Source organism: Acinetobacter sp. YH12156, from assembly GCF_013418235.1.
Lineage (GTDB): Bacteria > Pseudomonadota > Gammaproteobacteria > Pseudomonadales > Moraxellaceae > Acinetobacter > Acinetobacter pseudolwoffii.
In genome coordinates this window covers 57,672-115,342 of sequence record NZ_VPCL01000005.1, presented here as the reverse complement: position 1 = coordinate 115,342, position 57,671 = coordinate 57,672, and the positions used below count along the sequence as shown (strand labels likewise).

Sequence of the window (57,671 nt, the reverse complement as noted above, 5' to 3'; positions counted from 1 at the left end):
TTTTGCAGTTGCACATTAAAATAACTTTGAATCAGTTCGAAACGCTGCGTGTCTTGTTGCTGTTGATTACTGAGCTGACTGCGACCGACCTGAAGATTGGCAATCTCCTTGGCGCTATGAGTCAAACCACCGGTATAAAGCGGCATCATCATGGACACGGTAGGACGAATCACTTGATCTTCGAGTACGACCTTGGAGGTATCGGGAATTAAGCCTACACCGTCATGAATCGGTTGTTGTAAACCTTCTTTTAAAGGATTGGCAATATTCTCAGCTAAATTAAACTCATCAATTTTATTATTTAAGCCATTGGTGAGAGATTGCTCCAAGTTGTTTTTAAGAGCACCCAAAGGAATATCTAATTCATTACGAAAGGCATAAGCACGCACATTCAGATCGACACGTGGTAATCCCAAACCTTTTACCGCTTCAGCTTCAAGTTTCGAGGCTTGTTCCAAGCTTTGATAGGCCTGACTGCTGTAAGAAGACTGCAATAACTGTTTTTCGGCGTCTTGAAAACTCAAAGTCTGGGCGTATAGACTCTGGCTATTCAACCATAGGCCTGACAATAATCCACACCCCAAAAATAATTTACTTTTATAGTTCGTCATATTCATGCAAGCAGATGGCCAAAGTGAAGAATAAGTTGATTTGTGTACATTATAAATCAGTGGTTTGCAGCTCAGTAAGGGGCATGGTTGTAGTATTGTTTATTTTACATCTGTATTTCAACTACTGATGAAAGGACTATGAATCTTTTGAAATATACTTAGAGTTAAAATGGTTTGTGTGTAAAATATAAACACAAAAAATTATTGCTTAAATATAAAAATGGATAAAACAACTTTAGAAAATATAGCTGAATTTATTTGTGGAACTAATCCAGAAATTTATCCAATTTATAGATCTAGTAGTGAGCTGACATCATTCTTTCATCGTGTAGGAATTATGATCTACCATGATGGAACAACAAGATCTAAATGGGTATATGAGCAGCTAAATAATTTTAATAAAAATCAAATTGCTGATGTGCTTAAGAGGCTTGCTTCTCCTAAAGAATATGGAGGGAATCGTTCAAAAATTAGTGCTGCATTGAAATTGTTAAATGAAATTTTATATCCTGAAGGTTTTGAAATTATTTTGCAGGGGGTGGAGCCAAAATTCAGAAGAATTCAGATAGATTTTCAAGACAAGTCAGAGCCTGAATTAAAGCCCATTGCACGACCTAATTTTGTAGCATTAGGTTTAGAATCAGGGGTAGGAGAGATACTCGATTATCGTTGGGATGAAATTCAACGTTGTATTGGAGCTAATGCAAATCTTTCGGCAGTAATTCTTATGGGGAGCTTATTGGAAGGACTTTTATTAGGTGTTATCCATAAAAATATTAAACAAGCCAATCAGGCTACTTCTGCTCCAAAAAATCGCGAAGGAAAAGTAAAACCTTTTTCAGAGTGGAAATTAAGTGAAATGATTGACGTGGCTCATTCATTACAATGGATTGAGGTAGATGTTAAAAAATTTTCACATGCTTTAAGAGAGTTTAGAAATTTGATACATCCTTACGAACATATGCTATCAAACTTTAATCCGAATAAAGATACCACGGAAATTTCATGGTTAGTGGTGCAAGCAGCTATAAATGATCTAATGGAAACAATTAGAAATACATAAGTGTTAAACGTATCCTCATCATCTACATTGATTTTTTGACTGTAATTACAGTTCGAGATTGAAATAATTTTGTGCAAGACCTTGCCAGATATGGTTAAATGCCATCATTTTATTGTGTCTCACATAGATAAGGAAAACTCATGCGCGCGTACAACTTCTGTGCTGGTCCTGCTGCATTACCGACTGCCGTACTTGAAAAAGCTCAAGCTGAAATGCTTGACTGGCATGGCAAAGGTCTTTCGATCATGGAAATGAGCCACCGTAGTTCCGACTATGTGGCCGTGGCTGAAAAAGCGGAAGCAGACCTACGCAAACTCATGAATATTCCCGAGAACTACAAAGTATTGTTCTTGCAGGGTGGCGCATCCTTACAATTTTCGGCAATTCCATTGAACTTGCTGGGTAAAAATAACAAAGCGGACTATATCCATACCGGAATCTGGTCTGAAAAGGCCTTGAAAGAAGCGCAACGCTATGGCGATATCAATGTGGTAGAAGCAGGTATCAAAATTGATGCTAAACATGCCATCAGTGCGCAAAGCGAATGGAAGCTGTCTGCCGATGCCGCCTATGTGCACTATGCAGACAACGAAACCATTGGTGGTCTGCAGTTTGCTTCTATTCCTGAAACAGATAAGCCCCTTGTTTGTGACTATTCATCAAGCATTTTATCTGCGCCACTTGATGTATCAAAATTTGGTGTGATCTATGCAGGCGCGCAAAAGAATATCGGCCCAGCGGGTTTAACCCTGGTGATTATTCGTGAAGATTTACTGGATCAAGCCAAAGCTGAAATTCCAAGTATCTTAAAATACTCAGATCAAGCCAAAAATGGTTCTATGGTAAATACGCCGTCGACTTATGCATGGTACTTGTCTGGTCTGGTATTTGAATGGTTGCTGGAAAATGGCGGTGTAGAAGCCATGCATAAAGTGAACCTGGAAAAAGCCAATCTGCTTTATGGTTATATCGATCAAAGCGATTTTTATGCCAATCCAATCTTCAAAGAAAATCGTTCAATCATGAATGTGCCATTTACTTTGGCCAATGCAGATCTTGAAAAACAATTCCTGAAAGAAGCAGAAGCCCAGCATTTATTGAATCTTGCGGGTCACCGCTCTGTCGGTGGTATGCGTGCCAGTATTTATAATGCAGTGCCATTAGAGGGCGTACAAGCCTTGGTGAATTTTATGGATGACTTTGCAAAACGCAATGGTTAATCCCTGAAATGTAAAAACCCAGCATAGGCTGGGTTTTTTTATGCATTCGGTTATGTCAGGGAATTTAAAAAATAAAAGTATGCAGGGTAAAGCCGCAGATCAGCATTCCCAACATGAAAAAAAGGCATGACATCATATCAATATTATAGCGAGAGCTAAGATGATGCTCGACCTGGTCTAATGTTTCTTCTTGCACGATTTTCATAGATATTTATTGTCCGATCTATTTATCGTTAATACTATTTGTTGTGAGTATTTTTATCATAAAAAATTGATTAAATAAAGTACATTCTTGATTAAAGTTCATAAATTTTCATTTTATTTAAATATCAGCTTTGGATTTGTCTGAACTTATTCGTATGCGAAATCAAAGTCTTATTTTTACAAGATTTTTAGGATTCGATTGCATGTATAAAATGAATTCATGTGAATTTAACAATGTGGATAACTCGATTTTTTAAATGATTTAAATAGGTTATTAAGCTAGAAAAAATGGGTAAAAAATAATCAAAAAAATAAAATTAAAAACAGAAAATACGGATTAAACAAAGAAGATCCCTATCAAAAAGAAGACCTTCTTTGTTTATTTTAACTTAAGCCGATTTTCTATAAATATTGGCCTGAATCCACAGATTTCCACGAATATATTGACCAATCTGGAAATTTTTATGCTGCTCATTCCGCGTTGCAATCCGGATCAAGGTGGCTGGTTGACCTTCATCATGAATCAGCGTGACATCATACAGGGTATAGTCCTGATCCATAAACTGCATGGCAGTTTTACCGACAATATTGCCCTGAAACCAGGCTTCATCTTCCTGGCCCATGGTTTCACCATAAAGATAAGCCACCATTTTAGAGAAATCTACAGTAACAGGTGCTTTATCTTCTTCTGAGTGTGGCTGCCAGGCATCAATCTGTTCCTGCAAATTATCGGGTGCCACGCCCTGGTTGGCTGCCAGAATATCATTCAAGGCACGGTGATGCTTGATCGAAGCCGGATCATCCACCACCAGATGTTCATGGTCAGCCACTGCTTCAAGCTCATAGGCCCAAGCATTCAGATTCACCACATAGGACTGGTCTTTTTCATAATGCGGATGATTGACGCTATACAGACTATCGAAAGCATAAATAATATTGTTGGCACCCAGATTCAGACGTAATACCGCCTGAGTATTGGATTTGCAGGAAATAATTCGGTCGATGGTCGCTTTGACCTGATAAGGACTGTCAAAGCAGGGGAATGCAGTTTTTACTGCTTGCGGCTTATTATTTTCTATGGCGATCACTTGGCTCAATTGCACCGCAGTTTTGCTCGGCCCCTGAATCAGCCAGGTATTTTCATCCATATCACATTCTTGTGTGCAAATGCCCATCGGCATAATAGGCGCATCAAGAGCTTTGCCTAACCACTGTGGCACATCTGTACCTGGATTCTCGGTGAGTAATGTCCAGTGTTCGACGTGACTACCGAAATTCTGATCATCAATGGTGATGATCTCTGGGCTATTCTGATTTTTCATATGCACAATTGATCTTGGATGACTTATTTATAGTTAATCGAGGGTCATTGCGATTTTTCAAGTCAATCGAATGAATTTTCAAATTAAATGCAGCCAATTTTTTTCTAGACTAAATCACAGTCGTTGCTCAAATCAAATAGATTCAAAAAACATGAGCGACAGCAGCGATGAAAATGCAACGATTTAATCATCAACCTGATCCTCTCAATTTGCTAGAATACCCAGGATTTATACCTTAATGGGAAACCCTGTGTTGCCATTCAAACTTTGGGTCGATGCTGATGCATTACCCCGTATTTTAAGAGATGTGATTATCCGTGCGTCGGATCGCTATCAGTTGGAAGTGACTTTTGTGGCTAATCAGTCGGTGGGCATTACGCCTTCAGTCCGGATTAATTCAATTCAGGTGATGAGTGGCGCTGATGCTGCAGATAAAGAGATTATTCTGCGCATGAAAGAGCATGATATTGTCATGACCCAAGATATTCCCCTGGCGGCAGAAGTGATTGAAAAGGGCGGGATTGCCATTCATCCACGCGGTGAAGTGTATACCACGGCCAATGTCAAAGCACGTTTACATCTAAGAGACTTTATGGATAGTTTGCGTGGTGCCGGTGTACAAACGGGTGGGCCACCTCCGATTTCAGAGCGGGATAAGCGTGAATTTTCAAGCGCACTGGATCAAACCATTCAAAAACAAAAACGTAAAACATCTGCACTTTAAGAGCAATCGCGCATGCCAACACACACCAATATGGTTGTGACCTATCTTTTATTGGTTTTTATCTGGGCCACTACACCGCTAGCCATTGTCTGGAGTGTAAGCGATCTGCATCCGCTCTGGGCACTGGCACTGCGATTTTTTCTGGCATTGCCTTTTGCATTTATCTTGTTGTGGCTGTTTAAAACCCGTTTTCCTGTCGATTCTCTCTCGATGCACAGTTATCTGGCTGGAGCTTGCAGTTTTATTGGCTCGCAGATTTTTACCTATCTGGCCACGGATTATCTCAGCTCAGGCATTATTGCGCTGATGTTTGGTCTGGCACCTATTATTACCGGATTGATTGGCCGTTTCGTGTTTCAGCTCAAGCTCTATCCTTCACAGTGGTGCGGGATGGCGATTGCCCTGACTGGTTTGGCGGTGATTTGCCTCGGTGGCAAAGACCAGCACATTCAGCCAATCGGTATTGGTCTGATGCTACTGAGTGTGTTTATCTATTGTGTTTCGATGTTTTGGGTCAAAAAAGTCAATGCACCCTTACAACCGATGGCGCAAGCGGCCGGTTCCATTGCAGTTTCAGCAGTCATGGCCTGTGCCATGTTGCCATTTATCTGGCAATTTGCGCCAACCCAAATGCCTCAGGCAAAATCACTGATCGGGCTAGGATATGCCGTGGTGATGGCTTCGCTGATTGCCATGTTCTGTTATTTTAAACTGGTACAGAAAATCAGGGCGACCACCTTGTCTTTGACGACGGTATTGACTCCAATGCTTGCTTTATTCGTAGGTGTGCTTTTGAATGATGAGAGCTTGTCGGGTGAGGCCTTAATCGGTGTCGGTATTTTGTTGACGGGTTTATTGTTGTATTTTTCCAGAGAAATTAAAGCGAGCTATGCAGCTCGCCTTCCATCCAGTATTCACAATGACTAAATCAGTGATTTAAGCAAAGTTGGCTTTGACACATTCACCCAGTTTGACACGGTCTTGTGGGTGCATGGTAATGAAATAAGCACCGGTCCGGAATTTGCTATTTTCTTCTTCACGACTGTAGGCCACCTGGGCGGTTGCCGCAATATGGAAGAAATTTTCCGGGTGGCTTAAAGTCACGTGCAGATAGGTGCCTTCAGTGATGGGGCGGTCACTAAAGAAACTAAAACCGGTTTCCGAAAAGTTCACCTGCTCTGGTACAGGTAACATGCTTTGTACAATTGCGTCATACAAAGAACCGGTAATAAGGTTTAATTTTTGGTTGAATAAGGATAAGATTCGAGCAATTTGTTGATCTTTTTCAGATAATTGTTCTAATTCGTAGTTAACCGCATGATCAAATTGATCTAGCTCTGCAAGTAGTAGAAAATAGCGGGGCAAGACAAAGTTAGAGTCATAAGGATCATTTAAGGCAACATCATCGGAAATAATCTGATAATTAATTCGTAAGGCAGCATCGATGCGAGACATAACGCGTCTTTCCGTGTATCCGTTTGGATGCTGTACATTTTCCATAATTTATTACCTCGGACTAGATGGTTATGTTTAAACCAATCTCGCTGTATATAGGGTTGAAATATACTCGCGCACGGCGTAGTAACCACTTCATTTCTTTTATTGCATTGGTCTCAATGATCGGTCTCACGCTCGGTGTAGCAGTCCTCATTACAGTTTTGTCTGTGATGAATGGGTTTGACCGAGAGTTGAAAAATCGTGTCTTGGGAATGATACCTCAAGCTACTGTTTCTTCAACGCAAATTCTAACAAATTGGCCCGAACTTGCAAAGCAGATTGAGCAGCATGAGCATGTCCAGGGGGTTGCACCATTTACCCAATTACAGGGCATGCTGACGGCACAGGGACAGGTTGCCGGGATTATGGTCAGCGGGATTGAACCCGAGTATGAGAAAAAAGTATCCATTATACAAAACCATATGGTCGAGGGCAGTATTGATAGCCTGAAAAAAGGTGAATTTGGTATTGTTCTGGGCAAGCAGATGACCGATGCCATGGGGGTCGGTTTAAACGATAATATTACTCTGGTATTGCCAGAGGCGACCCCTTCACCAGCAGGTGTGGTGCCTCGTTTCAAGCGCTTTAAAGTGGTGGGAATTTTCAGTATTGGTGCTGAAGTCGACTCGATGATGGGATATATCGCTTTAAATGATGCTTCAACTTTATTGCGCCTACCAGATGGTGCACAAGGCGTGCGTTTAAAACTGGATGATATTTTTGTCGCACCGCAAGTGTCTCAGGAAATCGTGCGAGATTTACCAGCCAACTTCTACGCATCTGACTGGACTTATACTCATGGTAATCTGTTCAGCGCGATCCAGATGGAAAAAGCCATGGTCAGCTTGTTATTATTCCTGATTGTGCTGGTCGCGGCATTTAATATCGTTTCATCACTGGTGATGGTGGTGACGGATAAAAAATCGGACATTGCGATTTTACGGACTTTGGGTGCTTCGCCTGCCACCATTACCAAAATCTTTATGGTGCAAGGCACGGTGATTGGGGTGATTGGGACATGTGCCGGCGCAATCCTCGGGATTATTGCAGCGACCAGTATCAGTAGCTTTATCGGCTGGTTAAACAATACTTTGGGTCTGAATATGTTTGATGCCTATTTTATCAATTATCTACCTTCTTATTTACGCTGGCAGGATGTCTTGGTGATTGTCGGCTTGTCATTGGCCTTAAGTTTTGTCGCGACGATTTACCCCGCTTTACGTGCAGCAAAAATTCAACCGGCAGAGGCTTTGCGTTATGAGTAATCTGATTTTAGATGCCCAGAATATTCACAAATCCTTTACCGATGGCAAAGCCACCGTCGATGTGATTCGAGGCTTGTCGCTGCAGGTCAAAGCAGGTGAGTTTGTCTCGATTGTCGGTTCGAGTGGTTCTGGTAAAAGTACCTTATTGCATGTTTTGGGTGGACTGGATCGACCAACATCAGGGCAAGTGATGGTCAATGGTCGCCGTTTCGATACCTTGTCCGAAGCAGAGCGTGGCTATGTGCGCAATGAGCATTTGGGTTTTGTGTATCAGTTTCATCATCTGTTGCCAGAATTTACGGCACTGGAAAATGTAGCCATGCCCCTGATGCTCCGCGATAATGTGAAGTTTAAAGAAGCCAAACAGCAGGCTGAATACTTGCTGGAGCGGGTTGGTCTTTCGCATCGTCTGACACATAAGCCAGGTGAATTATCTGGAGGTGAGCGCCAGCGTGTGGCCTTAGCGCGTGCAGTGGTGGGCAAACCTAAACTGATGATGGCGGATGAACCGACCGGAAATCTGGATCGTAAGACTGCAGCAAAGATTTTTGAACTGCTCACCGAATTGCAACGTGAATTCAATATGGCGATGCTGATTGTGACGCATGATGAACAACTGGCACATGCTGCAGACCGAATTTTACATATGCAGGATGGTCTGTGGGTCACACCCTAAATCAAGAGAATATTCGCATTTGATTGAAGCTCACTCCGGTGGGCTTTATTATTGGGTGAAATAATAACCATAAAGAATAAGATCCAATGTTGCAGTGGCTGTGTATCGGCTGGATTTTAGGTCTGGCCTGTATGGGGAAAAGTTTTCTGTCTGTTCAACTGAGCAGCACGGTCGTTCTAATCGCGGTATTACTGTGGTATCTGGGTTGCCGTAAATTAAAGCACATTTTCAACACACCATTCAGTAATTTGGCCATGACTGGTTCAAGCCTGTTGTTAGGATTATTTCTAGGCCATGGCTATGCCAATCTGCAACTGTCTGAACGCTTGTCGACGCGTGAACATGAAGTCTCCGAAAAACAGATTGTGGTGCATATCAAAGACCTGAATAAACTTGGTGAGCAGAATATCCAGCAAGCTCTGCATGTGCTCAGCCCTGATGGCAGTACAGTTAAATGGATGGGCTTTTTGCCTGTCCAAGAACCCGTGACTCAATCCAGTTTGATAAATGCGCAGATAAAGCAGCACCTCCTTGAACTTGGACGATATTACTTAATTCAAGGCCAAATCCGACCTCATCATAGTTATGCCACCCCCGGATCTTTTGACGCTGAAAAGTGGGCATTACAGCAAAATATCATGGCCGGTTTCCGAATCAAGAGCATTCAGGAGTTACAACCGCAACAACTTTATGCGCTTGGTCATGGCAAATATTTACGCCAGCAGCAAAATTTAAGCCCGCGAATTTTACTTTGGGTAGAGCGGCAGCGACTGGCATTAAGAGAATTCGTAGCCAGGCAACCCGTACAGCATAAAGGTTTGTTATTGGCCTTATTAAGCGGTGATGAAAGCCTGTTAGATCCGGCGACAGAGCGACAATTCCAGCGTTTTGGTATGAGCCATTTATTAGCCATTTCCGGGCCGCACGTTCTGATCTTTGCCTTGATGGTCTGTGGTACTTTGCAATATCTGATTTCAAGATTTATGCCGCATATTTATCTGAAATGGCCAAGGCAGTATTTTTTGAGCCTGCCTTTTTTACTATGTGTCTTGCTGTACTGCGCCTTTGTGGGCTTTGAAATTCCAGCGCTACGCACTTTATTGATCTGCGTGATTGTGACCTTTACCTTGTTGCTCAGGCAAAATGTGCAAGCTTTAAAATTACTGATTCTGAGTGCTGCCTTATTATTGCTCTTTGATCCTTTCAGTATTTTGTCGGCTGCATTCTGGCTGTCTTATGGGGCCTGTTTTGTTTTGCTGCGAATCTATCAGACCATTCAGCAGCAACCGCGTCAGATAGAACAAACCTTATTACAACGGTTGTATTTTGCGTTGAAAGTGCTGCTGGAATCACAATGGAAAATCTTTCTGGCGCTATTTCCCTTGATGATGCTGTTTTTTAAGCAAATCGCCTGGATTACCCCATTCAGTAACTTGGTCGCGATTCCATGGATTGGGCTGCTAATAGTTCCAGTCGATATTCTGGCGGCTTTGTTGTTTTTTATTTCAGAGCCACTTTCCAGTGTGGTATTTCAATTGAATAATGTTTTCATTCACATGCTGCTGGCATTTCTGGATCTGCTTGATCGGCTGTTTGCTCCACAACTGATTCCGGTGGCGATGAATGTCTGGATGATTGCGCTGTGTATTCTGGCCTTAATGATTGTATTTTTACCGCGTGGCCTATTGCCCAAAAGCTGGACGGCGCTTGCCTGTGTGCCACTGTGTATTCCTCAGCTCAATCAGCATGCATTTCAGCTCTCTATTCTGGATGTGGGGCAGGGACAAGCAATTTTTCTTCGGGATGGAGCACGCAGTATGATGATCGATATGGGTGGCTATTATGATGAAGAAAAATTCAGTATCGGTCGACAGGTGATTCTGCCATTTCTGTCTGTGCAAGGTGTGGGTAAGCTGGATCAACTGATTTTAACCCATCTGGATCAAGATCATAGTGGCGCTTATCACAGTATTAAACATCAATTGAAAATTAAAGAGGTATCGTCCAATCAGATTCCTGAAATAGCGCACTCCTCCCGTTTTCAGTTCTGTCATCAAGGTCAGCAGTGGCAATGGTCTGAAGATATTCAGTTTAAAATTCTGGCACCTCGGCAGCAGCAGTTAAATACAGCCCATTTCAATAAAAATGAACGGTCTTGTGTGGTATATCTGCAAGTTAAAAATGCCGGGCCTTATCAAAATTTTTTACTCATGGGCGATGCGGGTTGGGAGACTGAGTATCAGCTGCTCCAAGATTATCCTGAGCTTAAAGTTGATGTGCTGGTGCTTGGACATCATGGCAGTCAGCACAGCTCAGCCTATCAGTTTTTAGAAGTTTTACAGCCTAAACTGGCAATTGTTTCGGCAGGGAAATTTAACCGTTATGGTCATCCGAGCCAATTGACTCAGCAGCGGCTCAAAGCCCTCAATATTCCGTTACTGAATACGGCAGAGCAGGGTAGTCTGCACTTTCAGCAACAAGACTCAAAACTGGTACTTTCAGCCGAACGACATCAATGGCAATGGTTATATCGTCAGCCTTTAAGTCACTGATTCTAAAGCGGGCGAAGCTTCATGTAATTCCTGAGTTCTTAACGCATTTACTTTGCCTAAAGCCTGTTCATGCTCCAGTGTATAAAGATTGCCCAAGCCCTGATGTGCATTAAAGCGTTTATAGCTCCAGTGATAATGTTCAGGATGGCGGCGGATTAAATCTTCAATACTGTTGATAATAACTTGCGTACCCTGATTGGCATTGCCACTATAAATTTTCTCATCAACTGCCTCGATGAAGATATCAAAACCATCTTCGGTATTCCGCAGGGCATATAGAAACAGGGCGCGGGCTTTGGTCTTTTGAATCAGCTTGGCACTTAAATTACTGGTGGCCAAAGGCACCCCAAAATACGGTATATATTCACCACCGACATTTGGGGTATGGTCTGGCAAGATCACGGTGGTGCCACCTTGTTTTAAGGCCTTAAAAATCTGACGGACGCCAGATTCATCGGTCGGCACCAGATGTGCCTGTTCGCGGCTACGCGCAGCCCGTACAAACTGATCCGCTGCCTGATTTTTTACAGGTTTATACATAATGGTCATGGAAGTAAACTGGGCGACATAGGCATTCATGATTTCCCAGGTACCAAAATGTGGCACGATTAACACCAGGCCTTTATTTTGTGCCAGTGCATCATGCAGTAGATCTTCGCCAATGACGCGATGCACCCGTTTGATATTTTTCTGATTAGTTGAGCCCCAAATGGTAAAAAACTCGAAATATGACATTAATTCATTGCGAACCGCAGCACGGTTAATACGCTCACGTTCGTCATTGGACAGTTCAGAAAGGCTGATCTCGAGATTGAGGCGAATGATTTCCGAAGTTTTGGTGACTTTGAAACTGTTCACAATAAAGGCCAGAAGACGGGCCATCCATCGAGAAACCGGAAGCGGTTGGCGGCTAATGTATTTGAGTAAACCGTAAGCTGAATTCCGTGAGTCCTGTTTGGTCATTGATTTCGTCTAAGTACAATAAAAAGAGAACAAAATTTATTATAGGCGAAAACGTTTTGTTTAGACAGAATTACCCGATTCAGTGTATATAATGGGTTCAATATAAATCAATTTATTGGATTATTTATGTCCGATTGGCCACCAAAACCTGAAAATCAAATACAAAATACGCAACAGCCAGTTCAACCGACTGGTCCGGAATGGAAATTGCTGGAAAAAGCGGTTTTAGCTTCGGTTGAAGAGCAGCGTCGTGCGCGCCGTTGGGGAATTTTCTTTAAATTCCTGACTTTTGCTTATCTGCTTGTGGTGATTTTGGCACTCGGCAAGAGCTGTAGTTCAGTTTCCTCAGATGCCAGCGCTGGCGCAGGTGCTCATATTGCCGTCGTCGATATTATTGGTACGATTGCTGCCGACAAGCAGAGTGTCAACAGTAGCAATACGATTAAATCGCTGAAAAAAGCTTTTGAAAATAAACAGAGTAAAGCCGTAGTGCTGAATGTCAACTCGCCGGGTGGTTCACCGGTACAGTCCGATGAAATCTGGCAAGAAATTCAGTATTTGAAAAAGCAGTATCCCGAGAAAAAACTCTATGCAGTGATCGGTGATACCGGTGCTTCAGGTGCTTATTATATCGCTTCTGCTGCGGATGAGATCATTGTCAATCCATCGAGTTTAGTCGGTTCGATTGGTGTGATCATGCCAAATTATGGCGTGAGTAATTTGCTGCAAAAGCTTGGTGTTGAAGATCGCACCATGACTTCAGGTGACAATAAAGCCTTGCTGTCGATGACTCAACCAGTCGATCCTGCACAAAAAGCCCATGTACAAGGTGTCTTGGATAATGTGCATAGTCACTTTATTAATGCGGTAAAACAGGGGCGTGGTAATAAACTGAAATCAACCGATCCTGCGATTTTCTCTGGTTTGTTCTGGACCGGTGATCAGGCGGTGAAACTAGGAATCGCAGATCGGATTGGAAGTTTAAACACCTTGAAGCGCGAACTTAAAACTGAAAGAGCCTTGAATTATACGATTGAATATAGTCCATTTGAGTCCGTATTGGGTCGCATGGGCTCATCGATTGGTGACGGAATTGCCACTTCAGTTGCGCAGAAACTTCAGTCAGAAAACAGTACGACATTGCAATGAAACCATTGATTCATTTCGCGCACGCCAATGGCGTGCCATCGAAAGTCTATCAAAAGCTGTTTGATGGACTGCAAGATGATTACGATATTATCTATGTGCCGCTCTTAGGGCCTGATAAACGTTATCCAGTGGATAATCATTGGAAAAGCCTGACTCAGCAAGTGATTGACAGTATTGTGCGTCAGTCAAAAGGTCGACCGGTGATTGGTTTGGGACATTCTCTAGGATCAGTATTAACTTTCCAGGCTACCTTACAGCGTCCCGAACTGTTTTCGCAGATGATCATGCTGGACCCGCCGATGATTATGGGTAAAGAAGCCTTTGCCTTGCATCTTGCGAAAACTTTGCGCTTAAAAGCTTTGGACAGAATGTCTCCGGCAGGTCTGTCCAAGCGCCGTCGTGATCATTGGGATTCACGTGAACAGGCAGCAGCGTTGTTGCGTCCTAAAGGTTTTTATCAAGACTTTGATGCCGATTGCTTCCAGGCCTATATTGAGCATGCCTTGCAAGATGATCCGATTCGGGGCGGAGTAGAACTCACCATCCCTAAAAAGGATGAAGTGGCCGTGTTTAGAACCAATCCCTCACTGTGGTGGTTGCCTCAGGCGAAACCGAAAGTTCCGGTACATTTGGTCGTGGCTGAGCAAGGTCCATTTCTGGCCCGCAAGTTCCCGCAGCAGGTCGAAAAGAAATTTGGTATTCCTTTTACCGTGGTAGAGGGAGGACATATGTTTCCCTTGGAACAACCCGATCAGGTAGCGGACTTGGTAAAGCAATTGATTCAGCAACAATCTGTTTGAATCATTAAAAAGAGAATATAAAAAACGCATCCGAGGATGCGTTTTTTATATTTAAATGATGTTAAAACTTGCAGAATTGAACAGGTTCTTGCATTTTCTCGTTTCGATATAGCACACCGTCTTCAGTGTATTGAATCGCACCGCTGCAAATCCATTCTACGACTTGAGGATAGATTACATGTTCAAGGCTATGCACACGCATTGCCAAACTGTCTACCGTATCGTGGTGAGAAACCTTGAGCACACCTTGAGCAAGCGCTTGGCCTGCGTCAAGTTCAGCCGTGACATAATGCACCGTACAGCCGTGCAGAACATCACCGGTATTGAGTACACGCTGATGGGTATGCATGCCTTTGTAATAAGGCAATAGAGAAGGGTGAATGTTCAACATTTTCCCCTCCCAGGCTTTTACAAATTTTTCACTTAAAATTCGCATAAAGCCGGCAAGTACCACCAGATCCGCATCCCAGTCCAGCAGTTGCTGATGCATCACATCATCAAACGCTTCTCGGTTTGGATATTGCCTGTGTTCAATAACTGCAGTTTGAATTCCTGCTTGTTGCGCACGCGTTAAAGCAAAGGCTTCAGGTTTATTGGAAATCACGCCGACAATTTGCCCTGAAAGATTGGCATCAATCAAGGCTTGTAGATTTGATCCGCTACCTGAAACAAGTACAGCAATTTTAATCATGCGAAATTATGCGAAGATCACACGAATTTTTTCGTCTGCACCTGCAACCGATTCAGCATTGTCTTGAATCTGACCCATTGTCCATGCTTTCTCACCAAGACCGTTGAGTAATTCAACAGTTTTGTCAGCTTCATTTGCATCAACCACAAGCACCATGCCGACGCCACAGTTAAAGGTACGATACATTTCAAACTGCTCTACACCGCCTTCACGTTGTAGAAGTTTGAATAGCTCAGGCCATTCCCAAGAAGATTCATTCACAAGCGCTTGAGCACCATTTGGAAGGACGCGAGGTAAGTTACCTGGCAAACCGCCACCGGTGATGTGCGCCATTGCGTGTACATCGACATGTTTAAGCAATTCGAGAATCGATTTGACATAAATACGGGTTGGTTCCATTGCAACATCTGCAAGTGGGCGACCATCAACGATTTGAGTTAAATCAACATTTTTCACGTCTAGAATTTTACGAAGCAGTGAGTAACCGTTTGAGTGCGCACCTGAAGAAGCAACACCAACTAAAACGTCACCGGCTTTGACTTTAGAGCCATCAATAATTTTGCTTTGCTCAACGACACCGACACAGAAACCTGCAAGATCGTAATCTTCGCCTTCATACATGCCTGGCATTTCAGCAGTTTCACCGCCGACCAGTGCACAGCCAGCAAGCTCACAACCAGTACCGATACCAGTGACAACATTTGCAGCAACATCCACATTCAAATGACCAGTTGCATAATAGTCGAGGAAGAACAGTGGTTCAGCACCACACACGAGAAGGTCGTTAACACACATTGCCACCAGGTCTTGACCAATTGTGTCATGACGGTTCAAATTCAATGCTAAACGTAATTTTGTACCCACACCATCTGTGCCAGATACGAGAACAGGTTCTTCATAACCTTTAGGAATTTTACAAAGTGCACCAAAGCCACCTAGACCGCCCATAACTTCGGGACGTGAGGTACGCTTAGCGACAGATTTGATACGATCGACTAACGCGTCGCCCGCTTCAATGTCGACACCTGCATCTTTGTAGCTTAAACCAGTATTTGGGGTAGAAGTTGAGTTGCTCATAATGAAGTCTCCGCATTCGCGATGGCGATTATAACCTGAATATATAAAACTCTTATGGTATTTCTGATCTAAAATGCTATCTTTATTGAAATATTTTAATTTTTAGAATGATTAATAGAGAAAAGGCGAAACTTTATGGTAGATCGCACATTGCGTCGCGTGTTTATCCTAGCTGGGATAGCTTTATTGTTATGGACTTTATACTTATTAAAACCCGTTGTAATTCCATTTGTTGCAGCACTTTTAGTGGCTTATCTATTTAGCCCGCTGGTGGATAAATTGCATGATGTGGGTCTGCCGCGTTGGCTTTCTATTAGTATTGTTTTTATCGGAATCGGAATTGTACTGACCTTGGCCATCTGGTATTTAGTGCCACTGATCTGGCAACAGTTGATGTATGCACGTGACAATATACCCGCGATCATTGGATGGATTAATTCGACCTTTTTACCATGGTTGTCCAATACCTTTAATGTCGTTGAAATGGAAATTGATACCAATCAGATTTCTGATGTGGTCATGAATTATGTACAAACCAATTATAGCGCAGACAGTATTCAGGCATTCTTGTTACGCCTTGCTCAATCCGGAATTAATTTTCTCCAGATTGGCGGTACGATTGTCTTAATTCCCATCATTGCCTTCTATTTCCTGCTGGATTGGGATCGTATGCTGGGGAGCTTGCGCCGCCTGATTCCGCGTCCTTATGAAAAAAGTACACTAAAAATTGTAGGCGAATGTCATAGCGTGCTGGGTGCTTTTGTTAAAGGGCAGTTTCTGGTCATGATCTTGCTGGGAATTGTCTATGCGGTGGGCTTGCAACTGATTGGTCTTGAGGTTGGATTGATTATTGGTATGGTGGCAGGTCTGGCCAGTATTATTCCTTATCTGGGCTTTGCAGTCGGTATTATTGCAGCGGTGATTGCGACCTTATTGCAATTTGGGATTGACTGGTGGCAACTGGTATTGGTCGGCATTGTGTTTATGGTCGGACAGGCAGTTGAAGGTTATATTCTGCAACCATTCTTGCTGGGCGATAAAATTGGTCTTTCTCCTGTTGCCGTAGTATTTGCCGTATTGGCAGGTGCACAGCTGGCAGGCTTCCTGGGAATGCTGATTGCATTACCGGTGGCAGCCGTGATTGTGGTACTACTGCGGCATGTACGCGAGTACTATGAACACACAACATTTTATGGAGATCGGGCCATTGTGATGCAAGATGCCTCTACCGGTTCAATCAATATCGAAACAGCAGACTTAGATGTTGATATTGAAATGAAAAAGCCAGAGAAAAAACCGCTGCAAGCAGAGGAGAACTCAAGTAAAATTCATGACCCCCATGGTAAAGACTCATAAGGCCAAAAAATCATATGCGTCAATTGCAGTTAGATATAGAACCTCAGCTTGATGCCCGAATCAGTGATTTTTCAGGGCCAGGTTGGGGGCATGTGATTGATGCAGTGCGTCAATTGCATGCAGGCTTAATCAGCCGTTTTTATGTCTATGGTGGGGCGGGAACAGGCAAAAGTCATTTATTGTCAGCCATCTGTGACTCTTATCTTGAAGTAGGGAAATCTGCGATTCAGGTATCTTTACTTGAGCTTCTAGATGCCCCGACCGAGGCAATTACCTCGCTGGATCGTTTTGATCTGGTGGCACTTGATGATATCGAAGCGATTAGTGGCGTACCCCATTGGCAACGCGCCGTCTTTCACTTGATTAATTATAATAATGAAGGTGGTGGACAGTTGGTGTTTTCGTCACGTTTTGCACCTATCGAACTCAAACTTGAATTGCCAGATTTACAATCCCGTCTTACGCAGGCGGTCAGTACCCGTGTTCCGAGTGGCAGTTTGTATGCTGATCGCTATGCGCTGGTTTCCTCGGTACTCGATCGTCGTGGGATCCATTTAGACCCTCAAATCTTTGACTATTTACTAAGCCATGGACCACATCAAACTTCAGTGCTGCTTCAAAGATTAGAGCAGATTATTCAATTACTTAAAGGAGAAAAGCTGAAAGTCAGCAATGCCAATCTGCGGCAGATATATGCCTTGATTGACGAATATCGGTAAATCATAAAAATTCTTGAGTAATTACTCAGTCTATGCCACAGTAAGGCAAAATAATTCGCTGTTGCAAGGATTCTGCAACTTTAGAAGAAAAAGAAAGAAATAAAAACTAAGGAGAAGGTTATGCTCAAGAAGAGCATAGGCATAGCTTTGCTATGTATAGCGGGGCAGTCGTATAGTGCAGATATTATTGTAACCACTACAGAAGATATTGAAAAAGATGACAAGGAATGTTCACTTCGAGAAGCTGTTGAGTATGTTAACCGTGGCTTAGCCAAAGAAGGTTTTATGGGATGTGGTGGAGAAAATTCATCCAGTACCATTATTTTAAAAGAAAAAAATACCTATGTGTTGAACCAGCATATCGCGATTAAAAAATCTCTTACCATCCGTTCGGTCGCAGAAAATGATGGCGAATTCAGTACGGATGAAAAAGCATTAGGCTTGCATAATGCCCATATTCAAATGAAAGGTACCGATAATCTTTTCCGGATCAACAGTACAGATACACTGGTTCAGTTAAATTTGAAAGAACTGGATCTCGAAGGCTGTGGTAAAACCAGTTGTGCTGAACAAGGTGGTCTAATTTATAATAAAGGTCAGCTAATTCTAGAATATAACCGTCTATTTAATGCTGCTGCCAACTTGGGTGGGGCAATTTATAATGCTGGCAAGTTTGGTCAGAACTTAACAAGCCGTGCAGAAATTAAAAATAGTCTGGTCGAAAATAACAAAGCCCAACGAGGCGCGATCCTGTATAGCGAGCTACCTGATTTCCTTATTTTGCAAAGTGTACTTAAAAATAATCAGACACTGGATAATTCAGCGACCAATATTTTTAGTGCAGGACAGTTTGCTGACTCCAGTAAAGATCAAGGTATTAGTGGGGAGGTATTAAGTAGTACGATATTAAAAAATAAGGGTGTACTTATTAATGTCATGGACGGGATGGGATTGAATAATCTCACCATAGTTGACAATGAAAATACTGCTTTGCGTATCCATGCCCCGTATGGCAGAGCTTATGTGGCAAATAGCATTATTTTAAGAAATGGTGCACGGGATTGCCAAATTATCACTGGTGACAAGACTTTGTCGCAAAATAATCTGCTGACAGCCTCCTGTGGTGTGGGGGATACAGTCGCACCAAATCAGTTCTGGAGTGGTACACGACTTTTTGCTGAATCCTCAGATAAAAGTGAAGGTGCTTGTCAGACCCTAGAAGAAAATAATAATGCCATACTTTGTCCATACAGCGTTCCTAAAGGACAACTTCTCGGTTATATGCGCCCACGAATTTTGTTGAACTATATCCTTGTAAATGAATCGCCAATTGTGAATAGAGGCACAGGATTGAATCTGGCAAATCCAACGGTAGCATGTGAAGCGGCAGATCAGCGCGGGATCAACCGTTTGATGGATAACCTGTTTTGTGATCGAGGTGCTATTGAAATCACGATCCCAACTTCGGGTAGTCTGGTGGGACAAGACCTGTTAAAGGGTGAAAATGCTAAGTTTTCAATTGAATCTTATCTGGGAGATAGTGATTTAATCCCAAAAGAACAGTGTAATGCCATTGTTGGTCAGAATCCGACGGGTGAGCCTTGGCAAGATGGTTGTTTGAAAGTAGTACAAACCAAAACAGCTTCCAAAGGTAAAACAGTCATCGATATTCATGGCAATGTGGTGTATACCCCAGATTCGACTTGGCATGGGGCAGATATCTTCGAGCTGCAAGTGGTAACCACATCCACGCGATTTAATAAAAGTAAACCTTATCTGACCATTACCACTCAAATCGTGCAGGAGCCAAAAAATGAAATGGAAGACAAATCAGTCAAAACTTCAGGTGGTGCATGGGGCTTTGGTGGGCTACTGATTTTAATTGGGTTAATGGGTTTGCGCCGTGAATTAAAAGATTAAGGAAAAATCATGAAAAATTATAAAAAAGGACTGCTTGCGGCCATGATTTTATCTGCCATGAGTTTGATGGCAGCCGAAGATAAAACCATCTATGTCACCACTTTGGTGGATGAAGACGGAGAGAACAGTAATGCCTGCTCTTTGCGAGAAGCGATTAAAACTGCAAAATTAGATAAATCCTATGGCGGATGTAACGTCGGCCGTACGCTTCGGCTGGATGGTTCAGCCCCAGACGTGATTCAGCTTGAAGCGGGTGAATACAAATTAGACAGCGAACTTGTCATTGAGTCCGCGCTCAAAATTTATGGAAAAACGCCCTTTAGTTATACCAGTCGTAGTCCGATTACGAATTTATACCCAACCCGTGATGCTTTAAAAACCACGATTTCAGGTCAGGGAAAAACCCGTCTCTTTAACAGTATGGCCAGTCAATCCAGTCTGGAAGTCTATCATCTCATCTTAAAAGATGGTTATGCGGCAAAAAATACACAGGATAAGGGCAATGGCGGTACCTTTTATGTCGCGGGCCCCTTAAGCATTAATAGCAGTGAAATCGTAAATTCCCGGGCAGATGCAGAAGGGGGTGCTATTTATACGGTGGCGATGAATACCGAAAGGAGTGTGATCATCCAGGATTCGCTGCTTCACCAAAATAAGGCAAGTTCATATGGTAGTGTGCTGGCTATGGATTGCCAGGGGAATTTAGGGACGACTCAAACCAATGTAAAAGTTAGTTCTAGTAGTATTGTTAAAAATGGGTCAGAAAATACGGCCAGCATTCTTGATTTTTGTGGTTATGCAACCGTAGAGTTGAATAATTCTACCATTGCCAAAAATACTGCGAGTCAGACAGGGCATATTTTGCGTATGACCAATCAAGCCAATCGCCCTCTCAGTGCCTTTTCCAGTTTAACTGCCTTAAGTAATACTATTGTTGAGAATGCAGCTCAATCTACTTTATTTTATGACAAAACAGGTTCTAAATATTTCTATTTTAATGTTTTAGCATTTAATCAGGGCTTATCTTGTGAATATGTCTTAAATCAGGGGAATCCGACTAAGGAGCAAAGCGTCGTATTTACTACTGTTAAAAATGCCATACAAACCACTGGACTATCACGTTGTGTATTGCCAGAGTTAGATGCGGATGAAACTTCAAACAATCTTGACGTTTCTAACAGCACGATAAACAACTTATTAACAGCTTATATTGAGCCTGCAATTGATAACCGTTTTCTAGGCATGTATTACCCACGTGATAATGGAACAGCTACAGATTTGGTAGATGTGGGGGTAAGTGGCTGTGCTGAACAGGATCAACGTGGCATTGATCGGGTGGTGGGATCTACTCTTACCTTAAATCCAGATGCAAAAAATAGCTGTGAAATCGGTTCAATCGAAATCCGACGTCTGACCGCAGCAGATATCACAGATCTGAAAAATAGCAGCTTGGTCGATTTGAATAATTTTTATCAGGACAATATAACTGACATCAAAAGTATTATTGCAAATAAGAATACGCCAGCAGAGGAAATACCTGGTTTAAAGGAAGAGTTAAAAGAATACGAAGATTTACTTAAATATACCAAGCAATATCAGCAATACCGTGCAATTTATGTCAATCCCTTTGTGCTGGTCATGCCTCAGGAAACCTTGATGGGCAATACGGTTCAAATCAAAGTCTTGAATGCACAAAATTATGATATTAGTGTTAAGTCTTTAGGAGTAGGTGAGTTAATTGGTACCGGTAGTTCGACCAGTGTGAAGGGTGATCCGAATGATCCCAATCTTAAGTGTGAATGGAAGCCTGATCTCAACCGGATTATGATGTATCGTATCGATGGGAAAATGACCAAGGCAACAGATATGGAATTCTGTAGCTATACTCTCAAAGATAAGGCCACGGGGATCAGCAGTGCTGGAATTTTAAAAGCAGCTTTTAACAATATTGCACCGATTGCCAAGAGTGATGAATATTGGATTAGCCCAGAGAATAATCTGACAGTGACTGTGAATCCACTTGAAAATGATAGTGATGATGGTGATGGGCCTCTACCTTCAGGAAAGTCGGCTTTTTATCAGGATAAAGAGGGAAAAGAGATTCCAATTCGTATTGTGAAGATTCCTGCCGGAGTTTCTCTTAATGCAGAGCGACAAGGCCCTTGTCCTGATACTTATCAGCGCGAGACCTGCTATGGTGGAAAACTGACATTTAGTGTGAGAAATAACTTAAGCCAGGCAGATTACAGCATGCAGTATACGATTTTTGATGCAGATGAAAAAATGTCTGAAACAGCAACGATCCTGCTACGAAATACGGTAAAAAATACCAATACGTCATCAAGTGGCGGTGGCTCATTCGGAATTTGGGGACTATTCGGATTATTGGGGCTGGTCGCTTATCGCCGTCTAAGAAAATAAAACCTAATTGGAAAATTCAAAAGCCTCCATTTGGAAGAATGCTGATCAGTTAAGGAGTTTAGAAATAGACGCTTTAACTTTTTAGTGGTTCACGATGGAGTCTTAAGGTTTTAAATCAAATATTTGTCATATCATTTGTGACTTTGGTTTTGCTCAAATGAGAAGCGGAGTTTCACAAGGAAGGCATCTTGCGGAGCAATACACCTCATGCATCCAACAGTTGCGGATGACTTTTCCACCTGGCAAATATGATCATGAATTTAAAAAAGAAAATGCCAGTCAATTGCTTAACTGACTGGCATTATCCATTTGGAGGCTTTTTATATGAGTCGCTTAATGCGAGCTAGAGGGTGGTTGAGTCGTTTGCTGGTATTTGAGAATGTACTCTTCCCGAATGGCGAGTCGTTCTTCAGGTTTGGCGTTTTGCATGCGTAAGCCAAGTTCTCGACGTTCCTGACTGCTCATCATTTGCCAAGTCTCACGCATTCTTTGTTTTTCAACCTCAGGAAGCTGGGTAAACCAGTCCATACGCTGCTGTAAGCTGACGCTCTGCTGTTCTGGAATTTCCTTGAGGGACTGATAGCGTTTAATAAGTGCCAACTGTTCGGAATCAGAAAGACTATCCCAGGTATCGGAAACCTGAGTATTCGCATCTTTAGAAAAGATCCAAAAACGTTCAAATCCTGCAAAACTGGTTTGCAGAAAACTGAATGCACAAAAAGCAATTGCCAATCTTTTAGCTGCCATGTGGAACTTTGTCCTCACCTAGAACCATTAGCATTTCTAAATCTTCAAGCATTTGTGGGGACAGTTTCGGTACTGACACCATTTGGGTTTGCGGCTCATTGTGGCTAGAAATATTGGGTAATACCACAACACCTGCAATTGCTGCTGCCAAGGCAAAACCTGACATTTTTAAAAATGCAAAACGTGAATGTTTAGAATCCTGAATTTCTTCAAGAACATGGTGCATGACAACAGGTTTGTGTTTATGTTGTTGTGCCAGTCCATCGAGTTTGGAAGTTACTTGTTTTAAGAAATCATCTTGATTCATTCGGATGACCCTCCCAGATATGGATTTAAATGTGCCAAAGAGGCACGTAAGCCTTGGATAGCACGGTGATAATGAGTTTTTACACTGCCTTCTGAGCAGTCCATAATTTGTGCGGTGGTATGCGTATCAAATCCTTCCCAAGCTCTCAGCATAAATGCCTGCTGCTGACGTACAGGTAGTTTGGCAATGGCTTCCTGGATTTCTTCAGCTGTCACTGCCTGATCCAGAAAGTCCAAAGGCGTCGGTGTAGCTTCGTCCACGATATCCTCAAGTTCAATTTCGTCATCATCCAGACTGACTTTCTTAAAAAATGAAAACATCTGACCACGCCGTGCTTCTTTACGACGCCAATCCTGTAATTTGTTGTTCAGAATTGTATAAAATAGGGGATACCATTCTTCAGTACTTTTTTCCGCATAGGATTTATGTAAGGAAATGAAAGCTTCCTGAACCAGATCCATGGCAATACCATGATAACCTTGAGTTGCACTTTCCATCATCACCAAGGCGCGTCCAGTCACATCTTGCATAAAATTCTTCAGACGTGCTTCAGCCGTACTCTTCAGAATACTTACATCATGTGATTGCAACTGTTTTGGTGCTAAATCCATAGAGATGGAAAATCCTGTCATTGGACACCCACCATGATTCTCAAGTTCATAATCATATAACGTTGGGAATCATGGTTTGGTTGACAATTAAGTTTATTATTTTTGTAGTGTAATCTATTTTATAAACGGGCAGGGCCGAATTAAAACACTGTAACCTAAATCCCTAATTAGATACGTTGACGTACCATTTCAAAGAAACAGATCGATCCTGCAATCGCAACATTTAAGGATTCCTGACCACCCGGCTGCGGAATACTGACAGCTTCTGCGTGTTGCATTGCATAATCAGAAACGCCTTGACCTTCATTGCCCAAGATCCATACGCAAGGTTTACCTAAATCTTTTGAGTACAGACTTTCGGCACGATGTGAGCTGGTGACGTATACAGGAATTTGAAATTGCTCAAGAATTTGTTCAAGTGCAATATTTTCAAAAGTTTGCAGCGTGAAGTGTGCGCCCATACCGGCACGTAATACTCGTGGTGACCAGAGTGAGGCAGAACCTTTGGTGCAGACAATCTGTTCAATACCGGCTGCTGCTGCAGAGCGAAGCAGGGTACCGACATTACCCGGATCCTGTACATTTTCCAGAATTAAAGTGTCGGCTTTAAAATCCAGTGCATAATTTGCTGTCGGTAAAGTGACCACAGCTAAACAGGCTAAAGATGTTCCTAAGGTACTTAAATCTTTGTATAAAGATTCGCTTAAAACAAAGACCATCCCTGTGTATTTTGCGAGAATTTTCTCGAAATCAGGATGCGAAAGTGCATGTTCAGTGGTAAAAATCGAATCAATTTTACGGTTTTCATGCAGCCAGGCGAGAGACAGATGCGTGCCTTCCAGCACAGTTTGCCCCTGTTTTTTACGATAGGTGTTTTGTTCAATCAAACCACGTAAGTGTTTAATTTTTGGATTGTCTTTTGAATCAAGAAAAAAAGTTGGCATGGGAGATATAATCCACGGTAGCCGATTCAATATCGGCTACCGCTATAAAAAATTAGTTATGATAGTTGGTCACAAGATCAACTTCGTTTTTAGAACCGATAATCACTGGCACACGTTGATGTAGATCAGTTGGTTCGATCTCCAGAATACGGACATGGCCTGTGGTGGATGCGCCGCCAGCCTGCTCCATGAGCATACTCATTGGGTTGGCTTCATACATTAAACGCAGACGACCAGCTTTAGCCGGATCTTTAAAGTCGTATGGATACATGAATATACCGCTACGACAAAGAATACGGTGAATATCGCCCACCATACAGGCAACCCAGCGCATATTGAAATCTTTTTCACGAGGACCGGTTTTGCCTGCCAATAATTCATCGATATAACGTTGTACTGGTGCTTCCCAGTGGCGTTGATTCGAGGCATTGATCGCATATTCTTTGGTATCTGCAGCGACTTGAATCGCTTCAGAAGTTAGCAGGAATTCTTGAGTTTCCGGGTCAAAGGTAAAGAACACTACGCCTGCACCGACAGTCAATGCCATCATGGTCGATGGACCATACAGTACATAACCTGCAGCCACTTGATTGACACCGGCTTGCATAAAGTCTTCGGCCTGAGTCACGGCATTTTTCGCAGGAAGAATCGAGAAAATCGTACCCACACACATATTGATGTCGATATTACTTGAACCATCGAGTGGGTCGAACAAGACCAGAAATTGACCATTTTCTTGTGCAGGGGTGAATTCATCCAGTTCTTCTGAGGCCAAACCACCGACATTCGGGTGTTGCTGTAAAGCATCAATCAGATAATCATTGGAAATGACATCCAGTTTCTTTTGCTCTTCGCCTTGAACATTTTCATGCTGTGCACTTCCCAATACACCCGCTAAAGCACCTTTTTGCAGCAACAGATCGATGTCCTTGCAAGTGCTTGCAATCGTTTCAATAACTTGTGCAAGTTCAGGTGTGAGATTCCCGCTTTGTTGCTGTAAAAACTGGGATAAGGTGCAGTATGACATAAGGGAAAACTCCAAGACTTAAATCGGGAAAAAATGATCAAAACGATATGCGGCTATATTTTAGATGAGAACGTACTAAAAGAAAAATTAAACTGGATTATTTGTATCGATTTTGCCCTTGCAACTCCTGTGGAAAGTGCTATGTTGAAGGCAAGGGAAAATTGAGAATAGGAGCACAGATATGACAACATTAAAGTTTGATGCGACTCCAACGCCAAGTGAAGGCATTACTTTAGATGATATCTCTGAAGACAAGATGAAAGAAGCCTGGCGGGATTATGAAGCAAAACCAGAGTACAAACAATTCAATAAACACGACCTGATTGAATCGATGCAAGCAGTTGAACCAGGCCAGACCGTAGAATAAACAGATTTGTTCATTCAACCCAATAAAAAGCACTCAATCATGAGTGCTTTTTATTTGATACGCCAGCATTGAAAATTATTTCAACAATGGTGGTACCGCTTCATAATTAATTTCAACACGGCGGTTTTCTTTCCAGGCATTTTCATCATGACCTGGATTGATTGGCATTTCCTTACCATAGCTGACGGCTTCTAATTGAGCAGCATTTACACCAGTAGTCACCAGGAAGCTTTCAACAGCTTTGGCACGACGCTCACCAAGCGCCATGTTGTATTCACGGGTACCACGTTCATCGGTGTGACCGGTGAGTGCGACACGTGAGTTGGCATTGGCCATCAGGAACTGTGCATGTGCTTGTAGGGTACGAAGATCTTCATTGCTGAGTTCAGTACTGTCATAGTCAAAATGTACGACACGTTTTGCCAAGAAAGCCTTGTTTTCCGCAGTGACACCCTTTGCCGATGCACCCGCCATGTTTTGTGCATTTAATGCAGCATCTTCACTCAGACCTTGCGTATCCACTGTGGTTGAGCTGGTTGTATCTAAACCGCCGGTTTGAACTTCAGCGGCAGGCTTACGACTCGCACAACCTGTCATGACGACAGCTGCTGCTAAAAGTGGTAAGGCAAATAATTTTACTTTGTTCATCTTCATCTCCATGAAGTTTGATTATGAGGTAAAAGGTTTATACAGATACCAATGTTATTTTGGTGCCCAAGCCGGTTCACGGACTTCGCCCGTTTCACTTGGCAAGTTCATACGGAAACGACCATCTAGTGACATGATCGACAGAAGTCCGCGCGCGCCTTCACGTGTGGCATACACCACCATCTGGCCATTTGGCGAGAAACTTGGTGATTCGTCTAGAGTTGTTGGCGTCAGAATATTATTTACACCAGAGTTCATGTCTTGAACGGCAACCCGATAGTTACTGCCGCTTGGACGATGAACCAATGCAAGTTTCTTGCCATCTGCGCTCAGCGTACCACGTGCATTAAATGCACCACGGAAGGTCAGACGTTTATTGCTACTTGAAGCGAGATCATGGCGATAAATCTGTGGAGATCCACCACGATCAGAAGTAAAGATAAAGGATTTTCCATCTGGAGCATAACGTGCTTCGGTATCGATCGCACTGTCATTGGTCATACGTTGTAATTGACGTGTTTCCAGATTCATCTGATAGATTTCCGGATTGCCATGCATAGATGCAGTAAACAGCATGCTCTTGCCATCTGGAGAGAAACTTGGTGCGCCATTTAAGCCACGGAAACTGGCCAGTTTTTCGCGTTGTCCTGTGGCCAGATCCTGTACATAAATTGCCGGACGTTTGGTTTCAAACGAGACATAAGCAATTTTTTTGGCATCCGGTGTCCAGGCTGGAGAAAGAATCGGATCACGCGAAGTCAAAATGGTTTTTGGCTGTTCGCCATCGGTATCAGCAATTTGCAAGGTATAACGTTGTTCTGGTGTTGCTGGATTACGCAGTACATAAGCAATACGTCCAGTAAAATCACCTGGAATGCCAGTTAATGCCTGATAGATGGCATCACTGATCATATGCGCTGCCTGACGGGTACGTGAGGCTGGAACAGTTAGTAATTCATTTAATAGATATTGTTTTTTTTCGATATCGTATAACTGATACTGGATTTCAAAAGAACCATCCGCTGTGGTTTTTGATGAACCGGTCACGACATAGGGAACGCCAGCGGATGCCCAAGCTTCTGCATTCGGGTTATTTAATGTGGCAGTCGCAGGCAGGTTTTTTGAAGCACTGGTAAATCTGCCTGAACGATTCAAGTCATTTTCAACAATAGGATAGATGCTCTGATCCTGACCGAATGGCACAATGGCGATTTTAGGTGCTGCCTCAGGTGCCTTGGTAATTTCCAGATGCAACTGGGCATAGGACTGAGTTGCCAATACAGGACTTAAAGCGCCAATGATTGCGAGGCAGAGTAGGTGTTTGCGAGTCTTTTCCATCATTCGTTATTTACTCAAATCAACGGATTTATTGTATAGGTAGCTTGGGCTACATCATCGCATGGATTTAATAGAATAAAACCAGGATTTTATGACCAAACTGTTATGACACTGTGAAAAATGAATATTATTTAATCATATTAAAGTGAAGTTTAGCTGAAAAAATCAAAGCCATCACCTCAATAATGTGTGATGGCTTGGTTTTTATTGTGCGGTAAAGGTTGATGTAAAACTTCGTGCTTCTCGGCGTGCATCTGGATCTGAAGGCATCGGATAAGGCGCAGCAGCCCGCACCGCAGCTTCTACGCTGGCTTTCATGTCTGCATCACTTGAGTTCACGATGACAGAAACCACACCCCCATTATCATTCAAGGTTACTCGTGCATTTGCAGTTTTACCGGATGAACCTACTGGGGTATCCCAAGCGCGTTTAATTTTATTGGTAAAATCGCGTTTTGCAGTAGACGCAATCCGTTTTGATTCCGCTTTTTTCTGAGCAGCTTCTTCAGCGGCCTGTTTGGCTGCTGAAGCCTTGGCATCTGCCTCAGCTTTGGCTTTTGCATCGGCATCTGCCTTACGTTTTGCATCCGCGTCTGCTTTTGCCTTTGCAGCAGCATCGTTTTTGGCTTTTGCATCGGCATCCGCCTTACGTTTTGCATCCGCCTCAGCTTTTGCTTTAGCTGTCGCCTCAGCTTTGGCCTTTGCAGCAGCATCGTTTTTGGCTTTTGCATCGGCATCCGCCTTACGTTTTGCATCCGCCTCAGCTTTTGCTTTAGCTGTCGCCTCAGCTTTGGCTTTTGCATCCGCATCAGCTTTACGTTTCGCCTCCGCATCTGCCTTACGTTTTGCATCCGCGTCAGTTTTTGCTTTAGCTGCCGCCTCAGCTTTCGCCTTTGCAGCAGCATCTGCCTTGGCTTTCGCAGCGGCATCGGCTTTTTGTTTGGCGGCCAAATCCGCTTTTTTCTGAGCATCTAATTTGGCTTTCTGTGCAGCGTCCGCTTTACGCTGTGCATCGATTTCAGCCTTACGAGCAGCTTCGGCATCTGCCTTGGATTTTTGTGCTGCCTCCGCTTTTGCTCTGGCTGCTGCCTGTTTCGCCTGTTCGGCAGCTTCGGCACGTTTCGCTGCTTCAGCAGCTTGTTGTACAGCCTTGGCTTGCGCTACCTCTTTGAGTTCCTGCTGGGCTTTTTGTGTATCCACTTTCGGTGCAGGCGGAGCAGCAGGTGTGGCAGGCGCCGCTGTCGGAATGACTGGCGCAGGCTCAGGACTAGGTTCAGCTGTTTGAGTAATTTCTTCTGCGACATTTTCATGTGCAGTTTCCTCAAACGGCGTTTCTTCTCGGGTGACCGGTTTGAGGTCCTCAGGTTTGATCAGGACCGTTTTAATCTGCTTCGGCGGTTCAGGTGGTTTACTCATGCCAAGATAAAGTAAACCCACCAAAGCCACGGCATGGATTCCTAAGGTGAATCCAATCGCGATGGCTTTTTTCTGAAATGGTGGTTTTTTATAATCTTTCATACATTATTCTAATGGCTGGGTCAGTAAACCGACCTGAGATAAACCGGCATCCTGCAGGCTGGACATTAAGGCCATGACATCGCCATAAGGACGGGTATTGTGGCCATTGATCACGACATTCAGCACTTTATTGTCATTTTGTGCCTGTGTTTGCGCTTCAACAAGGGCAGCAGTCAATTCATCCAGCGTAACTGGGCCAGTGGCCTGATTTTTATGTTCTAAATAATAGGAACCATCTTCTTTCAGGGTGACAATGGTCGGTGCATCTTTAGATTCAATCGGTAGCCCATTGGCCTGAGGTAGGTCGACCTTTATGCCACTGGTGATCATGGGTGCGGTGACCATAAAGATCACCAGAAGCACCAGCATCACATCAATATAAGGTACGACATTCATGTCACTTTTCAGTGGCTTTTTAATACGCTGAAAGCGTCCTGAACCTTGAATCGCCATTAGTCTTTGTCCTGAGTTATGCCCACGGACTGACGTTGTAGCAGTGCCACCATTTCTTCGGCAAACAGGGCACGATCAGAGTAAACGGTTTCACCTTTGGCCGTGAAATGGTTAAAGGCCAACACCGCTGGAATAGCTGCGAACAGGCCAATGGCAGTTGCAATCAGGGCTTCAGCAATACCAGGTGCAACCGTCGCCAGCGTCACCTGATCGACATCTGCCAGGCCAATAAAAGCGTTCATGATGCCCCAGACGGTACCGAACAGACCAACATAAGGTGCAACCGAACCAATACTGGCCAAAGCACCGAGTCCTTGCTCCAGATGACCTTGATCACGGCTCAGGCCGACACGCAGAATACGCTCTGTTCCTTCAATGGACTGGGCAGTCGGTGCATGGCGTTTTTTCAGTTTCAGGAACTCACCCAGACCCTGATAGAAAATATCTTCAAGGCCAGTGCGTTTAGAATTGAGCTGGGCATTGTTATACAGGGTATTCAGTTCAGCGCCAGACCAGAAGGTTTTCTGGAAATGTTCATCATCGGCCTGGGCTTTTTTATAACTCATATAGAGTCTGGCAATCAGATACCAGCTATATATTGAGGCTAACAGAAGAGAAAGCATCACCAGTTGTACGACAGGGCTTGCTTGTAAAATAAGATCTGAAACTTGAAGAGATGATTCTAACTGAGTCGCCATAGTTGTTACGTGTGCCAATAAATTTTTTAGTCTTGTTCCAATTCTTTTTGAATTAGTTCGCGTATTTCATCCGGGAGTCGACGTGGTCGCATCTCTGCACTGATACATGCCAACTCAACCTCACCCGATGCAAGCATGATTTCACCACGATAAATATTTTGTTGCAATACAAATGATGAAGCTTTACATGAAATCACACGTGCAGTAACAGTAATTAAATCATCCATCAGGATGGGGCGCATATATTTGACATTAATTTTGTGTACCACAAAATTATATTCTGCCTGTTGCCAGTAATGACTGACTCCGGCAGCACGCAGCCATTCGGTACGGGTACGTTCCATATAGCGAATGTGGTTAGCATGGTAGACAATACCACCTAGATCAGTATCTTCAATATATACGCGGATATTGAATTCAAAATGATTCGCCATAGTTTTGTTCCATGCAGATGTTCGAAATTTTTGCTTGTTTTTTGGAGAGAGGAAAATCCTTGAATTTGCCGGATTCCTGTCCAAAGTCAAGCAATTTAGCGGGACAAAGTTTAGCATTTTGAGTTTTGAGACCAATGGCACAAGATGTCAAATCTGGCTAGAAATAGTCAAGAGGAAGCGCAGAGCACCTGATAGCTCATTTATAAAACAGCAGAAGATGATGAAATGCGCGAGCTCATCAACTCGCGCATTTTTATAGCAGGCAATTAACCTTTATTGTTCTGTTTCCAGTTGGCCTGAACCTGTTCAGCCACTTTTGGATAATCCAGAATAAAGCGCACATGACTTTCGACACCGGTTTTTAAGGTCGCATCATCGACAATAAAGTTCGGATTATGGTTTGGCGCGGCTTTAGCCGGATCTTGATCGGCCGGCGTGGCACCGACAAAGACAAACAGGGATGGCATGAGCTGGCCATAGTAAGCAAAGTCTTCACTCGCACTGGCATTATTATCCAAGACATGCAATTTATCTTCACCATGGACTTTGGCCAGGGTCGGTTGCATCAGCTTGGTCAAAGTTTTGTCATTGGTGGTGACCGGGGCATAAGGCGCAATTTCGACTTTCACCTTGACATCGTTGGCTGCTGCATTGTGTTCTAGCATCTTCGGTAAGTCTTTTAAAATGCCTTGACGAACGTCTTCACTATTGGAGCGAATAGTCCCGACCATATTGACCTGATCTGGAATCACGTTACCGGTGGTACCACCCTGAATGCTACCAATACTGACCACGCCCATTCCTTTGGTCAGATCCGCTTTACGGCTGATCAAACTTTGCAGATTGGTGACCATCTGGGCAGAGGCATAAATTGGATCTTTTCCTGCCCAAGGCATCGAACCATGAACCTGACTTCCATTGACCTGGATGCGTAAATGATCGGCACTGTTTAAAATGGCACCATCTTTGTAGAAGATATTGCCACTTGGCATACCGGCCATGACATGCATACCGAAAATGACTTCAGGTTTTGGATTTTTCAGGGCGCCGTCCGCAATCATTTTACGCGAACCAATCTGATCGCCTTGGGTAAAGTTATCAATATCTGCACCACCTTCTTCGGCTGGCTGGAACACAAATACCACCGTTCCTGCAATTTTATCTTTGTTGGCGGCCAGAACTTTGGCTGCACCCAGTAACATGGCGGTATGCGCATCATGACCACAGGCATGCATCACATAAGATTCTTTGCCCTGATAAATGGCTTTTTGTTTGCTGGCGAATGATACCGGTGCAGTTTCCTTAATTGGTAATGCATCCATATCTGCACGCAATGCCATGACCGGGCCGGGTTTACCACCTTTTAGTACACCGATCACACCCGTTTTGGCATAACCTTTTCGTACTTCAATCCCATAGGATTTTAATTCTTTTTGAACCAGTTCCGAGGTTTTAAATTCCATATTCCCCAGCTCAGGATATTGATGAATATGCTGGCGTAATTTTATGGTGTGCGCTTCAGCCGTTTGTACAGAATCATCAATCCAGTCGGCCAGACTGAGTTGGCTACAGAAAAGAAGAGGAAGACAAAGGGAAATCTGCTTATACATATTCATACTTGGGGGAGAACCTTAAGAAATTGAAATGGTTAAAGTGATTCTCTAGGATTGCATATTGATTTAAATTTGACCAAAACTCTCTAAGTATTGTGATAATACCTTTAAGGTATATTGCTTGTTAGACCTTGTTCTAAAAGAGCTTTATGAATGCTTTTACATTGTAAAATTATGTACCCTTATTTATTTTCTATATATTAAAGGTATCAAAATTATCAATAAGACAAAATAAAAACAAATATCGAAAATAGATCAGGATAAGATCCCAGGACAATCATTAACGCAGCCTTTGGGCGAAAATGATGAGTTCTGGATTACTCTAGGTTTAGATGAAGACTTAGACGAAGCCATGCGTAAATCGACACGCGAAGCAATCCGTTTTTTGGTCAATGAATACGGAATTTCAGAAGAAATTGCTTATGCATATTTAAGTGCTGCAACGGATTTTAAAGTATCGCAAGTGGTAGATAAAACCAAAGGTATTCACGCGATGATTCGTAAAGCGGACTTTTAGGAGTTTAAGAAAAAAGAGAAGTAATTTTTTTATTTAGTTTTTTGTTTTGTGCTTTTGCCAACTGATTTAGACATGTCAGTTGGCTTTTTCTTTTGTAATGGTTTGAAAATTTTTAGAATATCAATAATAAAAATTTATTGAAATGAAATGGGGAAATTGTGGCAGAGCAGAATAATAATGCAGTGATGATTCAATTGCCATGGACAGTGCCACAGCAACCTTTTGATCAAACGGCAAGTGTTGTAGAGAATCCAAATAGAAAGATGGAGCTTGATCTCAATCATTCGACAGATACGACAGCAATTTCACCATTTACTTTATCTGTCATTATTGCGCTTATTTTAGGTAGTTTCGCAACTTGGCTTGCTTATTGGTATGGATGTAAGAGTTTTCAACTCACAGAACTATCTTTTAAAGTAGTAAGTGAAGATATTAAAGAAGCAGCAGAATCTCATAGAAATATGACTAAACAACTTATAGAAAGTCAAGAAAAGTTAAAAAGAGTTGAATTACAAGAAGAATTTTATAGAGGTTGGAAACTTAAGTTAATAGACGATCTTGCTGTATTGAAACCATTAGTGCATAAATACATTACATTGTTAGGCTCTGTAGCTTTAGTACTAAATGATGTGAAAGACTGGTTCAAAAATAATGAATACGAAGATATGCGTTCAGAATTAAAGAGTTTAGAAGATGATATATTCCCTTTAATAGCTCGTATTAGTACTCATTTAAAAATGTTAGTAGAGGAAGATCATGAATTAGTATCTGAATGGGACGAATTTGAGCGTTATCTCACTCAGCTACAAATCATGTGTATTACCGCGGTAATTGATAAAGAAGGTATTGCTGATAGTTTCAAAGCTCTAAACATTGTAGTAGATTCTCTTATTCAAAATTTGAAATCTATATTCAATAAAAAAGCAGCCTAAGCTGCTTTTTGAATCACTTTTCTTTTGGCTCAGGTGGTGTCAACCCAAACTGTAAATACGCCATATTGGTGGCAATACGGCCACGTGCAGTACGCATGACATAACCTTGCTGAATCAAATATGGTTCAATCACATCTTCCAGCGTACCAGAATCTTCTGCCATGGCAGCAGCCAACGCTTCAACACCAGCAGGGCCACCATCAAAACGTTCTAATAACATCGATAGATAACGGCGGTCTAAAGTATCTAAACCATCTTTATCGACTTTGAGCATGTCCAAAGCACGTTGTGCCATATCCTGATTAATTTCACCAGTGCCTTTGACCTGAGCATAGTCACGTACACGACGCAATAAGCGGTTGGCAATACGTGGTGTGCCTCGTGAACGACGGGCAATTTCTTTTGCGCCATCACCAGTCATGGGTACATCCATCAAATTGGCTGAACGTTTGACAATGTGGGTCAAATCTTCAACTGAATAAAATTCTAAACGCTGTACGATGCCGAAACGGTCACGCAAAGGAGAGGTAAGCAGACCTGCACGTGTGGTTGCTGCAACCAAGGTAAAGGGTGGCAAATCCAGTTTGATTGATCGTGCAGCAGGCCCTTCGCCAATCATGATGTCGAGCTGGTAGTCTTCCATCGCTGGATAGAGAATTTCTTCAATCACCGGTGAAAGACGGTGGATCTCATCAATGAACAGGACATCACCTTCTTCCAGATTGGTCAGCATGGCGGCCAAATCACCGGCACGTTCTAGCACCGGACCTGAAGTCGACTTAAGATTACCGCCCATTTCGCGGGCAATAATATTCGCCAGCGTGGTTTTACCCAGGCCGGGCGGGCCAAAAATCAATGTATGATCCAGTGCTTCTTCACGACCACGCGCTGCGCCAATAAAGATTTCCATTTGCTCTCGAACCACCGGCTGACCAATATAGTCATCGAGTGAGGTTGGACGGATGGCACGATCAAAATGATCTTCTGGTTTTTCAGAACCACTGATGAGACGGTCTTGCATATCTTTTGAGTTAATCTCTATGGTTTATTTGAGGTGAATAAAGTCATAGCCTCAAAATGCTTTAACAATTCGTATGCCATTGTGCAGGCATGCTCTTACTTTTGACAGGGCAAAAGTAACAAAACCCTTTGCAGAAATAATGGCACATCCTATGCCATATTTCTGCGGCAGCATCCATGCTGCCTTCTCATCTTCATTTTGCAGCGAATATTTAAATCAGTATTAACGATTCATCGACTTTAATGCAGCGCGGATAATGTCGCTGGCTTCAGTGTAATCTGCTTTAACCGCATTAATCAGTTTTTGTGCTTCAGCAGGTTTATAACCCAAAGACTGTAATGCAGCTTCTGCTTCAGCCACGGCTGAATTGCCCATAAACTGAATCTGTGGTGCAGTTGAATTGCTTGGCGCAGCACCTGAAGCCATGGCTTTAAAACGGTCACGTAATTCAATTATTAAACGTTCAGCGGTTTTTTTGCCGACACCGGGAACTTTGACCAAGGTATTCACATCTTCATTTTCAACAGTATGAATCAGCATTTCCACACTTAAGGTTGAAAGAATACCCAAGGCCATTTTGGGGCCAACGCCGTTGACTTTGAGTAAGGTGCGGAAAATGGTTTTTTCCTGCGCATTGATAAAGCCATACAGCAACTGTGCATCTTCACGCACGGCCAGATGGGTCCAGAGTGTGACTTGTTGTCCTTTTTGCAGCTGGCAGAAAGTCGTCAGCGGCGTATCAATTTCATAACCGACGCCATTTACATTTAACAGTACGGTCGGTGCTTCTAAAGCCAGTACTTCACCAATCAGACATCCAATCATCTTTTATCATCACTAAATTCAGTTTTGCTGCATAGTAGTCAGCATTTTCCGGAAAGGCAAAATCTGCCGCTGTAAAATAGATGATTTTATTACAATCATCCTCCTATACAGCAGAATATTTTATAACAATCCGGCTTTATTGCCTTGTAATTCCTGCGACAGGTTATAAGCCTGATGATCAGAAAATTTCGAAACAATATCTAGCACCTGCATGATATTGTCATAATGGCTGGCGCTAAAATTCGCCCCTGAACGTTGCAGAATCGACATCAAGCGCTGTTCTTTAAAACTCAGGTTTTTATGCGGCGTTGTTAAGGGAATAAAGGCATCCAGAATATTTTGCAAACATTGATGCGCGATAATTTCCAGTCCTGCTTTTTGCGGATGCTCAAAAATTTTATCCCGTGCCAGTTCTTTGGCGCGATTAATCCCGATTTCAATGTCCGCAGTACAATATTGCAATAAAGTACCTTGTAACTGACCCGATAAAATCTGGTCATGATGACGGGCAAAAGCCGTTGTCACTTCATCGACCAGACGTTTCATGACCCGACCACGCAAGGCGGCAATTTTTTGCTGCCAGGTGGTATTGCTCATGGCGATTTCAGAAGGAATACCATAATCACCGAGCAGATTTAAAAAGACCGGCTCAACTTCGTCATAACTGAGCATATTCAGGCTAATACCATCTTCAAGGTCAATCAGGGCATAACAGATATCATCAGCCGCTTCGAGCAGATAGGTCAGTGGATGACGGCAGTAATGATATTCAGCTAACTGAATCAGTCCGAGTTGTTCTGCAATCTGCTTTAAAATCTCTTTCTCGGCCTGATAGCAGCCAAACTTGGCCCGATTGCTGGCAGGTAAATCGACTTGAGATGCCATGGTTTTTGACAGCCACGGATATTTTAAATAAGCCCCTAACGTGGCATAAGTCAAACGCATGCCGCCATCATTGGGATGGTAATCGATTTTGGTCAACAGGCGTAGACCTTGGGCATTGCCTTCAAACTGACGTACATCGGCTTCTTGTTCAGGACTGAGATCTTTTAAAAAATCGGTATGCGATGCATCGTCGAACCATTCTCGAATGGCATATTCACCGGCATGGCCAAAAGGGGGATTACCAATATCATGTGCCAGACAGGCAGCCTGAATAATGGCACCGACATCGGCCGGGGAAATCCAGGGCGGTAACTGATCTTTTATTTTCTCTGCGGCCAGCATCCCGAGTGAACGCCCAATACAGGACACTTCAAGTGAATGTGTGAGTCGTGTATGAATACCATCGTGCTGGGTTAAAGGGTGAACCTGAGTTTTACGGTTCAGCTGGCGGAAACTTTGTGAAAAAATAATACGGTCATAATCTTTGTGGAACGGGCTACGTGCCAGTTCAGTACTTTGCTTTTTACTACCAATCCGAACTGTCGAAAGCAGCTCTAACCAACGCATTTGAGTCATTTATCATTATTCAATTCTTTGCTAAGTGCATCATGCCAAAAAAGTAGCAACAGCACTAGAGTGCTGCGACATGAATTGTCGGAACAAACAAAACCCTGTGGAAATTTCAGCTGAACAATCGCTATAAAAAAACAGGTCATATTGACCTGTTTTTATCTCATGATAGAAGTGGACTAAAGCAAATCTTCACCACTGATCTTGGCTTCCTGGATGTCTTTATAGACCCCCATGCAAATGACGAACAAAATCATCGTCGCCACCAATGGCCAAAAAAGTACATATAGGGTCATAAATTGACTACTCATCTGAAATCTCCTTATTTACTTTTCTCAGATACCTGGTGAAATTCAATCACCATCTTATTGATTTGTTTAAAATCAAATCGTTCTTTGCTATTCATTAAAGTCAGTACGGTACAGACAATGGCGCTGCTGCCGTAGGCGGTCAGGGAACTCAATAGCGTGCCATAATCACGCAGGAAGCCGATGGTCCATGGAAGGAAGCCGATACTGGCCAGAATACCGACCACCAGGCCGACTTTCTTGCCAAAGAAGCCAAAGCTCATCAGACCCAGTACCACACCAATACCGATGGTGGCCATAAGCTCAAAACTGAGTGCGATCAGACCCTGAATTGGCAGCCATTCAAATCGAACCACCAGAAAGCTTAAAAATGCGATACCGACAGACCAGTTAAAGGCACGGGCATTGACCTTGTCCCAGTACAGGCTGGCAATCACCGGGAATACGATGGCACCCCAGAGTGCACCGACGAAAATCAGCATCGCTAGAATGTCGAATTTAAGCGTGGCAATTAAAATACCGAGCATGGTGGCTACAATCATGGTCATCCGGCCAATAAACAGCATTTTCTTCGGATCAGGACGATTTTTAGCAATCTGTTTGCCATAAATATCGGTCATTACGATGGCAGACAGGGCAGATAAATCCGAATCCGCCGTTGACGAAAGCGCGCCAATCACCATGACAAAGAGTAAGGCCACCATAAATGGAGACAGATACGTTGCTGCCATTTGTGGAATCAGGTTGTTCAGGTTGCCATCAATCGGCTGAATCCCGGCAAATAGCGCCAATAATCCGAGCATTCCCAAACCGACGACAATCGCGGCATAACCGATGGTTGCAGTAATGAAGCTGGGTTTGATCAAGTCTTTACGCACTGCAAACAGGCGTTGGGCGATGGTCTGGTTACCAATCGCATAAGCCAGTACCGCCACAAAAAATGGCGCACCCTGTTCTAAAAATGCGGTTTTCGAAAAGAAATCCAGTTGTTCCGGTTGCAGATTATGCATGCCGGTCTGGAACAGTGAAGGGCCGCCCAGGGTGAAAAATAGCGTCGGAATAATGATCACTGCCGCCACAATCATGGCGACCAGTTGCCCAAAGTCGGTAAATACCGAGGAGCGGAAACCTGACCATAAAGTATAGGACAGGACGCCAATTCCGGTAATCAAGACCCCATGGATAAAGCTGAGGGGAGACAGAATTTCAACCAGCGCACCTGCTGCGGTAAAGTTTACCATCAGACTGATCACGCTTCCGACAATATTGGAGCCTGCCAGAATCATCTGGCTCTGGTTGCCATGCCGTGCATGCATGATTTCTGCCAAAGTGTGTGCATTGGGTGCCAGGTCGCGGAAACGTTTGCCGAATGGGTAGATAAATAAAATCATCAGTGCACCCCACAAACCATAGTGTAAGGCACCGGAAACACCGTATTTATATCCGGACGAAGCTGCTGCATAAAATGAAGCGGCCCAGATCCAGGTGGCGGTCATACTGGCCGCAGACATTCCAAATCCGATGGAGCCATTCGAGACCATATATCCATCGACATTTTCATTTTTTTGCTTAATGCGTAACGACAATAGAAAGGTGATGCCATAGAAAAGCACCATCAATAGTACAGTTGCTGTACTAGTGAATTGAAACATACATACTCCTTAAGCGGGTCACCTTTTGTTTTTGAAAATTAAATCATTGGCAACAGATTAAGGCTCTAGATTAGACAGAGCAGTGAAGCTACAGAAAATAAAAAAACCAGCGTCTGAATATCAATTGGATATTCATATCTGCAGCAGAAAAGAGGATGATTCATGCGTCCTGAATGTGGACATTTCCTCAGCAATTGGCGTAGAGGTTAACATAAAATCATCAAATTTACTGATGAAGTCATTAATTATGTAGATTCTTTGCTGATATAAGGCTATTTTTGATTTCAACATCTTATAAAATGTAGATCTGTTGGTTATATATTTTTATAGGAATTACAGGTATTTATTGCATGGTTTTTTATTAGAATAAAGATGGATGTCAGTCAGAAAATGAAAAAGTAACAAAATTTTAATATTTCTTATTTTCTTCATTATGAGTAGTGATTTTTTTCATAATAGCCTAAAAAACTTTCATTAATTCATGTCTGATGATGCTTATATATTCTGAATTTTTGCATAAGAATAGAGGCCGAGAATCAGTTTGAATTTAAGCTTTATATTTTCAATTGATTAGCATGTAATTTCGCTCTTTTTAGCGAAGAATTTAAGAAATATTTGAATCAATATTTTTGGTTAATATATCGGTGAAAACAGACTTAATATCCTGGAAATCCATTTACTAAAGTAGATCTATTGATTTTAATTCTCACTCTTTATTAGAAACTATGGTGGGGTCTTATATGTGAGATTTAGGTATCTTTGAATAGAGTTCATATATTAAGATGAGTGATCGGAATAATCTGGGCTACCGGATATTACTGGAAGTCGATTGAAGCAGGCGATATAGTTTGCTCATACAGACAGGCTCGAAAAGGGAGAACAGCGGGGCAGAGTCTTAAATCCTGCAATGGAGCCCGGAATGGGGATAGCTGGATACAAAATTATTTCAGTAGTGCAACTCGCCGACAGAGAGATGAGCTAAAAAATGAACTCGACTGTTTCAGTCTATCCCGAGAAGCTTTAGTCTATCCTTAATAAGTTTTTTATAACGGCTCAAGAATAAGTTCTGTACGCATTTTAAGTGGTCTTGCTGTTGAAAAATAATACAATTTTCTTAAGTGAAATTATTGTTAATCGGTTTTGATTTTTCTTTAACAAATTGTGTTAATCTACGCGACTACATTCAATTTTCCTGCCTGAAAATAAACACAATATTTTAAAAATACAGAATATTTCAGCCGTAGTTTTCGTATTTGCCATCTAGCCGATTTCCTTATTTCACAGTAGAATATGCGCTCTCTCAAGTCACATTGTGGCATGGTTGTTCAGACCATCCCGTGGAGCCAAAATCAGCATGTTTATCGTTGCCGGTGCACCCGCACATTCTTCTTTTAAGAAAACTCAACTATTATCGCGTTTGACGTCAATTAGTTCTGTTCAATCAATTGAAAGTCAATGGGTCTACCTCTTTGACCAAGCGCTCAGCGAGCAACAACAGCAATCAGCTTTACAGCTTCTCAACGATGGGCAATCTTTTGAATTGCACCAGGCTGCAAGTGATGAAATCCAAATTTTAGTGACACCGCGTGTCGGCACCATCTCGCCTTGGTCTTCTAAAGCTACAGACATTTTCAAAAACTGTAATACGCCGGTGCATCGTCTTGAGCGCGGCGTTTTATTTACGTTGAAGGGTCTAAAACACGTATCAAATGAAGTTCAACAGATTTTGCATGACCGTATGACTGAAAGCGTATTCAATGCGATTGAAGATGCTGCGGTATTATTTGTTGAAACAGCACCAAAACCAATGAACTCGATTGATATTCTGGGTGAAGGTAAAGAAGCACTGGTTAAGGCCAACAACGAATTTGGTTTTGCATTGTCGATGGAAGAAATTGATTACCTGACTGAGGCGTTTATCAAGCTGGGTCGTAATCCAAATGACATCGAACTGATGATGTTTGCACAGGCAAACTCTGAGCATTGCCGTCATAAAATTTTTGGTTCGGAATGGACGATTGATGGTGAAGTTCAGCCATTGTCGTTGTTCCAGATGATCAAGAACACCTATAAAGAATCACCGACAGATGTATTGTCGGCTTATAAAGACAACGCTTCAGTGATTGTTGGTTCGGATACCCAGCGTTTTTATCCAACCCAAGAAGACAACGGCCATCAGGTTTATAAATACAAGAGCCAAGCTGCTCACATCCTGATGAAAGTGGAAACCCACAACCACCCAACAGCAATTGCACCATTTGCCGGTGCAGCGACAGGTTCAGGCGGTGAAATCCGTGACGAAGGTGCGACCGGTCGTGGTGGTAAGCCTAAAGCAGGTTTAACCGGCTTCACGGTATCTAACCTGAATATTCCGGGCTTTGAACAGCCTTGGGAAGAAAACTACGGCAAACCATCGCGTATGGCATCGCCGTTACAAATCATGATTGAAGGCCCGCTTGGTGGTGCTGCGTTTAACAACGAATTTGGTCGTCCAGCTTTAAACGGTTACTTCCGTACCTTTGAACAAAACGTGAATGGCGATGTTAAAGGTTTCCATAAGCCAATCATGATCGCTGGTGGTTACGGAAATATCCGTCCAGATCACGTTGAAAAAGATCCGATCTTACCGGGTGATTTGCTGATCGTACTCGGTGGTCCAGCCATGCTGATCGGTCTTGGCGGTGGTGCTGCATCTTCTGTAGATAGCGGTAAACTCGGCGAGAATCTGGACTTTGCTTCGGTACAACGTGAAAACCCGGAAATGGAACGCCGTTGCCAAGAAGTGATCGATACTTGCTGGCGCATGGAAGACCACAACCCAATCGTGTCGGTACATGACGTGGGTGCGGGTGGTGTATCAAATGCTATGCCTGAACTGGTGAATGATCACGAGTTAGGTGCAGTGCTGGATCTTCGTAAGATTCCATCTTTAGAACCTGGCATGTCGCCAATGGAAATCTGGTCAAACGAAGCGCAAGAGCGCTATGTATTAGCGATTCGTCCATCTTCTTTAGAATTATTTGAATCGATCTGTGCGCGTGAACGTTGTCCGTTTGCAGTACTGGGTGAAGCGACTGAAGCACGTCATTTAACCGTTGAAGATCCATTGTTCGGCAACAAGCCGGTGGATATGCCAATGCAGGTGATGCTTGGTGGTACGCCACGTATGAGTCGTTCATATGAAACGATTGAACGCAAAGGTGATGACTTTGACGCGGCTAAAGTCACTGATCTGAAAGATGCGATTTATCGCGTTCTGAAAAACCCGACAGTGGCTTCTAAATCATTCCTGATCAGTATTGGTGACCGTTCGATTACCGGTATGGTGGCACGTGATCAAATGGTCGGTCGCTGGCAGGTTCCGGTGGCGGATGCTGCGGTAACAACGACAAGCCTAGTAGGCTACACCGGTGAAGCGATGGCGATGGGTGAACGTCCACCAGTCGCATTGCTCAATCCTGCTGCATCGGCACGTTTATCAGTGGCTGAATCAATCTCGAACATCATGTCTGCAAAGATTGAAAAAATCAGCGACATTAAATTGTCTGCAAACTGGATGGCTGCTGCAGGTCAACCGGGCGAAGATCAAGCGCTATTCGAAGGTGTAAAAGCCATCGGTATGGAAATGTGTCCAGCACTGGGTATCGCAATTCCAGTCGGTAAAGACTCATTGTCAATGCGTACCACCTGGAATGACGAAGGCGAAGACAAGTCTGTCACTTCTCCAATGTCAGGCGTGATTACTGCATTTGCACCTGTGACCGATGTTCGTAAAACATTGACCCCTGAATTGAAAAATGAAGAGTCGGTACTGGTTCGTATTGACTTGTCTAAAGGTCAGTTCCGTCTAGGTGGTTCGATTCTGTCTCAGGTGTATAAAGCAATCGGTTCTGTGACGCCTGATGTCGACAGCTTCGATGACTTCAAAGCATTTTTCGCTTTGGTTCAAGACTGGAACAACCGTGGTCTGATCAAGGCATATCATGACATCGGTGATGGTGGTTTATTGGCGACTGTTGCAGAAATGATGTTCGCATCACGTTTGGGTGTAGCACTAGAAGATCAATCAATTGCAAGCTTATTCGCTGAAGAAATTGGTGCAGTCCTTCAAATTGCCAAAGCAGACTGGGAAGCGCTACAAGCTGAAGTTGCAGCATCTACCCTGAAAGATGCCATTCAGGTGGTGGGTACGGTAAATAACACGGATCAGTTATCTGTAAACGGTCTAGTACTTGAACGTGCTGATCTGCAAGTGGCTTGGACGGAAGTATCCCACCAAATCCAGCGCCTACGTGATAACGTACAAACTGCGGATCAGGAATTTGCTCTTATCACTGACAAATCTCATGCAGGTATCATTGCGAAACCGACATTTGATTTGAATGAAGCGATTGAAGCGCCGTACATTAATTCACGTCGTCCGAACATGGCGATTCTGCGTGAGCAGGGTGTCAATGGTCATATTGAGATGGCAGCAGCATTTGATAAAGTAGGCTTCAATACTGTTGACGTACATATGAGCGACTTGCTGGCAGGTCGTATCAGCCTGGATGACTTTGAAGGTCTGGTGACGTGTGGTGGCTTCTCGTACGGTGACGTAATGGGCGCTGGTGGCGGTTGGGCGAAATCAGTATTGTTCAATACGAAGCTGCGTGACCAGTTTGAAAAATTCTTTAACCGTCAAGAAACTTTCTCACTAGGTATCTGTAATGGCTGTCAAATGTTGTCTCAATTGGCTCCACTGATTCCGGGTGCGGAGGCTTGGCCACGTTTCCACCGCAATACTTCTGAAGTGTTTGAAGCACGTAGCGTGAATGTTCGTGTAGAACAATCAAACTCTGTATTGCTTCAGGGCATGGAAGGTTCAATTCTGCCAATCGCTGTAGCACATGGCGAAGGTCGTGCAGTTGCAACTGCGGAAAACTTTGCTGCGCTAAACGCATCAAATCAGGTGGTTCTGCGTTATGTAGATAGCCATGGTAATGCAACCCAACACTATCCATTGAACCCGAACGGTTCGCCAGAAGGGATTACCGGTGTAACGTCGCAAGACGGTCGTGCAACGATTATGATGCCGCACCCTGAGCGTAACTTCCGTGCGATTCAGCATTCTTGGAAACCAGAAGATTGGGATCAAGATGGTGCCTGGTTACGTATGTTCCGTAATGCGCGTAAATTTATTGGTTAATCGGTTATAGATTTAAAAAAGGGTTGCGTCAGCAGCCCTTTTTTTATGTATGTTTCGGAGTTAACATCGTTTAAATAATTCAAATAAGTAACCAGTTTAAATCATGAAAATATTTACATATTTTATCTTTGCATTATTGTGTTTTAGTGCAGATTATAACTTTGCAGATGGTGCATATTTAAAAATAGAAATAACGGCAATAACCATTTTAGGACTCGTTTCCTATAGTCTGGTTTATTTGACTCTCTTCGAAAAAATGTCGGATGAGCTGTATAGTCCACATTTAAAAATCATCTTGTGTTTAGCTTTGCATTTGATCGCTGTTGCGATCTTTTATATGAAATATCGTAAACACTACAGATCTACTAAATCATGAAAATATATTGAGATTCAGGATAGATGTTGAGCTTTTTGACAATGATGATGCATATAAAATAAAGAGGTACCTCATGCCAAGAATATTTATCAGATTCTCAAGGTGCATTTTACTTATTTCACTATTCACATTGGCGGGGTGTGATACATACATGTGGCGAGCTAATATCAAGCATTTAGATGAAATAAAACAAAGTGGTTATTTGCCGAAACTCAATCGTGATCGCGATATCGAAGGCCCTGATGTGAATCAAAACGGAATTCGTGATGATATTGATCTCTATATTGAAAAGAATTTTATAAATATGGAACAAAGACAGGCAGTAAAACAATTGGCTATGGTTCTGCAAGAGAGCTTATTACTCGATACTTCTCAGCAATACCCGCTACGAAAAATTGCATTTGAAAAATCGCGCGCGATAGGCTGCATTTACGAGCGTTTTTCTCAAGATACTTTGTACAAACCATCCAATGTCGTTCAGCATGTCATTGCAGTCACCACAAACACAAAACAGCGCTTTAAGGCGTATTTAGCTTTTAGTAAAGCGATGGATGGTAAAAGTATCACACTTCCAAATGAGAACTTATGTAATGAATAATTCAGGCTTACAGCAAAGTCACTTCTCATGTGGAAATATCAGAAAATTACTAATCATTAATTTTCTTAATTTTCAATAAATAACATTTAAAAATATTAACTTAATTATACATTATGGAAAAATAATTTAAAAATATCTATAATTACTTAATTCGTATCCACCTTGGGGTGGATTTTTGCTTTTTAAGCATTCTGATTTTTTAATTTAACTTCTCCCACTGAACTTGGTTTAGATTTTGCTTTCATATTGTATATAAAGTGCTATGGTATGTTTTATGCACAACTTTATTGCACTATAAAAGAAAGATGGAATAGATCAGTTCAGTATCAATTCTCAAGTATGAGGTGATGACATGGCTAAAACACTTAGAATAATGGATAAGGCGGCAATGCGTCAGAAAGGCTGGATGTTGTTTGCTATTGTCGTAGGACTACAAATATTGTTTGTTGTGGGCAGTTATTTGATGCAGGGTTCTTGATATTTGGCTTTAAAAAAGCCACCGAGAGGTGGTTTTTTAGTTTTGTTTCTATATTTGCTTTTGTTCGGGCATGAGGAACATTGCTCCGAAAGACAAAACCCCTTCGTCAGACTGATAGAATGACTATATCCCACAGGCTGACAGGTGACATCCATGTCGATGGTCAATTAAATATGATTGATGGAATAGTTAGATTATGAGTTGAACTTGCTTCAATACCGCCTTTAACGTATTTTCATAATCAAAAGATGCATTGGTACTGTCCTGATAACGCCAAGCCACATAACCATCTGGACGAACCAGCACTGCACCTGATTCATGAACTTCAGACTTGGCATTCCAAGTACCATAGACATCACGATACTCACGTGAACCAATCTGAATTACATCTAAATAAGGTAAATCTAGAGCCTCGGCAGCCAATCTCCAGCCTTTGCCTGATAAACCTGTCAGTAAGGTAAAACGGCCTTTACCGCTAATATCCAAAGTGGATTGCTTTTGGCCTTTGCTATTGATTAGCCAGGTATGTGGAACTTTGGCACCCGGACGAGTCGTGGCTTGCAGATAAAGCTGTTCATCTTTTTCAAAGATCTCGGGCTCAGTTTCACTCATCACCGCATTTGAGCTATAGCGCTGATTCAGTTCAACACCTTGGGCATTAAATTCAAAATGCTTAATTTCAAGTGCTTCAAATAACTTTTTACGAATTTCGGCACCTTGCTCATCTTCAGCAAAAATACGTTCCAGCATTTGTTTTTGCGTAGTGATGCCTTGGTCAAAACCAAAGACTTCTTTTAAATGCTTATAGTCAAAACGGGACTGGTTGGCACGTGCGACAATCTGCTTGCCTACAGGCGCACGTTCAGACGTATATGAATCGAGGAGGGAAGGTGCGGCCCAACCTTTGATTGCATAGGTGAGTTTCCAGCCAAGGTTAAACGCATCCTGCATACAGGTATTTGAACCTAAACCGCTTGAAGGCGGGTGACGGTGTACAGCATCACCACCACAGAACACGCGGCCTTTAGAGTATTCAGTTGCCCAAGTCTGGTTTACATACCAGTAGGACAGTTTTTGGATTTCGACATCTTCCACTTCAGCGCCAACAAATGTATTCAGACGCGATCGAACCTGTTCTTCAGTCACTTGTGGCTCGCCTTTGGAAATGTCAAAGCCCCAGCCCATAATCCATTCATTCCAAGGCGTAATGGCACGTAGCAAGCCCATACCGAGATCACCAAAGCTGGCTTCAGGATTGACGATCCATTGCAGAATCGCAGGGCGGTGCTGAACATATTTGCTTAGATCGGCTTTAAAAGTCACATAGACTGTACCCGCACGCGCCATCACACCTTCGAGTGGTAGCTCAAGTTGCTCAACCACTTTTGAGCGTGCGCCATCCATACCAATCAGATATTTGGCTCTTAAACTAAATTCTGTGTTGGTAATCCGGTTCAGGAAAGTAGCGGTGACACCATTTTCATCCTGAACATGCGATAAATATTCAGTATTGAAGTTATAGATTGCACCGCGCTCACCGGCATTCTTGACCAGTAAGGCTTCCATTTTCGGCTGAATCAAATCCACCAATGGACATGGACTGCCTTTGATATAGTCGCCATGACGTTCATCACCTGTGCCCCAAGCGCTTAAACGGGCAATTTCTTCACCGACCAGACTGGTGGTAATCAGGCTTTCGCCCATGTGTTCCCACGGTGTCGCAATTTCTTTGACTTGTTCTTCAATGCCTAAATCACGTAATACTTCCATAGCACGCTGATTGGTAATATGTGCACGTGGACTATTGGCCAGCCAGTTAAACTGTGTGAAGAGTTGAACTTTAATTCCATAGTTTGCCAGTGCTAAACCTAAGGTCGATCCTGCAGGTCCTGTGCCAATTACCAATACGTCAGTATCGTAATGCTGTGTCATACATGACTCCATGTGTCTGTCTGAAGAACAAGATTTGAATATATTTACAATCCAGTGTAGTGAAATTCAGGCAATACAATAGGAGTATTCATATAAACTATAGGTCTATTGAGATTCTTACTACTTTCTCGTTTGGCAGCTTAAAATGCCTGAGAATATGCGGCTGAGTTTATGGAACTTCGACATTTACGTGCTTTTTTAACAGTAGCTCAGGAACAGAGTTTTACCAAAGCAGCAGATAAGCTGTTCACGGCGCAGCCTTCTTTAAGTCAGCAGATTAAGGATCTGGAGCAGGAAGTCGGTGTAATGCTGTTTGATCGTTCATCCCGGCAAATCAAACTGACCGATGAAGGGCAAGCTTTTTTGATTCATGCTGAACAGGCGCTTGAAAGTGCCAAACTGGCAGTTGCCGCGGCGCGTCAGGTGGCGCAGCAGAAAAATAACCAGATCCATATTGGCTTTTTAAATGTTGCAGAACTGAAAGTGATGCCAAATATTCTGGCCAAACTGAAGCAGAATATTCCTGATTTAAAAATTCATCTGCATAGTCTGACCTGTATGGAGCAGATTCAACGCCTGAAAAATGCCGAGCTGGATTTGAGCTTTACCCGCTATTGTCTGCAACATCCCGATTTTGACAATATTCATTTAATGAATGAACAGATTTATCTGGTGGCAGCCGAGTATTTACATCCCACAGATCGGCCATTGAAGTTACAAGAACTGAAAAATCATCAGTTGATTATGTGTGAGCAAAATGCCTCGCCAGTCTTTTATGCGCAGTTGAATCACCTGATGTCTTTTGAACAATTGCAGCATGACCAAATACTGTGGGTTACCAATGTGTTGCAACATATTAACCTGATCAATATGGGCATGGGTTTTAGCTTCGTCCCGGAATATCTGCTGCGTTTTTTAAATGAGCATGTGAAAATCGTGCAAACAGATCAAGTCCTGCCACAATTAGGACTTTATGCAACATTTAACAAGAATTCTCATAATTCTGCATTGAATATTATTACCCAGGCACTGGACAATAGATCTTAAATAAGCCATTGAAAATGTTGAAGGGAAACATGCTAAAACTCATTTATTATGTACCAGATGAACATCTTGAAGTGACTAAGGAAGCCTTGTTTAAAGCGGGTGCAGGCGGCATCGGAGATTATACCCACTGTGCCTGGCAGGTACTGGGAACAGGACAGTTTAAAGCGCAGCAAGGTGCAGATCCTTATATTGGTGAAGTCGGGGAATTAGAGCAGGTTGAAGAGTGGCGAGTAGAAATGCTGGTTGCTGATGAAAAGGCGGTCGAGGTCGCCAAAGCTCTGCAAGCAAGCCATCCTTATGAAGAGCCTGCTTTTGAGTTTATTCAGCTCCTGGATATTAAAGTCTAAACGTGCAACCTTATTGCTGCTAGAAGTAATGGTGCGCATCGTGTTTTAGCGTACCATCAGCTTATCTGTTTAAAATGATTAACCTCCTTTTATGAGTATAAAATCAGTCATCATCATAAAAATAAAACAGGAAAATAATAATGCAGTGGTCAAAACAGCTCGGCAATATCCTCAAGAATACGCTCAGTAAAACTATCAAACATGGTGCGGGAATCCTGCATAGCCGCATTCCCTATTCTCATGACAATCCCTATCTGGATGGGATATTTGCGCCACAACGACAGGAGCATTTTGCTACTCAATTGATGGTAGAAGGGCAAATTCCTGTAGAACTGGAAGGTGCGCTGATGCGGATTGGCCCGAATCCGATCACGGTAAAGAACCCACGAAATTATCACTGGTTCACCGGTGATGGCATGATTCACGCGCTGAAACTCAAAGCTGGTGAAGCACATTGCTATAAAAGTGCTTATGTCGGATCGGCCAGTGTGCAGAAAAAATTGCATAGACCACAGATTTCAGGGAAAACGCGTGGAATCGCGGATGCGGTCAATACCAATATCATCCACTTTGCCGGGAAAATCTGGGCACTGGTCGAAGCGGGGGCTTATCCGATCGAAGTAAATCGTGAACTGGAATCAAAACGGCATCAACTTTTTGAAAATGATCAGGATCTACCGTTTACGGCTCATCCGCATATCGACCCGGAAACAGGAGATATTCATGCGGTTTGTTATGATGCCTTGAATCATCATCAGGTTTTTTATTTACATATTGATGCTCAAGGCAAATTGCAACATCATGTCGAAATTCCAGTCAAACATGGCCCGATGGTGCATGACTGTGCCATTACTCAATCTCAGGTGCTGATTCTGGATTTGAATGTCAACTTTTCTATGCGTAGTGCCTTAAAAGGCTCATTACTGCCCTATCAATGGAATCCTAAACATCAGGCTCGTATAGGTATGCTGCCTTTTGGTGGCAGTGCGGCAGACATCCGCTGGTATGAGATTGATCCCTGTTTTATTTTCCATACGGTCAATGCTTATGACCTGAACACAGGTGATGTAGTGATGGATGCAGTGGTACATTCCCAGGCACTGGTCAGTTCCATTCAGGGACCAATAGAAGATCAGGAGATTCGGCTGGAAAGATTGATCTTCGAGCAGCAAACAGGAAAAGTCACTCGAACTGTATTATCCAATATCAAGCAGGAATTTCCGCGGATCAATGAAGCCTATACAGGGCGACCTTATCGCTATGCCTATAGTGTTTCCTTTGCCGGCTTTGATGATCCTTATCATGTTAGCAGTAATACACTCTTGTACCATGATCTGGAAACCGGCAGTACAGCAAGCTATTCCTTTGGAGCAAACTGGGTTACAGGTGAGGCAGTTTTTGTCGCCCGAGAAGGTGCTCAAACAGAAAATGATGGCTGGCTGATGTCTTATCTACACGCCTTGGATGGCAGTCCATCGAAAGTGGTGATTTTAGATGCGCAATATATTCAGAAGGGGCCTATTGCCACGATTCATTTACCGGTTCGTGTACCCGTCGGATTTCATTGTAACTGGATGGATGACCGGAAATTGAGAACTTATTATTCTTAGATTTTGATGATGCATAAGCACTTTGGGTGCTGGCACAGTCTCATATCGCGTGAAGATTTAAATCTTTATTTAATAGGTTGATGTTACTTTGAAGGATGAGAAGGGTAGGTCTAAATTAACCGAGATCCCAGGTTAGGCAGAAAATTCATTTCTGAATCTCTGCCTAAGAGTGGTATTCATATCGCCAAGAATATCAAATCAAAGATTTATTCTTCTATTGCTACTGTTAAACTTTCTGGATAAATAACTCACGATCAAAACGGTATTGCGGGAAGAACACGCCGTCTTTGGCGCGTTCACCTGCACCAATCACCATGACTGGATATTGTTCATCATTCAATTTCAGAATTTCACGAACCATCGGCTCATCAAAACCTTCCATCATACAGCTGTCAAAACCATAAGCACGTAAAGCTAAGACCAGATTTTCACAAGCGAGCGCCATCGTTTTGGTCGCCCACAGTTTCGCATCAGCCGGGCTGAAAGCAGACACTGGCATTTGTTTGTCCAATGTACGGGCAACTTTGAAAGCCACTTTCTTAAAGTTACCAAAAGCATTCAGATAACCAGTCTTATAGTTGTAAGGAATATATTTATAGTATTTCTTAATCGCGGGTGGCGCTTCTGGAAATGGAAATTCATTGACATTTCGCTTCGCCATTTCATCGATACGGTCGGTACGTGCCACACAGATAATCAGCTCAGAAGCCGTTTTTGCTGCCAGTTGGCTCATGCAGGCTTTGACCAGTCGCTTTTTCTTCGCCGGGTTTTGTACCACATAAAATGTCCAGGGCTGCAAGTTTGACGAATTGGGAGCCAGCAACGCCAGATCCAGACAAGCATCAAGTACATCTTCTGGAATTGGTTTTTTGGTAAATTTACGCACTGAACGACGACTTTCGATCACTTTACGGAAATTATCGACATCAATATCCTGCGGAGCAGGTTCATAATAACGTTTTTTATCCGGATTGGCGCTATCAATGGTTTCAGTAGACTGGGCAATAATGGATGAATTTTCAGTAGACATATTCTTTATTCTTACAGGTAAAGGAATCAATGAGGCAGTCTAAACCAGCTCATTGAGATCCTAAGTTTGAAAATTAGTTGAATTGTGTGAAATCAGGTTTACGTTTTTGCATAAAAGCTTGTACGGCTTCCAGCATTTCCGGAGAGCCAACGCGCTGCATGAAAATTTCTGCTTCATGGTCGATGCAGGCCACAATTTCATCCAGATTATGTTTCATCAAGGCTTTGGTTTGCTTCAAAGACGCCAAAGGTAATGCTGCTAAAGTCTGCGCCTGTTTTTGTGCAGCCGCATAGGCATCTTCTTCAATACTATTCACCAGACCGGCACCGAGTGCTTTTTCGCTATTGAATTTTTGTGCAGTCAGCAATAATTCAGCCGCTTTATGATAGCCCGCCTGCTGAATCAGCAATTTGCTTGAAGCGCCTTCAGGCGATAGGCCCAGACTGACAAATGGAATCTGGAACAGGGCAGTATTGTCACTATAGACCAAGTCACAATGCAATAAGATGGTTACCCCAATCCCGATTGCAACGCCACGTACCGCTGCAATTAAAGGCTTGGAAAACTTGGCAGCCGCTTTGAGTAAAATAAAGGGCGGGCCTTCAGCCGCAGGGGCCTGACCTTTCTTGGCAGCAGATTTCATGAAATCCTGCATATCATTGCCCGCGCTAAAGTCCGTGTCCTGACCGCGTAACACCACCACACGCACCTGATTGTCCTGATCTGCTTCATCGAGCGCTTGAGCAATCCATAAATACAGCTCGCTGTATAAGGCATTTCTCGCTTCCGGGCGATTGATGGCTAAAGTGAGTACGCCATGTTCTAAATTCGCATGCAAATGCTCATGAGGTTGTTGAATACAGCTCAGTGTCATCGTACTATCCTTGCTTTAAAACTTAATTTGATTTTATGAGATTGATTATGTCGCATATTTATTGGGGCGGCACAACTCATGAGTCATAAAAATGATCTGTTATGAACTATACATTTGATTATCTGGTTTTCATTGGCCGTTTTCAGCCTTTTCATCTGGCGCATATGCAAACCATTCAGATTGCTTTGGAACACAGTCAAAATGTGATTTTGGCCCTTGGTTCTGCGCAGAATGAACGCAATATCAAAAATCCATTTCTGGCTTCGGAACGTGAAGCCATGATCCTTGCAAATTTTAGTCCGGAAGATCAGGCGCGGATTCAATTTGTAGAAGTCATTGATGTTTATAACGATGAAAAATGGCAAAAACTGGTGAAATCGCTGATAAATCAGGCCATAGAACCGAATGCCAAAGTCGGACTGATTGGACATTTTAAAGATGATTCTTCATATTATTTAAAATTTTTCCCGGAATGGGAAATGGTCGAACTGGAAAGCCTAGAAGGTGCTTTATCCGCTACGCCGATGCGTGAAGCTTATTATCGCGGTGAAATTCAACGGGATAAATTTCCACAAGGCACGATTGAGTTTCTAGAGCAATTCCAGCATACCGAAACCTATCAGCAACTCAGTCAAAAATTTGTCCAGAAGGATAAAAGCAATCTGGCCTGACTCGATCAGATGGCTAGAGGCTGATTCATGGTGGTCTGAGCATGCTGTTTTAAACATTCACCCAGAATCGCCAGAGCAGGAGACTGCTGTTTCCAGTGATGCCAATACAAGGGGACTTCAATACGCATTTCACCGGAAAGTTCAATCAATTGTCCTGATTCCAGCAAATGCCGGGTTTGATAATCCGGCAACCAGCCATAACCCAAGCCCATGACAATGGCATCAAAAAATGCATGCGTCGATGGAATAAAAAAGTGAGGATATTGTGCCGGACTCAGGCCAAATTCTTGCTGGATATACTGGGTATGCAACTGGTCTTTTTCATTAAACAGAATCGCCGGTGCGTGGCGTAAGGCATCACGATGTATTCCTTGTTGAAACCAGTTCCGGGCAAATTCAGGCGTGGCAACCAGACGGTAGTGCATTTGTCCAATCCGCTCGGCCAGACAGCCTTTCATGGCTTTGGCTTCAGTGCTTAAACAGGCATTGACCAGTCCGGCTTCCAGTAAATGATGGGTTTGTGATTGGTCATCCAGTTGAAAATGCAGCACAATTTTATGCTGGATCAGTTGGGCTTGTAAGGTCGGCAATAACCAGGTCGCAAGTGAATCGGCATTGGTGGCAATATTCAGACAGTAAAAACCTTCCTGTTGTACCTGTCCGCCCAAATCCTGCATCAAATTCTGTTCTAGCAAACGCTGATGCTGTAAATAATGCAATAAAGTTTGTCCAGATTGAGTCACGCGACAAGGCCGGTCTCTCACCAGCAGCAAGTGTCCCAATTGTTTTTCCAGACTCTGAACACGAAGGGTCACTGCTGAGGCAGTAATATTGAGTTGTTCTGCCGCCAGATCAAAACTTCCAGTTTTTGCAACCGCGTAAAAAGCATCACATTGTTTCGCATTCAGCATCGCTACAATCTAAGAAAAATTTAGTTAAATTGATATTAACTTAGTTTTAATGAATAGCTTCCTTTTTGTTGAATAATTCATGTATTCAAAAAAGGGGAATGTGATGTTCAGTTATATGGTCAGTGGCTTTGCTGTAGGTATGAGCCTGATTGTCAGTATCGGGGCGCAGAATGCCTTTGTACTAAAACAGGGTTTAAAACAGCAGCATATCTTCCTGGTCTGTTTGACGTGTGCCTTGTCTGATACTATTTTGATATTATTAGGTGTTTTTGGTTTTGCTCACATCATTGAACATTATCCAAATGCGGTTATGTTTTCTAAATATATTGGCGCAGGATTCCTGTTTTATTATGGTCTGCAACATGCAATCAATGCATTTAAATCAACAGAAGTTTTGGCTCCAAGTGATCAAGTTACAGCACATTTTTTACAAGTGTTGATGATCTGTCTGGCATTTACTTGGTTAAACCCGCATGTTTATTTAGAAACCGTCATCCTGATTGGTTCAATTTCAACGCAATATAGCCTAGGAAAATGGTGGTTTGCGCTTGGTGCTGTGTGTGCATCCTGGTTTTTCTTTTTTAGCTTGGGCTATGGGGCAAAGATATTGACACCCTGGTTTCAGCATCGCCATGCCTGGAAAGTTCTGGATGCTCTCATTGCTTGTACCATGTGGATCGTCGCAGGTTCATTAATTCTCAGTATTTAATTCAACTGGTAATATAAAAATCCTCAATTGAGGATTTTTATATTTTGAACAAGAGAATGCGAGTAAGGTCTGTAATTGATATTTGTCTAAACACTCTGTTTAAACATTTTTCAAAGAGAATCACAATAGAAAATGGAGTTTGCAGTGCTCGCTGTGTAAGCAAATTTTACTTCAGATTTTGTTGGAATATATGATCATATTTAGGAGATGAATTTTAAAATCAAACTATTAACAGTCTCCATTCGATGAGCATACTTCGCTTAAGCCATTTCTTAAAAATAAATACTAACGATTATTTTTTCCATTAGTCACTAAGGGTTTTACAAAAACTTCAGTTAACTGGTATAAAAATAACGAAAACAAAAATTCTAAAACTGAAAAGAAAATTTAATTTCAGCTTGAAGCGTGTACCTAAATTCGATCAATAAGAAATTAAACAAGGTGGATTTAAAATTGAAAAAAACAATAAAAACTGGACTGATTGGCCTGGCAATCTGTTTATTTTTCAGCAGTCAGACTTTTGCAAAATCATGGACGCTCACTCCTAAAAGTGATGTCGGCTTTGAGATCAAGTCAATGGGACTGACTGTGGTCAAAGCCAAGTTTAATCAGGTGCAATCCAGCATGCAGTTTGATGCCAAAGCACCGCAAAATGCTTCAACGCATCTGGTCATGGATGTGGAGAGTTTGAGTTTTAATAAACCGTTATTGAAACATATGATTTTGGGTGAAGACCTTTTTTATGTTGAAAAATATAAAACGGTAAGTTTTAAAAGTATCCAGTTTAAAGACCTGGGCAATGGTAAATACAATGTTTTAGGCAATTTGACTTTGCGTGGTGTGACCAAACCGGTGATTTTTGAAACCACCTTTAAGTCGAGTCTGTCTAATGACAACTTGCTCGAAGTCCAGGCATTTGCAGTGATTAACCGCAGTGATTTCGGCATGAGAAAGGGGATCGCAGGCGTAGGGGAGAAAGTGAATCTGCATCTCTCGGGTCATTGTGAAGTTAATTAAGGGTGTTTGAATACAGTCTTTTTTCAGCTTAATAGACTGCTGCATGTCTATTGCTTAGCTTTAAAAATTGAAGCATAGAAGACATATAAAATGCTTGTATTACATCAAAGTAATCACAAAAAAAGCCCGATTTTTTTCGAGCTTTTATCCTTGCAGGAAATAGTCAATTAAGCACTTTGCAGAGCTTTTAAATCTTCCAGGACTTGTTCGGCATGACCTGCGGCTTTGACTTTACGATATTCTTTGACCAGTTCGCCGTTATGGAAAATAAAAGTCGAACGCTCGATCCCCATGACTTGTTTGCCATACATGTTCTTTTCTTTAATCACATCAAAGTGATTACACAGGATTTCTTCTTTATCACTGATCAGATTAATACTCAGATTCTGCTTTTCAGTAAAGTTTTGATGGGCTTTGACCGAATCACGAGATACGCCAATAATTGTGGTATTTAAAGCATCAAACTGGTCTTTTAAACAAGAAAATCCGACGGCTTGAGTGGTACAACCCGGAGTAGAATCTTTAGGATAAAAATAAATCACCAGCCATTCTGTATCCAGCTGGGTTAAATTGATTTCAGCTGTCGTTGCAGGGAAACTCTGGTCAAGCAAACTGATGGCAGTCATATTAACTCCTGTTTTATTTAAATTTTTCAAAAAAATAAGCCACATTATAGTGGCTTATTTCATTAAAGAATAATGAGATATTATTTCTTCGGCGCAGCTTGAGCTGATTTCATTGCTTCTTCAGTCAAAGTTTTCAGTTTGCCTGTTAACTGTGGACCAAAACATGCTTGCAGGTCTTTATTCTGCTTCTGTACAAAAGCTAAAGTTCCAGGACTTTTCTTCTGATTAATGGTGCTTTGGATTTCCCATTTTTGTGCATTGGTTAGTTTACCATCTGCTTCAACAGCGCAAGTACAATATTTACTGACTTCAGCAGCGGTCAGTTTTTTACCTTTGCCAGTTTCATCTTTACAAACATTGATCAATGCAGATTTTACATTGGTGCTTTTATAAGCTTGTTGTAATTTGTCATCAGCTGCCTGAGCCGTTGTTGCGAACATAGCAGCAGCTGAAACAATTGCTGAAAGCACGATGCTTGATTTTAAATTCTTCATAAACTCTACCTTGTTATTACGGTATATAACGTGTCGGGTCTTCAACACCTGCGTCCGCAAAACCCTGTTTACGTAAACGGCAACTGTCACATTTGCCACAGGCACGTCCTTGGTCATC

At 42.6% G+C, this 57,671-nt stretch carries 54 protein-coding genes and 1 pseudogene (2 of these 55 cut by a window edge); 25 read left to right on the top strand and 30 right to left on the bottom strand.

The window, feature by feature from the left end; genetic code table 11:
- Nucleotides 1-617, bottom strand: partial view of a TolC family protein gene (locus FTU87_RS06985; RefSeq protein ID WP_180096884.1) — the start only. 850 nt of this gene lie to the left of the window's left edge; only the first 617 of its 1,467 coding nucleotides appear in the window; the start codon lies at nt 615-617; the stop codon falls past the left edge of the window.
- A 214-nt stretch (nt 618-831) separates the two neighbouring features.
- On the opposite strand from FTU87_RS06985, the gene FTU87_RS06980 reads away from it, so the two are divergent.
- Both FTU87_RS06980 and serC read left to right on the top strand, forming a co-directional pair.
- Nucleotides 832-1,674, top strand: coding sequence for a hypothetical protein (locus FTU87_RS06980; RefSeq protein WP_180077700.1), 843 nt, complete (start codon nt 832-834; stop codon nt 1,672-1,674).
- Between the two features lie 140 nt (nt 1,675-1,814).
- Nucleotides 1,815-2,894 carry a 3-phosphoserine/phosphohydroxythreonine transaminase gene (gene serC, locus FTU87_RS06975; protein WP_100355607.1) on the top strand — a complete coding sequence of 360 codons (1,080 nt, stop codon included), beginning with the start codon at nt 1,815-1,817 and terminating at the stop codon, nt 2,892-2,894.
- Between the two features lie 593 nt (nt 2,895-3,487).
- On the opposite strand, the gene FTU87_RS06970 is transcribed toward serC, so the two are convergent.
- On the bottom strand, nt 3,488-4,420 hold the full coding sequence (locus tag FTU87_RS06970; RefSeq protein WP_180096883.1) for a hypothetical protein: 933 nt from the start codon (nt 4,418-4,420) through the stop codon (nt 3,488-3,490).
- A 238-nt stretch (nt 4,421-4,658) separates the two neighbouring features.
- Between FTU87_RS06970 and FTU87_RS06965 the strand changes: the two genes are divergently transcribed.
- Complete coding sequence (locus tag FTU87_RS06965) at nt 4,659-5,144, top strand: YaiI/YqxD family protein (protein ID WP_005097638.1); 486 nt, start codon at nt 4,659-4,661, stop codon at nt 5,142-5,144.
- A gap of 12 nt (nt 5,145-5,156) precedes the next feature.
- Nucleotides 5,157-6,071 (top strand): DMT family transporter, encoded by a 915-nt coding sequence (locus FTU87_RS06960; protein ID WP_074383367.1) that lies wholly within the window; start codon nt 5,157-5,159, stop codon nt 6,069-6,071.
- A 9-nt stretch (nt 6,072-6,080) separates the two neighbouring features.
- Here FTU87_RS06960 and FTU87_RS06955 read toward each other — a convergent pair whose 3' ends face one another.
- A complete protein-coding gene (locus tag FTU87_RS06955) occupies nt 6,081-6,644 on the bottom strand; it encodes a PilZ domain-containing protein (protein ID WP_005097634.1) in 564 nt (187 codons plus the stop codon).
- Between the two features lie 26 nt (nt 6,645-6,670).
- Here FTU87_RS06955 and FTU87_RS06950 point away from each other — a divergent pair, with 26 nt between their 5' ends.
- The 3 genes from FTU87_RS06950 to FTU87_RS06940 all read left to right on the top strand — a co-directional run bounded on the left by FTU87_RS06950 (nt 6,671) and on the right by FTU87_RS06940 (nt 11,134).
- Nucleotides 6,671-7,906 (top strand): lipoprotein-releasing ABC transporter permease subunit, encoded by a 1,236-nt coding sequence (locus FTU87_RS06950; protein ID WP_005097633.1) that lies wholly within the window; start codon nt 6,671-6,673, stop codon nt 7,904-7,906.
- Nucleotides 7,899-8,582 (top strand): lipoprotein-releasing ABC transporter ATP-binding protein LolD, encoded by a 684-nt coding sequence (gene lolD, locus FTU87_RS06945; protein ID WP_005097632.1) that lies wholly within the window; start codon nt 7,899-7,901, stop codon nt 8,580-8,582. Before FTU87_RS06950 ends, lolD begins: the two co-directional genes overlap by 8 nt.
- 86 nt (nt 8,583-8,668) lie before the next feature.
- A complete protein-coding gene (locus FTU87_RS06940; protein WP_180096882.1) occupies nt 8,669-11,134 on the top strand; it encodes a DNA internalization-related competence protein ComEC/Rec2 in 2,466 nt (821 codons plus the stop codon).
- On the opposite strand, the gene FTU87_RS06935 is transcribed toward FTU87_RS06940, so the two are convergent.
- A complete protein-coding gene (locus FTU87_RS06935; RefSeq protein ID WP_180096881.1) occupies nt 11,123-12,097 on the bottom strand; it encodes a lysophospholipid acyltransferase family protein in 975 nt (324 codons plus the stop codon). The genes FTU87_RS06940 and FTU87_RS06935 overlap by 12 nt on opposite strands.
- A gap of 126 nt (nt 12,098-12,223) precedes the next feature.
- Here FTU87_RS06935 and sppA point away from each other — a divergent pair, with 126 nt between their 5' ends.
- Both sppA and FTU87_RS06925 read left to right on the top strand, forming a co-directional pair.
- Nucleotides 12,224-13,246, top strand: coding sequence for a signal peptide peptidase SppA (sppA, locus tag FTU87_RS06930; protein WP_005097629.1), 1,023 nt, complete (start codon nt 12,224-12,226; stop codon nt 13,244-13,246).
- On the top strand, nt 13,243-14,046 hold the full coding sequence (locus FTU87_RS06925; RefSeq protein ID WP_005170030.1) for an alpha/beta fold hydrolase: 804 nt from the start codon (nt 13,243-13,245) through the stop codon (nt 14,044-14,046). The genes sppA and FTU87_RS06925 overlap by 4 nt, the downstream gene beginning before the upstream one ends.
- Nucleotides 14,047-14,107: 61 nt before the next feature.
- On the opposite strand, the gene purN is transcribed toward FTU87_RS06925, so the two are convergent.
- Together purN and purM are read right to left on the bottom strand one after the other, a co-directional pair.
- The gene (purN, locus tag FTU87_RS06920) at nt 14,108-14,737 is read right to left on the bottom strand and encodes a phosphoribosylglycinamide formyltransferase (protein ID WP_074383364.1); all 630 of its coding nucleotides are present in this window, start codon (nt 14,735-14,737) and stop codon (nt 14,108-14,110) included.
- A gap of 6 nt (nt 14,738-14,743) precedes the next feature.
- Nucleotides 14,744-15,814: a phosphoribosylformylglycinamidine cyclo-ligase gene (gene purM, locus FTU87_RS06915; protein WP_005097626.1), complete on the bottom strand. Its 1,071-nt coding sequence runs from the start codon at nt 15,812-15,814 to the stop codon at nt 14,744-14,746.
- Between the two features lie 135 nt (nt 15,815-15,949).
- On the opposite strand from purM, the gene cxpE reads away from it, so the two are divergent.
- The 4 genes from cxpE (at nt 15,950) to FTU87_RS06895 (ending at nt 22,230) form a co-directional block, all read left to right on the top strand.
- On the top strand, nt 15,950-17,170 hold the full coding sequence (cxpE, locus tag FTU87_RS06910; protein ID WP_074383363.1) for a chloramphenicol efflux transporter CxpE: 1,221 nt from the start codon (nt 15,950-15,952) through the stop codon (nt 17,168-17,170).
- 14 nt (nt 17,171-17,184) lie between these two features.
- Nucleotides 17,185-17,889 (top strand): DnaA regulatory inactivator Hda, encoded by a 705-nt coding sequence (hda, locus tag FTU87_RS06905; RefSeq protein ID WP_005097624.1) that lies wholly within the window; start codon nt 17,185-17,187, stop codon nt 17,887-17,889.
- 120 nt (nt 17,890-18,009) lie between these two features.
- Complete coding sequence (rbtA, locus tag FTU87_RS06900; protein WP_180096880.1) at nt 18,010-19,809, top strand: rhombotarget A; 1,800 nt, start codon at nt 18,010-18,012, stop codon at nt 19,807-19,809.
- 9 nt (nt 19,810-19,818) lie between these two features.
- Nucleotides 19,819-22,230 (top strand): CSLREA domain-containing protein, encoded by a 2,412-nt coding sequence (locus tag FTU87_RS06895; protein WP_180096879.1) that lies wholly within the window; start codon nt 19,819-19,821, stop codon nt 22,228-22,230.
- Between the two features lie 333 nt (nt 22,231-22,563).
- Here the strand turns inward: FTU87_RS06895 and FTU87_RS06890 are convergent, their stop codons facing one another.
- From FTU87_RS06890 to FTU87_RS06870, 5 genes are all read right to left on the bottom strand, one after another.
- Nucleotides 22,564-22,977: a DUF3106 domain-containing protein gene (locus FTU87_RS06890; RefSeq protein ID WP_005097618.1), complete on the bottom strand. Its 414-nt coding sequence runs from the start codon at nt 22,975-22,977 to the stop codon at nt 22,564-22,566.
- Complete coding sequence (locus FTU87_RS06885; protein WP_005097616.1) at nt 22,967-23,284, bottom strand: hypothetical protein; 318 nt, start codon at nt 23,282-23,284, stop codon at nt 22,967-22,969. Before FTU87_RS06885 ends, FTU87_RS06890 begins: the two co-directional genes overlap by 11 nt.
- The gene (locus FTU87_RS06880; RefSeq protein ID WP_180096878.1) at nt 23,281-23,895 is read right to left on the bottom strand and encodes an RNA polymerase sigma factor; all 615 of its coding nucleotides are present in this window, start codon (nt 23,893-23,895) and stop codon (nt 23,281-23,283) included. Before FTU87_RS06880 ends, FTU87_RS06885 begins: the two co-directional genes overlap by 4 nt.
- A 167-nt stretch (nt 23,896-24,062) precedes the next feature.
- Nucleotides 24,063-24,839 carry an RNA methyltransferase gene (locus FTU87_RS06875; RefSeq protein WP_005097613.1) on the bottom strand — a complete coding sequence of 259 codons (777 nt, stop codon included), beginning with the start codon at nt 24,837-24,839 and terminating at the stop codon, nt 24,063-24,065.
- A gap of 52 nt (nt 24,840-24,891) precedes the next feature.
- Nucleotides 24,892-25,866 (bottom strand): class 1 fructose-bisphosphatase, encoded by a 975-nt coding sequence (locus FTU87_RS06870; protein WP_180096877.1) that lies wholly within the window; start codon nt 25,864-25,866, stop codon nt 24,892-24,894.
- A gap of 181 nt (nt 25,867-26,047) precedes the next feature.
- On the opposite strand from FTU87_RS06870, the gene FTU87_RS06865 reads away from it, so the two are divergent.
- A complete protein-coding gene (locus FTU87_RS06865; protein ID WP_005097610.1) occupies nt 26,048-26,233 on the top strand; it encodes an NF038105 family protein in 186 nt (61 codons plus the stop codon).
- A 75-nt stretch (nt 26,234-26,308) separates the two neighbouring features.
- Here FTU87_RS06865 and pal read toward each other — a convergent pair whose 3' ends face one another.
- The 7 genes from pal to FTU87_RS06830 form a co-directional block, all read right to left on the bottom strand.
- The gene (gene pal / locus FTU87_RS06860; protein WP_005097609.1) at nt 26,309-26,881 is read right to left on the bottom strand and encodes a peptidoglycan-associated lipoprotein Pal; all 573 of its coding nucleotides are present in this window, start codon (nt 26,879-26,881) and stop codon (nt 26,309-26,311) included.
- 54 nt (nt 26,882-26,935) lie between these two features.
- Nucleotides 26,936-28,219, bottom strand: coding sequence for a Tol-Pal system beta propeller repeat protein TolB (gene tolB, locus FTU87_RS06855; RefSeq protein ID WP_180096905.1), 1,284 nt, complete (start codon nt 28,217-28,219; stop codon nt 26,936-26,938).
- 204 nt (nt 28,220-28,423) lie between these two features.
- Nucleotides 28,424-29,737, bottom strand: a complete 1,314-nt coding sequence (gene tolA / locus FTU87_RS06850; protein ID WP_159516074.1) for a cell envelope integrity protein TolA — start codon at nt 29,735-29,737, stop codon at nt 28,424-28,426.
- A 3-nt stretch (nt 29,738-29,740) separates the two neighbouring features.
- Nucleotides 29,741-30,190, bottom strand: a complete 450-nt coding sequence (gene tolR, locus FTU87_RS06845; RefSeq protein ID WP_005170046.1) for a protein TolR — start codon at nt 30,188-30,190, stop codon at nt 29,741-29,743.
- On the bottom strand, nt 30,190-30,888 hold the full coding sequence (gene tolQ, locus FTU87_RS06840) for a protein TolQ (RefSeq protein WP_180096876.1): 699 nt from the start codon (nt 30,886-30,888) through the stop codon (nt 30,190-30,192). Before tolQ ends, tolR begins: the two co-directional genes overlap by 1 nt.
- Nucleotides 30,889-30,914: 26 nt before the next feature.
- Nucleotides 30,915-31,322 (bottom strand): tol-pal system-associated acyl-CoA thioesterase, encoded by a 408-nt coding sequence (gene ybgC, locus FTU87_RS06835; protein ID WP_004731733.1) that lies wholly within the window; start codon nt 31,320-31,322, stop codon nt 30,915-30,917.
- A 266-nt stretch (nt 31,323-31,588) separates the two neighbouring features.
- Complete coding sequence (locus FTU87_RS06830; RefSeq protein ID WP_167381270.1) at nt 31,589-32,932, bottom strand: amidohydrolase; 1,344 nt, start codon at nt 32,930-32,932, stop codon at nt 31,589-31,591.
- A 250-nt stretch (nt 32,933-33,182) separates the two neighbouring features.
- Between FTU87_RS06830 and FTU87_RS06825 the strand changes: the two are divergent.
- Nucleotides 33,183-33,452: pseudogene (locus FTU87_RS06825) on the top strand (acetamidase); the annotation flags it as partial.
- A gap of 158 nt (nt 33,453-33,610) precedes the next feature.
- Entirely contained in the window at nt 33,611-34,384 is a 774-nt protein-coding gene (locus FTU87_RS06820) for a hypothetical protein (RefSeq protein WP_074383355.1), read from the top strand.
- A 13-nt stretch (nt 34,385-34,397) separates the two neighbouring features.
- On the opposite strand, the gene ruvB is transcribed toward FTU87_RS06820, so the two are convergent.
- The 5 genes from ruvB to FTU87_RS06800 form a co-directional block, all read right to left on the bottom strand.
- A complete protein-coding gene (gene ruvB, locus FTU87_RS06815) occupies nt 34,398-35,405 on the bottom strand; it encodes a Holliday junction branch migration DNA helicase RuvB (protein ID WP_005097600.1) in 1,008 nt (335 codons plus the stop codon).
- Between the two features lie 222 nt (nt 35,406-35,627).
- Entirely contained in the window at nt 35,628-36,230 is a 603-nt protein-coding gene (gene ruvA / locus FTU87_RS06810; RefSeq protein ID WP_180096875.1) for a Holliday junction branch migration protein RuvA, read from the bottom strand.
- A gap of 120 nt (nt 36,231-36,350) precedes the next feature.
- Nucleotides 36,351-37,691 (bottom strand): deoxyguanosinetriphosphate triphosphohydrolase, encoded by a 1,341-nt coding sequence (locus tag FTU87_RS06805; protein ID WP_005097598.1) that lies wholly within the window; start codon nt 37,689-37,691, stop codon nt 36,351-36,353.
- A 173-nt stretch (nt 37,692-37,864) separates the two neighbouring features.
- Nucleotides 37,865-37,996 carry a putative transporter small subunit gene (locus FTU87_RS15010; RefSeq protein WP_005097597.1) on the bottom strand — a complete coding sequence of 44 codons (132 nt, stop codon included), beginning with the start codon at nt 37,994-37,996 and terminating at the stop codon, nt 37,865-37,867.
- 11 nt (nt 37,997-38,007) lie between these two features.
- A complete protein-coding gene (locus tag FTU87_RS06800; protein ID WP_005170049.1) occupies nt 38,008-39,645 on the bottom strand; it encodes a hypothetical protein in 1,638 nt (545 codons plus the stop codon).
- A gap of 1,354 nt (nt 39,646-40,999) precedes the next feature.
- Here FTU87_RS06800 and purL point away from each other — a divergent pair.
- The 3 genes from purL (at nt 41,000) to FTU87_RS15110 (ending at nt 46,285) form a co-directional block, all read left to right on the top strand.
- The gene (purL, locus tag FTU87_RS06795; protein WP_180096874.1) at nt 41,000-44,833 is read left to right on the top strand and encodes a phosphoribosylformylglycinamidine synthase; all 3,834 of its coding nucleotides are present in this window, start codon (nt 41,000-41,002) and stop codon (nt 44,831-44,833) included.
- Between the two features lie 527 nt (nt 44,834-45,360).
- Complete coding sequence (locus FTU87_RS06790; protein ID WP_051064989.1) at nt 45,361-45,807, top strand: hypothetical protein; 447 nt, start codon at nt 45,361-45,363, stop codon at nt 45,805-45,807.
- A 352-nt stretch (nt 45,808-46,159) separates the two neighbouring features.
- Nucleotides 46,160-46,285, top strand: coding sequence for a KGW motif small protein (locus tag FTU87_RS15110; protein ID WP_005170067.1), 126 nt, complete (start codon nt 46,160-46,162; stop codon nt 46,283-46,285).
- 189 nt (nt 46,286-46,474) lie between these two features.
- On the opposite strand, the gene FTU87_RS06785 is transcribed toward FTU87_RS15110, so the two are convergent.
- On the bottom strand, nt 46,475-48,217 hold the full coding sequence (locus FTU87_RS06785) for an FAD-dependent monooxygenase (RefSeq protein ID WP_179999213.1): 1,743 nt from the start codon (nt 48,215-48,217) through the stop codon (nt 46,475-46,477).
- Between the two features lie 171 nt (nt 48,218-48,388).
- On the opposite strand from FTU87_RS06785, the gene FTU87_RS06780 reads away from it, so the two are divergent.
- The 3 genes from FTU87_RS06780 (at nt 48,389) to FTU87_RS06770 (ending at nt 51,221) form a co-directional block, all read left to right on the top strand.
- Nucleotides 48,389-49,264 carry a LysR substrate-binding domain-containing protein gene (locus FTU87_RS06780; protein WP_100329052.1) on the top strand — a complete coding sequence of 292 codons (876 nt, stop codon included), beginning with the start codon at nt 48,389-48,391 and terminating at the stop codon, nt 49,262-49,264.
- A gap of 29 nt (nt 49,265-49,293) precedes the next feature.
- Nucleotides 49,294-49,611: an NGG1p interacting factor NIF3 gene (locus tag FTU87_RS06775; protein WP_180096873.1), complete on the top strand. Its 318-nt coding sequence runs from the start codon at nt 49,294-49,296 to the stop codon at nt 49,609-49,611.
- A gap of 140 nt (nt 49,612-49,751) precedes the next feature.
- Nucleotides 49,752-51,221 (top strand): carotenoid oxygenase family protein, encoded by a 1,470-nt coding sequence (locus tag FTU87_RS06770; RefSeq protein WP_100357452.1) that lies wholly within the window; start codon nt 49,752-49,754, stop codon nt 51,219-51,221.
- Between the two features lie 226 nt (nt 51,222-51,447).
- Here the strand turns inward: FTU87_RS06770 and FTU87_RS06765 are convergent, their stop codons facing one another.
- Together FTU87_RS06765 and FTU87_RS06760 are read right to left on the bottom strand one after the other, a co-directional pair.
- On the bottom strand, nt 51,448-52,251 hold the full coding sequence (locus FTU87_RS06765) for a nitroreductase family protein (protein WP_180096872.1): 804 nt from the start codon (nt 52,249-52,251) through the stop codon (nt 51,448-51,450).
- A 73-nt stretch (nt 52,252-52,324) separates the two neighbouring features.
- Nucleotides 52,325-53,125: an enoyl-CoA hydratase-related protein gene (locus FTU87_RS06760; protein WP_180096871.1), complete on the bottom strand. Its 801-nt coding sequence runs from the start codon at nt 53,123-53,125 to the stop codon at nt 52,325-52,327.
- A 101-nt stretch (nt 53,126-53,226) separates the two neighbouring features.
- On the opposite strand from FTU87_RS06760, the gene FTU87_RS06755 reads away from it, so the two are divergent.
- On the top strand, nt 53,227-53,796 hold the full coding sequence (locus FTU87_RS06755; protein WP_005097586.1) for a nicotinate-nicotinamide nucleotide adenylyltransferase: 570 nt from the start codon (nt 53,227-53,229) through the stop codon (nt 53,794-53,796).
- Between the two features lie 5 nt (nt 53,797-53,801).
- Here the strand turns inward: FTU87_RS06755 and FTU87_RS06750 are convergent, their stop codons facing one another.
- Nucleotides 53,802-54,707, bottom strand: a complete 906-nt coding sequence (locus FTU87_RS06750; RefSeq protein ID WP_100329049.1) for a LysR family transcriptional regulator ArgP — start codon at nt 54,705-54,707, stop codon at nt 53,802-53,804.
- A gap of 103 nt (nt 54,708-54,810) precedes the next feature.
- Here FTU87_RS06750 and FTU87_RS06745 point away from each other — a divergent pair, with 103 nt between their 5' ends.
- The gene (locus FTU87_RS06745) at nt 54,811-55,416 is read left to right on the top strand and encodes a LysE/ArgO family amino acid transporter (protein ID WP_005097584.1); all 606 of its coding nucleotides are present in this window, start codon (nt 54,811-54,813) and stop codon (nt 55,414-55,416) included.
- Nucleotides 55,417-55,869: 453 nt separating this feature from the next.
- Complete coding sequence (locus tag FTU87_RS06740; RefSeq protein ID WP_180096870.1) at nt 55,870-56,433, top strand: YceI family protein; 564 nt, start codon at nt 55,870-55,872, stop codon at nt 56,431-56,433.
- A 167-nt stretch (nt 56,434-56,600) separates the two neighbouring features.
- Here the strand turns inward: FTU87_RS06740 and FTU87_RS06735 are convergent, their stop codons facing one another.
- From FTU87_RS06735 to queC, 3 genes are all read right to left on the bottom strand, one after another.
- Entirely contained in the window at nt 56,601-57,059 is a 459-nt protein-coding gene (locus FTU87_RS06735; RefSeq protein ID WP_005170083.1) for a peroxiredoxin, read from the bottom strand.
- 80 nt (nt 57,060-57,139) lie between these two features.
- Nucleotides 57,140-57,553, bottom strand: coding sequence for a hypothetical protein (locus tag FTU87_RS06730; protein WP_005170085.1), 414 nt, complete (start codon nt 57,551-57,553; stop codon nt 57,140-57,142).
- A 16-nt stretch (nt 57,554-57,569) separates the two neighbouring features.
- A protein-coding gene (queC, locus tag FTU87_RS06725; protein ID WP_005170088.1) for a 7-cyano-7-deazaguanine synthase QueC crosses the window boundary here: on the bottom strand, nt 57,570-57,671 show its end. It continues 567 nt past the right edge of the window; only the last 102 of its 669 coding nucleotides appear in the window; the start codon falls outside the window, past its right edge; the stop codon is at nt 57,570-57,572.

What these genes read in the sequence shown, in the direction of transcription:
- purL (WP_180096874.1), top strand. Translation starts at nt 41,000, where the DNA reads ATGTTTATCGTTGCCGGTGCACCCGCACATTCTTCTTTTAAGAAAACT.
- lolD (WP_005097632.1), top strand. Translation starts at nt 7,899, where the DNA reads ATGAGTAATCTGATTTTAGATGCCCAGAATATTCACAAATCCTTTACC.
- FTU87_RS15010 (WP_005097597.1), bottom strand. Translation starts at nt 37,996, where the DNA reads ATGAGTAGTCAATTTATGACCCTATATGTACTTTTTTGGCCATTGGTG.
- FTU87_RS06770 (WP_100357452.1), top strand. Translation starts at nt 49,752, where the DNA reads ATGCAGTGGTCAAAACAGCTCGGCAATATCCTCAAGAATACGCTCAGT.
- tolR (WP_005170046.1), bottom strand. Translation starts at nt 30,190, where the DNA reads ATGGCGATTCAAGGTTCAGGACGCTTTCAGCGTATTAAAAAGCCACTG.
- purN (WP_074383364.1), bottom strand. Translation starts at nt 14,737, where the DNA reads ATGATTAAAATTGCTGTACTTGTTTCAGGTAGCGGATCAAATCTACAA.
- pal (WP_005097609.1), bottom strand. Translation starts at nt 26,881, where the DNA reads ATGAACAAAGTAAAATTATTTGCCTTACCACTTTTAGCAGCAGCTGTC.
- FTU87_RS06865 (WP_005097610.1), top strand. Translation starts at nt 26,048, where the DNA reads ATGACAACATTAAAGTTTGATGCGACTCCAACGCCAAGTGAAGGCATT.
- FTU87_RS06895 (WP_180096879.1), top strand. Translation starts at nt 19,819, where the DNA reads ATGAAAAATTATAAAAAAGGACTGCTTGCGGCCATGATTTTATCTGCC.
- FTU87_RS06875 (WP_005097613.1), bottom strand. Translation starts at nt 24,839, where the DNA reads ATGCCAACTTTTTTTCTTGATTCAAAAGACAATCCAAAAATTAAACAC.
- FTU87_RS06760 (WP_180096871.1), bottom strand. Translation starts at nt 53,125, where the DNA reads ATGACACTGAGCTGTATTCAACAACCTCATGAGCATTTGCATGCGAAT.
- ruvA (WP_180096875.1), bottom strand. Translation starts at nt 36,230, where the DNA reads ATGATTGGATGTCTGATTGGTGAAGTACTGGCTTTAGAAGCACCGACC.
- FTU87_RS06890 (WP_005097618.1), bottom strand. Translation starts at nt 22,977, where the DNA reads ATGGCAGCTAAAAGATTGGCAATTGCTTTTTGTGCATTCAGTTTTCTG.
- FTU87_RS06870 (WP_180096877.1), bottom strand. Translation starts at nt 25,866, where the DNA reads ATGTCATACTGCACCTTATCCCAGTTTTTACAGCAACAAAGCGGGAAT.
- FTU87_RS06960 (WP_074383367.1), top strand. Translation starts at nt 5,157, where the DNA reads ATGCCAACACACACCAATATGGTTGTGACCTATCTTTTATTGGTTTTT.
- FTU87_RS06950 (WP_005097633.1), top strand. Translation starts at nt 6,671, where the DNA reads ATGTTTAAACCAATCTCGCTGTATATAGGGTTGAAATATACTCGCGCA.
- FTU87_RS06790 (WP_051064989.1), top strand. Translation starts at nt 45,361, where the DNA reads ATGTGGCGAGCTAATATCAAGCATTTAGATGAAATAAAACAAAGTGGT.
- FTU87_RS06765 (WP_180096872.1), bottom strand. Translation starts at nt 52,251, where the DNA reads ATGTCTACTGAAAATTCATCCATTATTGCCCAGTCTACTGAAACCATT.
- FTU87_RS06750 (WP_100329049.1), bottom strand. Translation starts at nt 54,707, where the DNA reads ATGCTGAATGCGAAACAATGTGATGCTTTTTACGCGGTTGCAAAAACT.
- hda (WP_005097624.1), top strand. Translation starts at nt 17,185, where the DNA reads ATGCGTCAATTGCAGTTAGATATAGAACCTCAGCTTGATGCCCGAATC.
- FTU87_RS06955 (WP_005097634.1), bottom strand. Translation starts at nt 6,644, where the DNA reads ATGGAAAATGTACAGCATCCAAACGGATACACGGAAAGACGCGTTATG.
- FTU87_RS06755 (WP_005097586.1), top strand. Translation starts at nt 53,227, where the DNA reads ATGAACTATACATTTGATTATCTGGTTTTCATTGGCCGTTTTCAGCCT.
- FTU87_RS15110 (WP_005170067.1), top strand. Translation starts at nt 46,160, where the DNA reads ATGGCTAAAACACTTAGAATAATGGATAAGGCGGCAATGCGTCAGAAA.
- ruvB (WP_005097600.1), bottom strand. Translation starts at nt 35,405, where the DNA reads ATGCAAGACCGTCTCATCAGTGGTTCTGAAAAACCAGAAGATCATTTT.
- FTU87_RS06970 (WP_180096883.1), bottom strand. Translation starts at nt 4,420, where the DNA reads ATGAAAAATCAGAATAGCCCAGAGATCATCACCATTGATGATCAGAAT.
- FTU87_RS06830 (WP_167381270.1), bottom strand. Translation starts at nt 32,932, where the DNA reads ATGTATAAGCAGATTTCCCTTTGTCTTCCTCTTCTTTTCTGTAGCCAA.
- FTU87_RS06735 (WP_005170083.1), bottom strand. Translation starts at nt 57,059, where the DNA reads ATGACTGCCATCAGTTTGCTTGACCAGAGTTTCCCTGCAACGACAGCT.
- FTU87_RS06775 (WP_180096873.1), top strand. Translation starts at nt 49,294, where the DNA reads ATGCTAAAACTCATTTATTATGTACCAGATGAACATCTTGAAGTGACT.
- tolQ (WP_180096876.1), bottom strand. Translation starts at nt 30,888, where the DNA reads ATGGCGACTCAGTTAGAATCATCTCTTCAAGTTTCAGATCTTATTTTA.
- purM (WP_005097626.1), bottom strand. Translation starts at nt 15,814, where the DNA reads ATGAGCAACTCAACTTCTACCCCAAATACTGGTTTAAGCTACAAAGAT.
- cxpE (WP_074383363.1), top strand. Translation starts at nt 15,950, where the DNA reads ATGGTAGATCGCACATTGCGTCGCGTGTTTATCCTAGCTGGGATAGCT.
- FTU87_RS06745 (WP_005097584.1), top strand. Translation starts at nt 54,811, where the DNA reads ATGTTCAGTTATATGGTCAGTGGCTTTGCTGTAGGTATGAGCCTGATT.
- tolA (WP_159516074.1), bottom strand. Translation starts at nt 29,737, where the DNA reads ATGAAAGATTATAAAAAACCACCATTTCAGAAAAAAGCCATCGCGATT.
- FTU87_RS06780 (WP_100329052.1), top strand. Translation starts at nt 48,389, where the DNA reads ATGGAACTTCGACATTTACGTGCTTTTTTAACAGTAGCTCAGGAACAG.
- rbtA (WP_180096880.1), top strand. Translation starts at nt 18,010, where the DNA reads ATGCTCAAGAAGAGCATAGGCATAGCTTTGCTATGTATAGCGGGGCAG.
- FTU87_RS06935 (WP_180096881.1), bottom strand. Translation starts at nt 12,097, where the DNA reads ATGACCAAACAGGACTCACGGAATTCAGCTTACGGTTTACTCAAATAC.
- FTU87_RS06730 (WP_005170085.1), bottom strand. Translation starts at nt 57,553, where the DNA reads ATGAAGAATTTAAAATCAAGCATCGTGCTTTCAGCAATTGTTTCAGCT.
- FTU87_RS06940 (WP_180096882.1), top strand. Translation starts at nt 8,669, where the DNA reads ATGTTGCAGTGGCTGTGTATCGGCTGGATTTTAGGTCTGGCCTGTATG.
- sppA (WP_005097629.1), top strand. Translation starts at nt 12,224, where the DNA reads ATGTCCGATTGGCCACCAAAACCTGAAAATCAAATACAAAATACGCAA.
- FTU87_RS06965 (WP_005097638.1), top strand. Translation starts at nt 4,659, where the DNA reads ATGGGAAACCCTGTGTTGCCATTCAAACTTTGGGTCGATGCTGATGCA.
- FTU87_RS06805 (WP_005097598.1), bottom strand. Translation starts at nt 37,691, where the DNA reads ATGACTCAAATGCGTTGGTTAGAGCTGCTTTCGACAGTTCGGATTGGT.
- ybgC (WP_004731733.1), bottom strand. Translation starts at nt 31,322, where the DNA reads ATGGCGAATCATTTTGAATTCAATATCCGCGTATATATTGAAGATACT.
- serC (WP_100355607.1), top strand. Translation starts at nt 1,815, where the DNA reads ATGCGCGCGTACAACTTCTGTGCTGGTCCTGCTGCATTACCGACTGCC.
- FTU87_RS06885 (WP_005097616.1), bottom strand. Translation starts at nt 23,284, where the DNA reads ATGAATCAAGATGATTTCTTAAAACAAGTAACTTCCAAACTCGATGGA.
- FTU87_RS06785 (WP_179999213.1), bottom strand. Translation starts at nt 48,217, where the DNA reads ATGACACAGCATTACGATACTGACGTATTGGTAATTGGCACAGGACCT.
- FTU87_RS06925 (WP_005170030.1), top strand. Translation starts at nt 13,243, where the DNA reads ATGAAACCATTGATTCATTTCGCGCACGCCAATGGCGTGCCATCGAAA.
- tolB (WP_180096905.1), bottom strand. Translation starts at nt 28,219, where the DNA reads ATGGAAAAGACTCGCAAACACCTACTCTGCCTCGCAATCATTGGCGCT.
- FTU87_RS06800 (WP_005170049.1), bottom strand. Translation starts at nt 39,645, where the DNA reads ATGTTTCAATTCACTAGTACAGCAACTGTACTATTGATGGTGCTTTTC.
- FTU87_RS06980 (WP_180077700.1), top strand. Translation starts at nt 832, where the DNA reads ATGGATAAAACAACTTTAGAAAATATAGCTGAATTTATTTGTGGAACT.
- FTU87_RS06880 (WP_180096878.1), bottom strand. Translation starts at nt 23,895, where the DNA reads ATGGATTTAGCACCAAAACAGTTGCAATCACATGATGTAAGTATTCTG.